Annotated in this window: 63 protein-coding genes, 1 pseudogene, 1 riboswitch and 1 other annotated feature (1 of these 66 running past the window's edge); of the genes and pseudogenes, 44 read left to right on the top strand and 20 right to left on the bottom strand. The window is 42.1% G+C overall.

The features are described 5' to 3' along the window. Window positions 1-1,430: the 5' portion of an alanine/glycine:cation symporter family protein gene (locus ACTHPA_RS08425; protein ID WP_440499726.1), read on the bottom strand. Its footprint begins 25 nt before the window's first position; the window shows 1,430 of its 1,455 coding nt (coding positions 1-1,430); its start codon is at window positions 1,428-1,430; the stop codon falls past the left edge of the window. Window positions 1,431-1,560: 130 nt separating this feature from the next. Here ACTHPA_RS08425 and ACTHPA_RS08420 point away from each other — a divergent pair, with 130 nt between their 5' ends. The 3 genes from ACTHPA_RS08420 (at window position 1,561) to ACTHPA_RS08410 (ending at window position 3,263) form a co-directional block, all read left to right on the top strand. Further along, window positions 1,561-1,998: a GNAT family N-acetyltransferase gene (locus tag ACTHPA_RS08420; RefSeq protein WP_440499725.1), complete on the top strand. Its 438-nt coding sequence runs from the start codon at window positions 1,561-1,563 to the stop codon at window positions 1,996-1,998. 98 nt (window positions 1,999-2,096) lie between these two features. Beyond that, window positions 2,097-2,420, top strand: a complete 324-nt coding sequence (locus ACTHPA_RS08415) for a hypothetical protein (RefSeq protein WP_440499724.1) — start codon at window positions 2,097-2,099, stop codon at window positions 2,418-2,420. Between the two features lie 108 nt (window positions 2,421-2,528). Next, the gene (locus ACTHPA_RS08410) at window positions 2,529-3,263 is read left to right on the top strand and encodes a sulfite exporter TauE/SafE family protein (protein WP_440499723.1); all 735 of its coding nucleotides are present in this window, start codon (window positions 2,529-2,531) and stop codon (window positions 3,261-3,263) included. Window positions 3,264-3,323: 60 nt separating this feature from the next. Here the strand turns inward: ACTHPA_RS08410 and ACTHPA_RS08405 are convergent, their stop codons facing one another. Together ACTHPA_RS08405 and ACTHPA_RS08400 are read right to left on the bottom strand one after the other, a co-directional pair. Further along, window positions 3,324-3,506, bottom strand: coding sequence for an H-type small acid-soluble spore protein (locus tag ACTHPA_RS08405; protein ID WP_440499722.1), 183 nt, complete (start codon window positions 3,504-3,506; stop codon window positions 3,324-3,326). Between the two features lie 17 nt (window positions 3,507-3,523). Next, the gene (locus ACTHPA_RS08400; protein WP_440499721.1) at window positions 3,524-3,829 is read right to left on the bottom strand and encodes a DUF3243 domain-containing protein; all 306 of its coding nucleotides are present in this window, start codon (window positions 3,827-3,829) and stop codon (window positions 3,524-3,526) included. A gap of 137 nt (window positions 3,830-3,966) precedes the next feature. Between ACTHPA_RS08400 and ACTHPA_RS08395 the strand changes: the two genes are divergently transcribed. Next, window positions 3,967-4,764 carry a cupin domain-containing protein gene (locus tag ACTHPA_RS08395; RefSeq protein WP_440499720.1) on the top strand — a complete coding sequence of 266 codons (798 nt, stop codon included), beginning with the start codon at window positions 3,967-3,969 and terminating at the stop codon, window positions 4,762-4,764. Window positions 4,765-4,958: 194 nt separating this feature from the next. Beyond that, a complete protein-coding gene (gene corA / locus ACTHPA_RS08390) occupies window positions 4,959-5,921 on the top strand; it encodes a magnesium/cobalt transporter CorA (RefSeq protein ID WP_440499719.1) in 963 nt (320 codons plus the stop codon). A 17-nt stretch (window positions 5,922-5,938) separates the two neighbouring features. Here the strand turns inward: corA and thpR are convergent, their stop codons facing one another. Continuing rightward, window positions 5,939-6,490 carry an RNA 2',3'-cyclic phosphodiesterase gene (thpR, locus tag ACTHPA_RS08385; protein WP_440499718.1) on the bottom strand — a complete coding sequence of 184 codons (552 nt, stop codon included), beginning with the start codon at window positions 6,488-6,490 and terminating at the stop codon, window positions 5,939-5,941. Between the two features lie 126 nt (window positions 6,491-6,616). Here thpR and ACTHPA_RS08380 point away from each other — a divergent pair, with 126 nt between their 5' ends. Further along, window positions 6,617-8,680 carry a catalase gene (locus ACTHPA_RS08380; RefSeq protein ID WP_440499717.1) on the top strand — a complete coding sequence of 688 codons (2,064 nt, stop codon included), beginning with the start codon at window positions 6,617-6,619 and terminating at the stop codon, window positions 8,678-8,680. Between the two features lie 64 nt (window positions 8,681-8,744). Next, the gene (locus tag ACTHPA_RS08375; protein ID WP_440499716.1) at window positions 8,745-9,536 is read left to right on the top strand and encodes an HAD family hydrolase; all 792 of its coding nucleotides are present in this window, start codon (window positions 8,745-8,747) and stop codon (window positions 9,534-9,536) included. A 97-nt stretch (window positions 9,537-9,633) separates the two neighbouring features. Here the strand turns inward: ACTHPA_RS08375 and serA are convergent, their stop codons facing one another. Together serA and ACTHPA_RS08365 are read right to left on the bottom strand one after the other, a co-directional pair. Further along, on the bottom strand, window positions 9,634-11,220 hold the full coding sequence (serA, locus tag ACTHPA_RS08370) for a phosphoglycerate dehydrogenase (RefSeq protein ID WP_440499715.1): 1,587 nt from the start codon (window positions 11,218-11,220) through the stop codon (window positions 9,634-9,636). Beyond that, window positions 11,217-12,380, bottom strand: a complete 1,164-nt coding sequence (locus ACTHPA_RS08365) for a pyridoxal-phosphate-dependent aminotransferase family protein (protein WP_440499714.1) — start codon at window positions 12,378-12,380, stop codon at window positions 11,217-11,219. The genes serA and ACTHPA_RS08365 overlap by 4 nt, the downstream gene beginning before the upstream one ends. 55 nt (window positions 12,381-12,435) lie before the next feature. Continuing rightward, window positions 12,436-12,658: a binding site (T-box leader), on the bottom strand. 336 nt (window positions 12,659-12,994) lie between these two features. On the opposite strand from ACTHPA_RS08365, the gene ACTHPA_RS08360 reads away from it, so the two are divergent. Beyond that, complete coding sequence (locus tag ACTHPA_RS08360; RefSeq protein WP_440499713.1) at window positions 12,995-13,510, top strand: DUF3231 family protein; 516 nt, start codon at window positions 12,995-12,997, stop codon at window positions 13,508-13,510. Between the two features lie 98 nt (window positions 13,511-13,608). Beyond that, window positions 13,609-15,654 (top strand): prolyl oligopeptidase family serine peptidase, encoded by a 2,046-nt coding sequence (locus tag ACTHPA_RS08355; protein WP_440499712.1) that lies wholly within the window; start codon window positions 13,609-13,611, stop codon window positions 15,652-15,654. Window positions 15,655-15,685: 31 nt separating this feature from the next. Here the strand turns inward: ACTHPA_RS08355 and ACTHPA_RS08350 are convergent, their stop codons facing one another. Next, window positions 15,686-16,615 carry a M23 family metallopeptidase gene (locus ACTHPA_RS08350; RefSeq protein ID WP_440500090.1) on the bottom strand — a complete coding sequence of 310 codons (930 nt, stop codon included), beginning with the start codon at window positions 16,613-16,615 and terminating at the stop codon, window positions 15,686-15,688. Between the two features lie 196 nt (window positions 16,616-16,811). On the opposite strand from ACTHPA_RS08350, the gene ACTHPA_RS08345 reads away from it, so the two are divergent. Next, window positions 16,812-17,129, top strand: a complete 318-nt coding sequence (locus tag ACTHPA_RS08345) for a thioredoxin family protein (protein WP_440499711.1) — start codon at window positions 16,812-16,814, stop codon at window positions 17,127-17,129. A 106-nt stretch (window positions 17,130-17,235) separates the two neighbouring features. On the opposite strand, the gene ACTHPA_RS08340 is transcribed toward ACTHPA_RS08345, so the two are convergent. Together ACTHPA_RS08340 and ACTHPA_RS08335 are read right to left on the bottom strand one after the other, a co-directional pair. After that, window positions 17,236-17,955, bottom strand: coding sequence for a glycerophosphodiester phosphodiesterase (locus ACTHPA_RS08340; RefSeq protein ID WP_440499710.1), 720 nt, complete (start codon window positions 17,953-17,955; stop codon window positions 17,236-17,238). An 89-nt stretch (window positions 17,956-18,044) separates the two neighbouring features. Beyond that, window positions 18,045-18,323 carry an AbrB/MazE/SpoVT family DNA-binding domain-containing protein gene (locus ACTHPA_RS08335; protein WP_440499709.1) on the bottom strand — a complete coding sequence of 93 codons (279 nt, stop codon included), beginning with the start codon at window positions 18,321-18,323 and terminating at the stop codon, window positions 18,045-18,047. A gap of 195 nt (window positions 18,324-18,518) precedes the next feature. On the opposite strand from ACTHPA_RS08335, the gene ACTHPA_RS08330 reads away from it, so the two are divergent. From ACTHPA_RS08330 to ACTHPA_RS08285, 10 genes are all read left to right on the top strand, one after another. Next, on the top strand, window positions 18,519-19,376 hold the full coding sequence (locus ACTHPA_RS08330) for a YitT family protein (RefSeq protein WP_440499708.1): 858 nt from the start codon (window positions 18,519-18,521) through the stop codon (window positions 19,374-19,376). 55 nt (window positions 19,377-19,431) lie between these two features. Beyond that, a riboswitch (SAM riboswitch) is annotated at window positions 19,432-19,539 on the top strand. 104 nt (window positions 19,540-19,643) lie between these two features. Beyond that, entirely contained in the window at window positions 19,644-20,552 is a 909-nt protein-coding gene (metA, locus tag ACTHPA_RS08325) for a homoserine O-acetyltransferase MetA (protein WP_440499707.1), read from the top strand. 125 nt (window positions 20,553-20,677) lie between these two features. Continuing rightward, a complete protein-coding gene (locus ACTHPA_RS08320) occupies window positions 20,678-21,394 on the top strand; it encodes a YetF domain-containing protein (protein WP_440499706.1) in 717 nt (238 codons plus the stop codon). A gap of 132 nt (window positions 21,395-21,526) precedes the next feature. Continuing rightward, complete coding sequence (locus ACTHPA_RS08315) at window positions 21,527-22,099, top strand: TetR family transcriptional regulator (RefSeq protein WP_440499705.1); 573 nt, start codon at window positions 21,527-21,529, stop codon at window positions 22,097-22,099. Window positions 22,100-22,200: 101 nt separating this feature from the next. Then, the gene (locus ACTHPA_RS08310) at window positions 22,201-22,542 is read left to right on the top strand and encodes a DMT family transporter (RefSeq protein ID WP_440499704.1); all 342 of its coding nucleotides are present in this window, start codon (window positions 22,201-22,203) and stop codon (window positions 22,540-22,542) included. Further along, window positions 22,542-22,856 (top strand): DMT family transporter, encoded by a 315-nt coding sequence (locus tag ACTHPA_RS08305; protein ID WP_440499703.1) that lies wholly within the window; start codon window positions 22,542-22,544, stop codon window positions 22,854-22,856. The genes ACTHPA_RS08310 and ACTHPA_RS08305 overlap by 1 nt, the downstream gene beginning before the upstream one ends. A gap of 167 nt (window positions 22,857-23,023) precedes the next feature. Next, entirely contained in the window at window positions 23,024-23,554 is a 531-nt protein-coding gene (locus tag ACTHPA_RS08300; protein ID WP_440499702.1) for a hypothetical protein, read from the top strand. Window positions 23,555-23,584: 30 nt separating this feature from the next. After that, window positions 23,585-23,962 carry a hypothetical protein gene (locus ACTHPA_RS08295; protein ID WP_440499701.1) on the top strand — a complete coding sequence of 126 codons (378 nt, stop codon included), beginning with the start codon at window positions 23,585-23,587 and terminating at the stop codon, window positions 23,960-23,962. Window positions 23,963-24,062: 100 nt separating this feature from the next. Further along, window positions 24,063-24,668, top strand: a complete 606-nt coding sequence (locus tag ACTHPA_RS08290) for a hypothetical protein (RefSeq protein WP_440499700.1) — start codon at window positions 24,063-24,065, stop codon at window positions 24,666-24,668. Window positions 24,669-24,710: 42 nt separating this feature from the next. After that, the gene (locus ACTHPA_RS08285; RefSeq protein ID WP_440499699.1) at window positions 24,711-24,860 is read left to right on the top strand and encodes a DUF3977 family protein; all 150 of its coding nucleotides are present in this window, start codon (window positions 24,711-24,713) and stop codon (window positions 24,858-24,860) included. Window positions 24,861-25,250: 390 nt separating this feature from the next. Here ACTHPA_RS08285 and ACTHPA_RS08280 read toward each other — a convergent pair whose 3' ends face one another. Further along, on the bottom strand, window positions 25,251-25,913 hold the full coding sequence (locus ACTHPA_RS08280) for an HAD family hydrolase (RefSeq protein ID WP_440499698.1): 663 nt from the start codon (window positions 25,911-25,913) through the stop codon (window positions 25,251-25,253). Window positions 25,914-26,021: 108 nt separating this feature from the next. Between ACTHPA_RS08280 and ACTHPA_RS08275 the strand changes: the two genes are divergently transcribed. Then, on the top strand, window positions 26,022-26,921 hold the full coding sequence (locus ACTHPA_RS08275) for an RluA family pseudouridine synthase (RefSeq protein WP_440499697.1): 900 nt from the start codon (window positions 26,022-26,024) through the stop codon (window positions 26,919-26,921). A 39-nt stretch (window positions 26,922-26,960) separates the two neighbouring features. On the opposite strand, the gene ACTHPA_RS08270 is transcribed toward ACTHPA_RS08275, so the two are convergent. Then, window positions 26,961-27,602 carry a spore coat protein gene (locus ACTHPA_RS08270; RefSeq protein WP_440499696.1) on the bottom strand — a complete coding sequence of 214 codons (642 nt, stop codon included), beginning with the start codon at window positions 27,600-27,602 and terminating at the stop codon, window positions 26,961-26,963. A 159-nt stretch (window positions 27,603-27,761) separates the two neighbouring features. Between ACTHPA_RS08270 and ACTHPA_RS08265 the strand changes: the two genes are divergently transcribed. Continuing rightward, window positions 27,762-29,045, top strand: coding sequence for a LysM peptidoglycan-binding domain-containing protein (locus ACTHPA_RS08265; protein ID WP_440500089.1), 1,284 nt, complete (start codon window positions 27,762-27,764; stop codon window positions 29,043-29,045). Window positions 29,046-29,096: 51 nt separating this feature from the next. On the opposite strand, the gene ACTHPA_RS08260 is transcribed toward ACTHPA_RS08265, so the two are convergent. Continuing rightward, a complete protein-coding gene (locus tag ACTHPA_RS08260; protein ID WP_440499695.1) occupies window positions 29,097-29,240 on the bottom strand; it encodes a hypothetical protein in 144 nt (47 codons plus the stop codon). Window positions 29,241-29,544: 304 nt separating this feature from the next. On the opposite strand from ACTHPA_RS08260, the gene gdhA reads away from it, so the two are divergent. The 7 genes from gdhA (at window position 29,545) to ACTHPA_RS08225 (ending at window position 37,863) form a co-directional block, all read left to right on the top strand. Beyond that, window positions 29,545-30,924 (top strand): NADP-specific glutamate dehydrogenase, encoded by a 1,380-nt coding sequence (gene gdhA / locus ACTHPA_RS08255; protein ID WP_440499694.1) that lies wholly within the window; start codon window positions 29,545-29,547, stop codon window positions 30,922-30,924. Between the two features lie 266 nt (window positions 30,925-31,190). Further along, complete coding sequence (locus ACTHPA_RS08250; protein WP_440499693.1) at window positions 31,191-32,399, top strand: argininosuccinate synthase; 1,209 nt, start codon at window positions 31,191-31,193, stop codon at window positions 32,397-32,399. A gap of 193 nt (window positions 32,400-32,592) precedes the next feature. Then, window positions 32,593-34,182, top strand: a complete 1,590-nt coding sequence (locus tag ACTHPA_RS08245; protein WP_440499692.1) for a hypothetical protein — start codon at window positions 32,593-32,595, stop codon at window positions 34,180-34,182. A gap of 18 nt (window positions 34,183-34,200) precedes the next feature. Next, the gene (locus ACTHPA_RS08240; protein ID WP_440499691.1) at window positions 34,201-35,424 is read left to right on the top strand and encodes an ABC transporter permease; all 1,224 of its coding nucleotides are present in this window, start codon (window positions 34,201-34,203) and stop codon (window positions 35,422-35,424) included. After that, on the top strand, window positions 35,421-36,551 hold the full coding sequence (locus tag ACTHPA_RS08235; protein WP_440499690.1) for an ABC transporter permease: 1,131 nt from the start codon (window positions 35,421-35,423) through the stop codon (window positions 36,549-36,551). The genes ACTHPA_RS08240 and ACTHPA_RS08235 overlap by 4 nt, the downstream gene beginning before the upstream one ends. Window position 36,552: 1 nt before the next feature. Then, entirely contained in the window at window positions 36,553-37,218 is a 666-nt protein-coding gene (locus tag ACTHPA_RS08230) for an ABC transporter ATP-binding protein (protein WP_440500088.1), read from the top strand. Between the two features lie 63 nt (window positions 37,219-37,281). Beyond that, a complete protein-coding gene (locus ACTHPA_RS08225) occupies window positions 37,282-37,863 on the top strand; it encodes an ElyC/SanA/YdcF family protein (protein ID WP_440499689.1) in 582 nt (193 codons plus the stop codon). Between the two features lie 119 nt (window positions 37,864-37,982). Here ACTHPA_RS08225 and ACTHPA_RS08220 read toward each other — a convergent pair whose 3' ends face one another. Next, complete coding sequence (locus tag ACTHPA_RS08220; protein WP_440499688.1) at window positions 37,983-38,777, bottom strand: histidinol-phosphatase HisJ family protein; 795 nt, start codon at window positions 38,775-38,777, stop codon at window positions 37,983-37,985. A 107-nt stretch (window positions 38,778-38,884) separates the two neighbouring features. Here ACTHPA_RS08220 and ACTHPA_RS08215 point away from each other — a divergent pair, with 107 nt between their 5' ends. The 10 genes from ACTHPA_RS08215 to rlmN all read left to right on the top strand — a co-directional run bounded on the left by ACTHPA_RS08215 (window position 38,885) and on the right by rlmN (window position 46,964). Continuing rightward, window positions 38,885-39,847: an ATP phosphoribosyltransferase regulatory subunit gene (locus tag ACTHPA_RS08215; RefSeq protein WP_440499687.1), complete on the top strand. Its 963-nt coding sequence runs from the start codon at window positions 38,885-38,887 to the stop codon at window positions 39,845-39,847. A 13-nt stretch (window positions 39,848-39,860) separates the two neighbouring features. Beyond that, the gene (hisG, locus tag ACTHPA_RS08210) at window positions 39,861-40,496 is read left to right on the top strand and encodes an ATP phosphoribosyltransferase (RefSeq protein WP_440499686.1); all 636 of its coding nucleotides are present in this window, start codon (window positions 39,861-39,863) and stop codon (window positions 40,494-40,496) included. After that, complete coding sequence (gene hisD / locus ACTHPA_RS08205) at window positions 40,493-41,773, top strand: histidinol dehydrogenase (RefSeq protein WP_440499685.1); 1,281 nt, start codon at window positions 40,493-40,495, stop codon at window positions 41,771-41,773. Before hisG ends, hisD begins: the two co-directional genes overlap by 4 nt. Beyond that, the gene (hisB, locus tag ACTHPA_RS08200; protein WP_440499684.1) at window positions 41,770-42,354 is read left to right on the top strand and encodes an imidazoleglycerol-phosphate dehydratase HisB; all 585 of its coding nucleotides are present in this window, start codon (window positions 41,770-41,772) and stop codon (window positions 42,352-42,354) included. The genes hisD and hisB overlap by 4 nt, the downstream gene beginning before the upstream one ends. A gap of 13 nt (window positions 42,355-42,367) precedes the next feature. Next, window positions 42,368-43,084, top strand: coding sequence for a 1-(5-phosphoribosyl)-5-[(5-phosphoribosylamino)methylideneamino]imidazole-4-carboxamide isomerase (gene hisA / locus ACTHPA_RS08195; RefSeq protein ID WP_440499683.1), 717 nt, complete (start codon window positions 42,368-42,370; stop codon window positions 43,082-43,084). Then, window positions 43,081-43,842 (top strand): imidazole glycerol phosphate synthase subunit HisF, encoded by a 762-nt coding sequence (gene hisF, locus ACTHPA_RS08190; protein ID WP_440499682.1) that lies wholly within the window; start codon window positions 43,081-43,083, stop codon window positions 43,840-43,842. Before hisA ends, hisF begins: the two co-directional genes overlap by 4 nt. After that, window positions 43,842-44,480: a bifunctional phosphoribosyl-AMP cyclohydrolase/phosphoribosyl-ATP diphosphatase HisIE gene (gene hisIE, locus ACTHPA_RS08185; protein WP_440499681.1), complete on the top strand. Its 639-nt coding sequence runs from the start codon at window positions 43,842-43,844 to the stop codon at window positions 44,478-44,480. Before hisF ends, hisIE begins: the two co-directional genes overlap by 1 nt. After that, complete coding sequence (hisC, locus tag ACTHPA_RS08180; RefSeq protein WP_440499680.1) at window positions 44,473-45,537, top strand: histidinol-phosphate transaminase; 1,065 nt, start codon at window positions 44,473-44,475, stop codon at window positions 45,535-45,537. The genes hisIE and hisC overlap by 8 nt, the downstream gene beginning before the upstream one ends. A gap of 80 nt (window positions 45,538-45,617) precedes the next feature. After that, window positions 45,618-45,797 carry a hypothetical protein gene (locus ACTHPA_RS08175; RefSeq protein ID WP_440499679.1) on the top strand — a complete coding sequence of 60 codons (180 nt, stop codon included), beginning with the start codon at window positions 45,618-45,620 and terminating at the stop codon, window positions 45,795-45,797. Between the two features lie 99 nt (window positions 45,798-45,896). Beyond that, complete coding sequence (gene rlmN, locus ACTHPA_RS08170; protein ID WP_440499678.1) at window positions 45,897-46,964, top strand: 23S rRNA (adenine(2503)-C(2))-methyltransferase RlmN; 1,068 nt, start codon at window positions 45,897-45,899, stop codon at window positions 46,962-46,964. 58 nt (window positions 46,965-47,022) lie between these two features. Here the strand turns inward: rlmN and ACTHPA_RS08165 are convergent, their stop codons facing one another. The 7 genes from ACTHPA_RS08165 to ACTHPA_RS08135 form a co-directional block, all read right to left on the bottom strand. After that, window positions 47,023-48,444 (bottom strand): tyrosine phenol-lyase, encoded by a 1,422-nt coding sequence (locus tag ACTHPA_RS08165; RefSeq protein ID WP_440499677.1) that lies wholly within the window; start codon window positions 48,442-48,444, stop codon window positions 47,023-47,025. 132 nt (window positions 48,445-48,576) lie between these two features. Continuing rightward, complete coding sequence (locus tag ACTHPA_RS08160) at window positions 48,577-48,948, bottom strand: hypothetical protein (RefSeq protein WP_440499676.1); 372 nt, start codon at window positions 48,946-48,948, stop codon at window positions 48,577-48,579. Window positions 48,949-49,087: 139 nt separating this feature from the next. Next, entirely contained in the window at window positions 49,088-49,408 is a 321-nt protein-coding gene (locus ACTHPA_RS08155; RefSeq protein ID WP_440499675.1) for a general stress protein, read from the bottom strand. 78 nt (window positions 49,409-49,486) lie between these two features. Continuing rightward, a complete protein-coding gene (locus tag ACTHPA_RS08150) occupies window positions 49,487-49,786 on the bottom strand; it encodes a hypothetical protein (protein WP_440499674.1) in 300 nt (99 codons plus the stop codon). A gap of 72 nt (window positions 49,787-49,858) precedes the next feature. After that, the gene (locus ACTHPA_RS08145) at window positions 49,859-50,428 is read right to left on the bottom strand and encodes an SCO family protein (protein ID WP_440499673.1); all 570 of its coding nucleotides are present in this window, start codon (window positions 50,426-50,428) and stop codon (window positions 49,859-49,861) included. Next, entirely contained in the window at window positions 50,425-51,837 is a 1,413-nt protein-coding gene (locus tag ACTHPA_RS08140) for a sensor histidine kinase (protein ID WP_440499672.1), read from the bottom strand. The genes ACTHPA_RS08145 and ACTHPA_RS08140 overlap by 4 nt, the downstream gene beginning before the upstream one ends. After that, window positions 51,837-52,514, bottom strand: a complete 678-nt coding sequence (locus tag ACTHPA_RS08135; protein WP_440499671.1) for a response regulator transcription factor — start codon at window positions 52,512-52,514, stop codon at window positions 51,837-51,839. The genes ACTHPA_RS08140 and ACTHPA_RS08135 overlap by 1 nt, the downstream gene beginning before the upstream one ends. A 161-nt stretch (window positions 52,515-52,675) precedes the next feature. On the opposite strand from ACTHPA_RS08135, the gene ACTHPA_RS08130 reads away from it, so the two are divergent. From ACTHPA_RS08130 to ACTHPA_RS08110, 5 genes and pseudogenes are all read left to right on the top strand, one after another. Then, window positions 52,676-53,425, top strand: a complete 750-nt coding sequence (locus ACTHPA_RS08130) for a FixH family protein (protein ID WP_440499670.1) — start codon at window positions 52,676-52,678, stop codon at window positions 53,423-53,425. 145 nt (window positions 53,426-53,570) lie between these two features. Beyond that, window positions 53,571-53,903 (top strand): ASCH domain-containing protein, encoded by a 333-nt coding sequence (locus ACTHPA_RS08125; RefSeq protein WP_440499669.1) that lies wholly within the window; start codon window positions 53,571-53,573, stop codon window positions 53,901-53,903. A 6-nt stretch (window positions 53,904-53,909) separates the two neighbouring features. Next, window positions 53,910-54,350, top strand: coding sequence for a hypothetical protein (locus ACTHPA_RS08120; RefSeq protein ID WP_440499668.1), 441 nt, complete (start codon window positions 53,910-53,912; stop codon window positions 54,348-54,350). 133 nt (window positions 54,351-54,483) lie between these two features. Next, the gene (locus ACTHPA_RS08115) at window positions 54,484-55,332 is read left to right on the top strand and encodes a GNAT family N-acetyltransferase (protein WP_440499667.1); all 849 of its coding nucleotides are present in this window, start codon (window positions 54,484-54,486) and stop codon (window positions 55,330-55,332) included. Between the two features lie 461 nt (window positions 55,333-55,793). Continuing rightward, window positions 55,794-56,057: pseudogene (locus ACTHPA_RS08110) on the top strand (transposase); the annotation flags it as partial. Window positions 56,058-56,423 lie beyond the last annotated feature (366 nt).

The following is a 56,423-nucleotide window of genomic DNA, read 5'->3' as shown; positions in this document are numbered from 1 at the left end:
AACACATTAAAATTCGGATCAATCGTGCCGATATTCAAATGCCTTGCTTTATAATCCCTCAGCAGCTCAAAGAACTTCTTACTTAAGAACATGATGACAATCAAATTGATGAATGTCGGAATTGCAGTCGTGATATCTGCAAAATACCAAACAGCTTTTCCAGGCATGTCATAGTAGACGGCATAGATGACCATGAGTAAGCCCGGAACTGGATAGAGCCATTTATAGAACGCAATGGTTTTATTCTTCACCTTTACTTTCTTCTCTCCACCAAATAGATGGCGTAAAATGATTTCGTAATAGGTGTACCAGCCGGTCGTCGTCGTCAAGCCGAATAGGAAGACGGAAAGAGCGATGATATACCTGCCTGTTTGTCCGATACCAGCTTCAAATGCCGATAATGTGAGTGCCGCTCCGTCAAGGCCGGATGACCAAGCACCTGTAATAATGATTGTAAATGCAGTCATCGAACAGATAATGATTGTATCGACAAATACTTCCATAGCTCCCCACATTCCTTGCTTGACTGGGTGGTTTGTTTTCGCTGTTGAGTGGATCATCGGTGAAGTACCCCAACCAGCTTCGTTACTATAAACTGCTCGGGCTACTCCCATCCGGATCACTTGAGCAATGACTGCACCCGTAAAGCCTCCGACTGCGGCCATTCCTGTAAAGGCACTGTCAAAAATAAGTGCAAACACTGGGCCGATTTGATCGAAATTCTTGAGGATGATAAAGAGAGAGGCAAGTACATAAAAGATGCTCATGAAGGGAATCAGTTTCGTCGCAATTTCGCCGATCCGCTTAATTCCCCCGTAGATGATGACGTAAATGAGAGTGACGTAAATGAGAGAAGAAGGTATCATGCCGATATTAAACGTTGAGCTAACTGCTTCAGAAACCGTATAGTTTTGTAGGGTAATGAAAAATGTCGTGAAGATTCCGAATCCGAAAAGAATGGCAGGTATTTTCCAATACTTGAATTTCTTTTCCTCGCCTAATCCTTTTTCCATGTAATACGTCGGTCCGCCATAAGGATTGCCTTTTTCATCAGTGCCGCGGTAATGGACAGCTAATGTGACTTCTACCGTTTTTGTCATCATGCCTAAGAGTGCTGTAATCCACATCCAAAATACCGCGCCGGGACCACCTACCGCAATGGCAGTCGCCACTCCTCCGATATTACCGACCCCGACACTGCCCCCAATTGCAGTGCTGACAGCCTGGAATGGCGTCAATATGCCTTTTGCATTTTCAAGCTTTTCCTTTTTTGTAAAGAGCTTACCGAACGTTGCTTTGAAGATATGAGGTAAATAACTGATCTGAAAAAACTTGCTGCCGATTGTAAAGTATAGCCCGACAAACAATACTGTAAAGATGAGCGGCAACCCCCATAACCACCCGACGATTGTTTCTAAAATCTTGTCCATTCTTTATCTCCTCTCTATTGAGTCAGAATCTTTTGTCTACTGTATGTGGAAAGAGATAAATTGATTACTTAATTTCGAGATATGAATAAATTAAATTCATAGTATAATATTGGAAGAGGAGGATGTTGCTATGGTCCACGTTCACAGTTACTGGGGAATGCCGGATGAGGAAACATTGAAGGGGATTATACAAGTACATAATCAAATTTTTGCTAATGGCGATGAATTATTGGAGAAAGTAGCTTCAAAGCCGAGTGTTCTTTTTGTTGTTGCCCTTGTGAAGGATGAGGTGGTCGGCTATAAGATTGGATATAGTCTTTCAGAAGACCGCTATTACAGCTGGTATGGGGCCGTTAACGAGGAATACAGAGGAAGAGGGATTGCCTCTAAGCTTATGGAACTCCAACATCGTCTCGTTAAGGAAGCGGGCTATGCAATAATCGAAACGAAGACGAGAAATAAATGGAGAAATATGTTGATTTTAAACATTCAACATGGGTTTGATATTTTTGAAACATTTTATGATGATGAAGGGATTCATCGGATCGTATTACAAAAAAATCTGTAAAAATATAGGGGGAAGGTGAGCTTAAATTGAAAAGAATAATGATTGGATTATTCATAGTAATAATGTTGTTGAGTGGCTGTGGCAAGGGATATTGGGTAATGAATAAGAAGAATCTTGACGATGAGCCCGCTGTCAGGGCATATGTGAACTATTTGCAAAAAGATAAAACAGAGCGTAAAGGCTTCAAAGTGATTGATGTTGCAGAAGGGAAAAAGATGGTAGTCATTTCAACAGGGACGCGCGATCTTGAACTCGAAGCGGTAAGTGTTGATTACTTGGATGACCAAACAATCGTTACTGTTCGCGAAATTGAAGCAAACAGTGATGAAGTAAATCCTTATACTCTGATCGGTCTTAAACATCCAGTTAGCAAGTTCAAAGTGGTTAATGAAGACGGAGAAGAGTATGATATCGGGTTTTAATTAATTTTGACTGTATAACAAATTCTTATCCCTTTGTATAATAACTATCGATTTTTCTAATGGACATTAGAGGAGTATAATTTAGTTATACACAGGGGGGTGTCTTTTATGGAGTATATTTCACTCTTTTTCATCGGTGCAATTGCAACGACAATCGGTACGTTAGCTGGAGGAGGCGGATTGATTAGTCTTCCTGCGATGCTGCTACTCGGCGTGCCGATCCACTCTGCAATTGGCGCGAATAAAGTATCCAACACGATCAGTTCATTCTCGAGTTTCCTATTCCTTTTAAGACATAAGCAGATTTCTTTGCGAGAATCATTCTGGATTATGCCTGTCAGTTTAATAGGTGGAATTAGTGGTGGGTTCATTGCAACAAAACTTTCAGAAGATCACTTATATATAGTGGCGATTATTCTTTTATCATTTGCGTTCATCACATCGTTCATTGGAAAAGGGGATTTTGACGGTCAGGAAACATTGAAATTCGGTAAATGGAGTGTGCCTGGATTGTATAGTATCGGAATTTATGATGGACTTTTCGGACCTGGGCAAGGCACATTGATGTTGTATTTATTTGGCCATTTAAAAGTGGCATATATAAAGGCAGTCGGCTATGTTCGACTCGCTACATTCTCAAGTTGTCTCGGGGCGGCGATCACTTATATCGCAGCAGGAAAAATCATTTGGCCGCTTACACTTATGTTAATGTTAGGGTCAATTGCAGGAGCACAAACTGGCGTCCGGATTGCGGAGAAACTGAAACCAAAATTTGTGAAGCCAATCTTACGAGTTGTGACGGTTATGTTGATTGTACAAATTATTGTTGAGAATATCGGGTGACAATAATAAAATAGCAAGAATACGAAAGCTGTCCGGAGAATTTCTGGACAGCTTTTGTCATTATGAGTGCTCCTTCAATTCGGAAATCGAAACTTCTGATCTTTCTTCCATCGCCTGACGTAAATGAACAGTGGCTGTCCGGTCGTCATCATGGACTTTATCAATCCAGACAGACACCCCGTTATAACTGACCATGATTTCATCCGGCGACGACACAATCTGACGTGCTCGTTGACTATCCATCGCAATTTCCTCCCTACTTATGCTCTCCTAACCATTTCCAATAGCAGGCGGGAAAGGACGCCTTGCTCTTCTTTAGACCCCGACTTCCAAAGTTCCATTAAAACCTTTTCTTCACGGTTACGAGGCTCTTCGTGGTTGGCGAGATAATTTGCAACGATTTCGGTCGTTTTAGCGAGCTTTTCATCACTTAAGCCCATATTTTCCCCAAGCTCCACTTTTTCCGATAGATACTGTTTGAATCGATTGAAATTCTCTAAAATCTGATCCTTATCTTCTCCGTTAATCTTCGACAGTTCTTTTTGGACTTTATCTTGCATTTCCATAATGACACCACTCCTTTGTTGTTCTACACATACAGTGCGCTTATCGGTAGTAAAGTAAACATAGTAAAATTTGTATACGTACAATTCCCAGACATAAAGCATAGACTAATTTACAAGTTGTGAAGGGGTTGATGACTATGTATCATGCTCCAAATGTGTATTACCACAATCCGTATTACTTCCACGTACCAATGCAGCACTATGGAGCGCAGCAGCCAGGATTTTGGACGATTCCTGATTATGCTGGATATAATGCTGGAATGAATAACAGCATTGTACTAAAAGACTATGGAGGAGAACCGTTTGTTGTAAATATTAATAATGCAACGAAACAAAACAATACGTTCCGTACTGCTTTATGGACAGGAGATCATTTGCAAGTGACGCTCATGAGTCTAAATGTCGGCGAAGAAATCGGCTTGGAGATGCACCCGGACGTTGACCAATTCCTGCGAATCGAACAAGGACAGGGAATCGTTCGAATGGGCAAGAGTAAAGACAATTTGAATTTTGAAAGAAATGTATTTGATGATTCTGCAATTATGTTGCCCGCTGGAACATGGCATAATCTCATCAACACAGGAAATGTTCCACTAAAGCTTTACTCCATCTACGCACCTCCTAACCATCCTTTTGGTACTGTTCATCCAACGAAAGAGGCAGCCGCCGCCGAGGAGGAAGGACGGAGTCATAGCAATGGAAATCTTGTTTTTGGCAAGACTCCAGACGATTGGATAAGGCATACTCAGTTTTTAGTGAACGAAGGATTGGAAGATGTAAAGAGAGGCATAAATGCGACGCACATTCTGCAAGAGTTCATATTAATGGGGGTTCTTGTCGGGAAAGGGTATTCTCCTGAAAAAGCATATGAGACAGTAGAGGAATGGGAGCGGACGGGAGAATCCAAACTCCTTCAGCAAAGTAAAAATATGTAGCATCTTCTCAAAGCTAGAAAGGCTTGGTGAAAACATCCAAGCCTTTTTTGCGTGAAAATTTCTCGGTAGAGAACTATCACTAAGTTTCACTCTGAATATGTAGGATATAAGGTTAAATTGGACATGATACGGTAAGGATAATCAACGGATTCGGTATGGATATCGTTCTTATAAAGCGAAGAAAGGGTGGTAACATGATCCGCACAATGGGCGTAACAACAGAAGGTCAATTCATTTTCGACTTCCCATTACACGAAATCTCAATGCTCTCATTGCAATGGTACTGGGTTGATTTTGATCAGCCGGATGCAGAAGAAGCATTTTTGCTACAATCGTACTTTGCCTTCCACCCGCTCGCTTTGGAGGATTGTTACGGCCGCATTCAGCGTCCAAAACTGGATCATTATGACGATTATACATTCTTTGCCTTGCACTCGATCTGCCATGAAGATTTGAATGCGGAAGAAGTGGACTTGTTTCTTGGTGATAATTATGTCGTCTCGTTTCATTACACAAAACTACAAGAAATCGACAAGGCAAGAGAAGCAATCATGCAATCTTCCAGGCTTTGGGAACGGGGACATGTACACGTCACTTATGAAATTTTAGATAAAATCGTCGATCAATACTTTCCAATCCTTTACAATATTGAAGACCAACTAGACGAAATCGAGGAGAAATTATCACCGAAAACCGTTCAATTATCAATGGATTATGTATTTGAAGTGCGTGGAGACCTATTACGTCTAAGGAGAACAATTTATCCGATGAGAGAGTTGCTATACAGAATGCTCGAGTCTAAAAAGTTAGATTTCATTCCCCATGAGCAAACGTACTTTTCGGATATATACGACCATCTCATTCGACTAAGTGACATGCTCGATTCGAATCGACAGCTCACATCGGATATCCGCGACAGTCAGCTGTCCATTAATTCCAACCAAATGAATAGCGTCATGATGACGCTGACGATCATCTCCTCAGTTTTTATTCCGTTGACATTCATTGCCGGTGTGTATGGAATGAATTTCGACCGTATGCCCGAGCTTCATATGCGGTACGGGTATCCAGTAGTCCTTATTGTAATGCTGATTATAGGAGTCGCGATGGTAGGTTGGTTTACGTACAAAGGATGGTTCCGAATAAATAAGACGTAATGAAAACCCTCTCGAATTTAATGAGAGGGTTGTTGTTGTAGTGAGAAGGTTTGGACAGCTTCGTATTTTGGATTTTTAGATGGGTGTATCCTAAAAAGTGAAAATTCATCGATGTAAAAAGGAATAGGTGTACAAGTCTCTTTCTGTATGGGTAACGGTCTATCGATTTTCCGCTTTTTAGCAATCGTAATATGAGGGGTGAAGTGATTATCGGGTTCGATACCTAACTGTTCTGACCCGATTGCGGCAACCGATTGTTGCAGCGCATCAAGCTCTTTTGATTGCTGGATAGACAAATAAACAACACGAGGACCTTTCGGAGAACCGAAAAATGAAAGACCATCAACGTTTACAAGAAAGTTGCTATACTTGTCGGCTAACGCGGCCAGGCTTTGCTGCAAAGATTCAAGTCGTTGTTCAGGGAGTGCTCCGATGAACAGCAATGTAATATGCAGGTCATCCATATGAGGGATGACCTTATAAACGTTTGATAAATCGTATTTTTCCTTATACAGCTTTACAAGCTTTTCAGTTGAAGCAGGAGCTTTGATTCCAATGAAATAATGCATCGTTTGCGCCTCCTCTTGAATATGTATCGTCTCCTATTGTAACCTAATTCGGATTTGATGAAACATGAGGAAAGTGCCCGAATGGTTTTAAATTGCATATATATATGGATGGTGAATTAAAAATATGTGGAAGGGGATTTTGTGGAGAATAGCCAAAATCGAAAAAACGCTCAGCTTGACCAATTCAGAGTTAATAACTATGGAAAGAAAATGACGACGAACCAAGGACTGAGAGTGTCGGATGATGAAAATTCTTTGAAAGCGGGAGTGCGCGGACCGACATTACTGGAGGATTTCCATCTGCGTGAGAAGCTTACCCATTTCGACCATGAACGGATACCGGAAAGGGTCGTCCATGCGAGAGGGTTTGCGGCTCATGGGGAATTTGAACTTCATAAATCCATGGAGGAGTTTACGAGAGCCGGTTTCCTGCAAAAACCTGGTTCAAAAACACCCGTATTCATCAGGTTCTCAACGGTTGTTGGAAGTAAAGGGTCTGCAGATACAGTAAGGGATGTACGAGGTTTTGCAATTAAGTTCTATACGGAAGAAGGGAACTTCGACCTCGTCGGAAACAATATACCCATCTTTTTCATCCAGGATGCAATTAAGTTCCCGGATCTCGTTCACGCCATCAAGCCTGAACCGCATAATGAAATGCCCCAGGCTGCTTCCGCCCATGACACATTCTGGGATTTTGTTGCAAATAATCAAGAGACCGCACATATGATCATGTGGCTTATGTCCGACCGAGCCATTCCAAGAAGTTTCAGGATGATGCAAGGGTTTGGTGTGCATACGTTCCGCCTTGTCAATGCGGCAGGGAAAGCGACATTCGTCAAATTTCATCTAAAGCCGATTCTTGGCGTACATTCACTCGTTTGGGATGAAGCCCAAAAGATCTCCGGGAAAGATCCAGATTTCCATCGAAGAGATTTGTGGGAAAATATTGAGCACGGAAATGTCGTTGAATATGAAATCGGAGTGCAAATGATCAAAGAAGAAGACGAGTTCATGTTCGATTTCGATATTTTGGATGCTACAAAAATTTGGCCGGAGGAAATTGTACCAGTCCAGATGTTCGGCAAAATCACATTAAACCGGAATGTCGATAATGTCTTTGCGGAAACGGAACAAGTCGCAATGCATCTCGGCAATATCGTGCCTGGCATCGACTTCACGAACGACCCGCTTCTGCAAGGAAGATTATTTTCATATTTGGATACGCAACTGCTTCGTCTAGGAGGGCCGAATTTCGCTGAGATCCCGATCAATCGCCCAATTTGTCCGTTCCATAATAATCAACGGGATGGATTCAGCCGCCAGCGGATTGATGTTGGGCAAGTCAGTTACCATAAAAATTCACTCGCTAGAAATACACCTTCCACTTCCACTTGGGAAGAGGGTGGGTATGTCCATTACGCAGAAAAAGTAGAAGGGCGCATCATTCAAGCACGAAGCGATTCATTCAATGACAACTTTTCGCAAGCACGCTTGTTCTGGAACAGTATGACAAGTCCTGAAAAACGACATATAACCGATGCCTTCATCTTTGAAGTGGGGAAAGTGAAATCAGTCGACGTCAGACAACAAGTCGTCGATATGTTTGTCAATGTTGACAAAGGATTGGCTACGGAACTTGCGGATGCAGTCGGGGTCAACCGTCCGACCGGAGAAAATGTCGACGTTTCAGCTTCTTCACCAGCCCTTAGCCAAGAACGGACGCCGAGATACCCGAATACTCTTAAAGTCGGCGTGTTAATAGGTGAAGGCTTCAACGGCAGAGAAGTGAAAGCAGTCGTTAAAGCATTATTGAACAACGGGGTTACTGTCGATATTGTAGGAGAGCGATTAGGCAGCCTGACGGGAGTGGATGGTGTAAAAGTTGTGATGAATGAAACCTTTACAACGACTTCACCCGTTCTTCATGACTCATTTTATGTCGTCGGAGGAAAATCTGCAAATCAGGCGAAATTTGAAAGTGACATTAAGGAGTTCATAAACGAAACGTATAAACATTTTAAACCGATTGGCGTTGCTTCGACAGGAGAAGCTATCTTTATGAATTCAGATGCAAGTCCAGGACCAGGCGTCGTTATTGCATCAGAATCTGGAGCCGATTTCTCGAATGATTTCATTCAAGCAATTGCGCAACAGCGTTTTTGGAACCGAAATATCTATTCCAATTGAAATATCCGCTCCAATCCCTTTTGGAGCGTTTTTTTTGTATAATCAAGCAAAGGGGGAATGACCGATGATACGGACACTCATTTTCGATTTGGATGATACGCTTTTATGGGATCAGAAAAGCATTGCGACAGCATTCGAGAAAACTTGTCAATATGCTGAGGAAATGCAAGACGTTGATGCATTACAACTGGAAGCAGCCGTTCGCGAAGCTGCAAGGGAACTGTATGCCGCGTATGATACATATGACTACACACAAATGATAGGAATCAATCCTTTCGAGGGATTATGGGGAATATTTGACGACCCCGGCGAAGAATTTCAGCGAATGAAAGAAGTCATATCAGATTATCAGCGCGATGCATGGACGAAAGGGCTCAATAAACTGGGGATTGATGATGGGGACTTCGGTGAGTCGCTAGCCGCGCGGTTTATTGAGGAACGAAAAAACTCACCATTTGTTTACGATGAGACATTCCCTGTTTTGGATAGGTTGAAAGGCAAATTTAAACTTGTCCTATTGACAAACGGCTCTCCTTCGCTCCAACAAACAAAGTTGGAAATTACTCCAGAGCTGGCTCCATATTTCGATCGAATTGTCGTTTCAGGAGCATTTGGCAAAGGAAAGCCGGATCCTTCCATTTTCGAGCATGTGTTGGAGGAAACAGGGACATCAGCAGACGAAGCTCTTATGGTCGGCGATAATTTACTCACAGATATTTTAGGTTCTTCCCGTGTAGGAATGCGTTCCGTATGGATTAATCGAGAAGGGAAATCGGTGCATCCGGACATTCAGCCGACGTATGAAATAAAACATTTGGACGAGCTTTTTCCGATTTTAGAAAAGATGAAAAGGTGAGTCCCGCAACGGGAACTCACCTTTTTAGCGCAAGGGCTCCATTAATTCATCAAGGGCTCCTTTATTCGTGCAAGGGCTCCATTAATTTTACAAGGATTCAAAGATCAATCGCCTTCACTTCATAAATATCTGCAAGATCAGTCAAATCTTCAAGTTCCGCCTGCTCAACCCGATTATCAATCGTGAGCATCATGATGGCGTCGCCGCCGACAGTCGAACGTCCGACTTGCATCGTTGCGATATTGATGTTTTTCTCTGCTAACAACATTCCGACACGTCCAATTGCTCCGGGCTGGTCTTTATGCTTGATGAACAACAGATGTCCTTCTGGCACAACATCGACCGCGTAATTATCGACTTTCACAATACGTGCTCCTAAGCCGTTCAGCATAGTGCCTGCAACGAGATGTGTACATTTCGCTGTGACGATTTCCGCAGTGATCAAATGGAGGAATCCTTTACCGGCAGTCGTCTTATGCTCATTCACTTTAATATCGAACCGCTCGGCTAAAAATTTCGCATTGACGTCATTGACATGATTTCCGAGATTCCGTTTTAAAATACCTTTTACCGTATTGCGTGTCAGGGCACGCACATCATAGTTTGCGAGCTCCCCGGCATATTTTATGTTCACTTCTTCAATCGCTTCGTTGGTCATTCGGGAAAGGAAAACTCCCAGCTTTTCGGATAAATCGAAGAATGGAGCGATTTTTGCCATCACTTCTTTCGGGACGGAAGGGAAGTTGACTGGATTTCGCACAGATTCTCCTGTAAAGAAATTCACGACGTCCATACTTACATCGACCGCTACGCTTTCTTGGGCTTCCACAGTGCTCGCTCCGAGATGCGGCGTAGCTATTACTTCAGATAATGTAAGTAGTGGATGATCGACGAATGGCTCCGTCTCAAAAACGTCAAGAGCTGCCCCGGCGACTTTGCCTGACAAAATAGCGGCGTAAAGAGCATTTTCGTCAATAATTCCTCCTCTTGCACAGTTGATGATCTGAACGCCATCTTTCATTTTCGTAAATGCTTCTTCATTCAATAAATGTCTAGTCTCTTTTAATAAAGGAGTATGGATTGTAATGAAATCAGCCACCCTTAATACGTCCTCGACGGTCCCAAAGCCGATCCCCATTTTTTGCGCCTTTTCCTCCGTTAAAAAAGGGTCATAAGCAATAACATTCATCCGTTGTCCTTTTGCACGTGCTGCCACTTCCGCACCAATTCTTCCAAGTCCAATGACGCCGAGCGTTTTATTTTTCAGCTCGACACCGATAAACGACTTACGATCCCATTTGCCGTTTTTCAATGAGTTGAACGCTTGTGGAATTTTCCTTGCCAACGCCGTCAGCATCGCGATTGTATGCTCAGCTGCGGAGTTCGTGTTGCCGTCAGGTGCATTGACGACGATGATTCCGTGCTCCGTGGCGGCATCCAAATCGATATTATCGACCCCGACACCTGCACGTCCAATTATTTTTAAGTTGCTCGCAGCTTCAATCACTTCTCGTGTCACTTGTGTTTGACTGCGGACGAGCAAAGCATCGAAGCCTTTAATCCTTTCAAGCAATGCTTCTTTTGATAAATCGGTGGCAATAGTGATCTCCAATCCTTCCGCCTGACGTAGTGGATGGATTCCTTCTTCGCTTAGCGGATCGGCTATTAATATGTGGTATGTCATCGGTAGTTCGCTCCATTCTTCAAATAGATTCGCTGTGCTGCCGCAACTCCTTTGCCGAGCTCAATTTCATTTCCGGATTGGATCAAACCGATTTCGATCATGCTAAGTGTCTGCAAAACATCGGCAGGGGAGCAATAGCCCATATGCCCGATGCGGAAGATTTTCCCTTTCAAACGTTCCTGTCCGCCTGCTACTGATAGTCCGAATTCCTTTTTAATCACTTTCCGGAATTGCTCCACGTCGATCTCATCTGGCCTGACGGCAGTAACTGTATCTGATGCATCTTCATCATTCGTTAATAGCGGGATATCTAGTGCCTTGAAAGCTCCGCGTACCATTTCTTTCAGTAGCGCATGTCGACTGTACACGTTTTCCAACCCTTCCTTTTCCAGTAAATCAAGCACTTGATCGAGCCCAAAGAGAAGGGAAAGAGCAGGGGTGAAAGGTGTCGTATCCTTTGCAAGATTGTCTCTATACTTTGACAAATCCAAATAGAAACCACGGTTCGGGTTTGAATGAATTACATCCCATGCACGCTCGCTTACCGCGATGAACATCAATCCGGCGGGCAGCATAAATGCTTTTTGTGATCCAGTCACCATAATGTCGATAGCCCATTCATCCATTTTCGTTTCGACTCCTCCGACACATGAAACGCCGTCCACTATTATGAGTGCATCGGAAACTTCTTTCACCGCGGCAGCAAGTTCGTGGATTGGATTCATTACACCGGTAGAAGTTTCACAGTATGTTGCAAAAACGGCGCTTATTTTTGGAATAGTACGGAGATGCTGTTGAATTTCAATAGGATTGAAAGCTTTCCCCCACTCAACTTCGTATTTATGCACGCGGATGCCATATGCTTCGCAAATATTCACAAAACGTGCCCCGAATGCACCGGTTACAATGACGAGCACTTCATCCAAAGGTTTAACGGCATTGACGACAGCTGCTTCCAATCCTGAAGTTCCGCTTCCCGTAACGATCAGGACATCCTGTTTAGTCCCAAACACTTTATTCAGTCGTGGTTTGATTGAACGAATCAATTCCGATGTCTCATTGCCTCTATGACCAATCATCGGTTTAGCCATCGCTCGTTGAACACTTGGCGGAATCGGTGTCGGTCCTGGAATTCGTAAGTATTGTTGATCTTGCAACATGTCAATCTCCTCCTTTAAGTAAATGAAAAAAGCCTTTCGTCCCTTGCAAAAAAATGCAAGGGGCGAAAAGCTTTACGCTACGCGGTGCCACCCTTTTTCGCTGTCGTTCGGACAGCCTTCATTGCATGCGTAACGGTCATGTGCCGGATGAACGTACTTTACAAGTTTCTGTCCATCGATTCAGGAGTGCTGCCTTACGTCGAAAACGCTGATTTTCACCAACCATCAGCTCTCTAGAGATTCCGTTCCGCAAAGCCTGTCTCCGTCCAAATCATTATCGAGTTATTTAATTAGTCACAATCATAACACGGTTCTTCTGGATGTCAACCTATCATTCGTGTATTTTTTAGAAAATACTACGAAATACTTATTAAGTAGTTCGTTTTACATTCAAAGACGAATAATATTATTTTATTTTTTATAAAACATTCGCCTTTAATGTAATTTGTGAAATGTAGAGAAAAAATGTATTGCATAACATATTATCAAACATTCCGAAAATGTCAATCTGATTTATTTTACGCGGACCTAGTGTATAAAATAACAATTTCTTCACATCATAACTGCAATTCCATAAACACCAATGGAAAAGTTTAAGAAAAGAGGGAGAAAAATTGGGCATTTTAAATGGTAATCCGAAAGAAGAGCCAATGCACTATGGTGAAGTACTCGGTTGTTGGGCATATGCAGGTGCAAACAAAGGTTTGATCAGCGGATATGAAGGCTTCATCAATCATGCTGGAGACGAGGAACTGATTAAATTATTGAAAGATGCAGTTGAGATGATGAAAGAAGAAAATAATGCTGTTGAGAAAGTGTTGAAGGACAACGGTGTGACACCACCTCCCACATTGCCAGAACGTGCAAAAGCGAATGCTGAAGAAATTCCAGTAGGAGCGCGTTTTATGGATCCGGAAATCAGTGCGGCAGTATCCATAAACGTTGGGCAAGGTCTTGTATCATGCAGTCAAGTAATCGGCCAATGTCTCAGAGAAGATATTGCAATGATGTTCAGTAAATTTCATGCAGATCGACTATTGTTTGGAATGAGATTGCTTCGTCTAAACAAAGAGAAAGGCTGGATCATCCCGCCTCCATTACATGGTGCGACATTCAATAGCCATAAATGAATTTTGGCAGCTGAGTTTATTCAGCTGCTTTTATTATGCTCACTTTTCTGAACTGTATGGTAAAATGTCAATTGTAAGTCATTAAAGGGGGATTTGAAATGGTATTATTTACTAGAAAAGAAGATGTAATTGAGAACTTTCATGGAACTGAAATACGAGATCCATACAGATGGTTGGAAAATCCGGAAGACCCGGAAGTACAGCAATGGGTCGACAACCAAAACAAACAGACACAAGACTTTATCTCAACCTTTCATAATCGCGAAAACGTGAAAAGCAAACTGACGGAAGCGTGGAATTTTCCGAAGTATACTGTTCCGACCAAAGAAGGGGACTATTTCTATTTCCACAAAAACGATGGACTCCAAAACCAGGCTGTATTTTACCGTACTAAAGATCTTCATTCCAAGGAACTGGAAGAAGTGTTAAATCCAAATACGATGAATGAAGAAGGTACAGCCGCCATTACCAATTTATCTTTCACAAGTGATGGAAAGAAGTTAGCATACGGCATTTCTCTTAACGGAAGCGACTGGCAGGAGATCAAAGTTCGAAACTTGGAGACAGGGAAGGATGAAGCTGATTTAATCCGTTTTTGCAAATTCTCGAGCATTGCTTGGAATGAAGAAGGGACAGGCTTTTACTATAACCGTTTCCCAGATCCAGCAACCGTATCTCCGGAAGAGCAAAGCTTCTACAATAAAGTATACTGGCATGAAGCAGGGACGTCCCAAGAGGATGATGTGCTCGTTTACGAAGATACGGACAATAAGGAGTACTCTTTCAATCCGATATTTTCGGATGACTACCGGTATTTGATCCTGAACGTATGGAAAGGTACTGAAAATAAAAGTCGGATTTATTATAAGGATCTTGAAAAAGAAGAGGAATTTGTTCGCCTGTTTGATAAAGGGGATGGAGAATATTCGTTTATCGGAAATGAAGGGAATACATTCTATTTCGTTACAAATGTCGACGCACCGCGTGAAAAAATCATAGCAGTCGATCTCGAAAATCCGTCTAAGGAAAATTGGATCGACATTATTGCAGAAAAAGAAGATGTATTGTCATTCGGTAAAATTGTAAACCGTCAACTAATTGTCTGCTATTTGCATAATGCTCATTACGAACTGAAGATTTTCGACTTGGATGGCAATCATGTAAAGGATGTGCAATTGCCGAATTATATTTCGTTGACAGGTTTAACAGGGAAGAAAGAGGAGGCGTGGATGTATATCGGATATACATCTTACTTGTCGCCGAACGAGATTGCTAGTTATGATTTCGCTCAAGAAGAATTGAATAGTGTTTTTCAAGGAGAGAATAAATTCAGCACGGAAGGATTCGAGACATCCCAAATTTTTTATGTCTCAAAAGACGGAACGAAAATTCCGATGTTTTTAACACATAAGAAAGGATTAGTCCAAAACGGAGAAAATCCTGTCCTATTATACGGGTATGGCGGATTTAATGTGAGTTTGACCCCATCTTTTTCGCCTGCGGTTCGTATGTGGATTGAACAAGGCGGCGTCTATGCTGTCGCAAACTTGAGAGGCGGCGGAGAATTCGGAGAAGAGTGGTACAAGGCAGGAACACTAGCGCAAAAACAAAATGTATTTGATGATTTCGCTGCGGCGGCTGAATGGCTTATTTCTGAAGGGTATACGAAGAAGGAAAAACTTGCAATCATGGGCGGCAGTAACGGTGGTTTGCTCGTCGGTGCAAGCATCACACAACGCCCAGATTTGTTCGGGGCGGCAATTTGCCAAGTGCCCGTCACTGATATGCTCCGCTATCACAAATTCACAGTAGGGCGCTACTGGGTGACGGATTACGGAAATGCCGAAAAAAATGCCGATGATTTTGCGTTCATGATCAAATATTCCCCGCTTCATAACGTCAAGGAAGGCGTTGACTATCCACCGACTTTAATAACTACTGCCGATACGGATGACCGTGTCGTTCCAGCGCATGCGATGAAATTTGCAGCGACTTTGCAGGCAACTTATGAAGGAAGTAATCCAATCTTACTCCGCGTCGAAAAAAATGCGGGACATGGACTTGGGAAGCCGACAGTTAAAATTATCGAGGAACAGACGGATGTCTACTCGTTCTTATTCAAGACGTTAAACGTAAAAATATAAGAAGAGAGGCTGTCTCAAAATCGAGACAGCCTCATTTTTTCTGTTCCCAATTTCGAAGTGCAGGAAACGGATCAAAGGCCCATTCAACCCGGCCGTTGTATTTGTATACTCCATAATGGAGATGGGGAGGAAATTTACCAGATGTACCTTCTTTTCCATATCCTGTGCTGCCTATGAATCCGAGAAGCGTTCCAGGTTCTACAATATCGCCTTCCTTAATGCCTTTATCAAAATACGCCAAATGGGCAAAGTAATGATATGTGTTATGGTTGTCACGAATGCCTACGCGCCATCCACCATATTCATTCCACCCTAATACTTCAATGACGCCATAGGAAGTTGCGACGACGGGAACACCATAGCCTGCAAAAATATCCGTTCCTTCATGAATACGACGTCCTCCCCATCCGCGGCTTGAGCCCCAAGTGCTGCGGTATGTGTAGTGGTGTCCTTTTGGAATCGGGAATACATGTTTATCCAGTTCGACAGTTTCAAAATGCTTATACAACTTGGCTATTGTCACAATCTGATTGACGGTCGCTTCCCGCTTATAATAGTGCCATAATGCCGCTTTGAATTCATTTTCATCTGGTCCGTACATGGCTAAATGTGAAGCCATTGTTTGCAGCACATCCATAGGGTCAGACAAGTCAGCCATCCCATCTCCGTTGCCATCCGTCCCTTTACCGCCAAAAAGCGTGATCGTCGTAGCAGAAGCGTCCGTATAGTCAGGATTCAATGCGCCAAACCAATGATCAACAGAGTACTGAATGGAAATCGGTCCCTCCACCTTCGTTAGATCGTTGCGAACTTGTTGGATGTTTCGTTCAAATTGATCGATCGCTGCAAGGTGGTACCACGGAACGAGTTCACTTGCGAATTGCAAATAAAATCCCATCCGTTCTTCCATAATCTCCTTATCGCTGCGTTCGTCGGAAGCAGAGGAAATGGTAGGCGTCATACAAAGACAGATCATTATAAATACAGATGCAATTATATAAATACGCAATGGGAAACCTCCTTTGTTGAATGATTAGAATTCCCCGATCGTTCGATTTCATGACTTTTTTGTTTCTGCTAAAAATCGTCATTATATGGCTGAATATACGTTGGATGATATACTTTAAGAGAGATGAAAATAGAAGGAGAGAGTATGAATGGAAAAACTTCAATCGGTTGAACAGTTTGAGCAATTGAAAAATGAGGAGCGGACGATGTTCATGTTTTCGGCGGATTGGTGCCCTGATTGTAGGGTGATCGAGCCGTTCTTGCCTAGTATTGAGGCGGATTATCCGGAATATACTTTCATTTATGTTGACCGTGATGATTTTATTGATGTTTGTCAGCAGTTGGATGTTTTTGGGATTCCGAGCTTTATCGCTTTCCATAATGGGGAAGAGGTTGGGCGTTTTGTAAGTAAGGATCGGAAGACGAAGGAAGAGATTGAGGAGTTCATTAACGGTTTGGATGCATGAAAAAAGAGATATCGCTAATCCTTAGATGGATGGCGATGTCTCTTTTTTATGATGTCTCTTTTTGCCCTTCGCCTTTTTCCATTTCAATCCTATCCCCAATTTACTTTTATTTAGAGAAAAAATTAGCCATTTTTTCTGGGTAGTCGGTGAAGATGGATTGGACTCCGGCTTGTTTTAGTATTGTTGCGTATGATTCGTCGTTCACTGTGAAAGTTCTGACGGGCATGCCGCTTTTTATAACTTCAGTGATGGAAGGGCGGATTGCGGCAGGGAATAGGATGTGAAGCGCATCCGCAGGTATTTTGTGTAAATAGTCCAACGGGTGGACGAGTACTTCCATGAATAATGCTGCTGTCTCGATTTGAGGATTGATTCGCTTGACGAGCTGGATGGCAGTGTGGTCAAAAGATGAAATGATAACGCGGGATTCCAGTTGCCTTTCCTCAATTAATTCAAGCACTTTTTGAACCATTCCTTCATAAGGAAAAATATCCGATTTCAACTCGATATTTAGTTTATGATCTGTCGAATCGAATATATCGAGAACTTCCTTCAATGTTGGGATTGTTTCACCGTGGAATTCGGGTGCAAACCAGCTGCCGAAGTCATATGATTTCAATTCTGCCAAGGACATATCTTTCACATAGCTTGTTCCATTTGAAGTACGGTCAATTGTTTCATCATGGATGACGACGAGTTCACCATCCGCTGCCATATGTACATCGAATTCAACGCCAAAAACAGGGAGACGTGCAGCTTCCTTGAATGCGGCAATCGTATTTTCCGGATAGTTTCCGGATGCGCCTCTATGTGCAATAATCTTCATTTAGCTTCCTCCGTTTTCATAGATCGGATCATTTTTCCCGCAGCAAAAGGGCCACGGTACTTTACCGTTGCCCTCTCATTTGGAACTAGTCAATCCCAAGTTTTATTTGCTTCGATTTCTTTTTTCAATATTTCCGCTCCTTTAGGACTTATATACATGCCATTTGAAAGTTTTGTATTTTCGGGGGTGATTTCTCCGGTTACGATGCATGCCGCATCCACCACATATTTTCGAAGAATGATCATATCATCGTCAACAAAGATTTCCATTGGTGCTCCTTTTTCGAGCTTCAATGTATTTCTTAATTCTTTTGGAATCACGATTCGGCCAAGATGGTCGACTTTCCTGACAATACCTAAACTTCGCATAGTATCCTCCCTGACTTATGTTTTTTTTTTACTATTGTCTACAATTATACCAGTTAATTAGAAAAATACAAAAAAATGAATATACTTTCATTTAGTCTCCTATTCTCTCTATTCCTTTTATCTATGCTTTAAAACGTTTCTGAACAACGTTTTTTCTGATAGAATAGTTAAGTCTTTTAAGAAAGGAGAACAATTATGTCATTATTTCATAGGAAGTCGGTAGTTTTCGACTATGTTCAAATCATTATCGGAGCGACATTGGTCGGTCTTTCATTCAATATATTTTTATTGCCATCGCGCATAGCGGCGGGCGGCATTTCTGGTGTCAGTACGATCCTCTATGAATTATTCGGCTATAATCCTGCGTACGTTCAATGGCTTATTAATATTCCACTTATCGTGTTGGGACTATTGCTTGCAGGGAAGGAATTCAGTACAAAGACAATCGTAGGTACTTTTTTTGTTCCATTCGTCATCTATTTGACGCATGGTCTCCATTTACACGTTGATAACCCGCTTCTTAGTTCCATCTATGGGGGCATAATGCTCGGGATTGGACTTGGGATTGTGTATAGAGGGAATGGTTCCACAGGCGGCACAGCTTTGATAGCCCAACTCCTAAAAAAGTATACCGGTATTTCAAGCGGCTTTTCCCAATTGATCGTGGATGGAATTGTCGTTGTCACTTCAGCTTTTGTTTTCAATTTTGAACTTGCTTTATACGCCCTTATGTCGATTTACGTAACGAGCAAGGTAATAGACTTCGTACAGTTGCAAACTTCACCGATAAAACTTGTTCTCATCATTACGGAAAATGAAGAGAAAATCCAGTCGGTCATTCAAAATGAAATTGACCGGGGGTTGACGAAAGTGAAATCGACGGGAGGATATTCGAATAACGAGAAGACAATGATCTTCTGCGTCGTGGAACAGTCAGAAGCTGTCTATTTAAAAAAATTGCTTCAAACCGCTGAACCGTCATCATTTGTCATTTTCCTTAACGCTTCAGAAATATTAGGACTTGGTTTTTCAAAAGCGAAAATTCATCGATGATAAAAAATCAGTATACAATTCAAATAATGATGATATAATAGTTTCAATTGAATATTTCTTATCAAGAGAAGCTGAGGGATTTGGCCCGATGAAGCTTCAGCAACCTCTGCGTCTGCAGGAAGGTGCTACCTCCAACAAGATGTTACATCTTGAGAGATAAGAACGGAGAAGTTTTAAACGAATCCTCGTTCCTATCTAATGGAACGGGGTTTTTTAACGTCTAGGCTTCGGGCGCAATGCGCTTTTGAATAATAAGGGGGAGACGAAATGCCAATCAATATACCTGAACAATTGCCGGCACGTGAGCTGTTGAAAGAAGAGAGGATCTTCGTAATGGATGAAGGGCGGGCGACGACACAGGATATCCGTCCGTTAAATATTCTTATCTTGAACTTAATGCCGGAAAAAGAAAAAACAGAGCTTCAGTTGCTTCGACTGCTAGGCAATACGCCGCTGCAAGTGAATGTTACGTTTTTGAATACCGCTACGTATGAATCAAAAAATGTGAGCAAAAATCATTTGGATTCTTTTTATACGACATTCGAGCACGTCAAAAACAGACGTTATGACGGGCTAATTATTACAGGCGCGCCGATTGAGCATTTACCGTTCGAGGATGTCGTCTACTGGGATGAATTGAAACAGATTATGGATTGGTCCAAAACCAATGTCACTTCGACACTACATATTTGCTGGGGCGCTCAAGCTGCCCTTTATCACCATTATGGCATCAATAAATTTGAACTGCCGAAAAAACTATCGGGCATATATAGTCATCAACTGACCGATCCGACTGTTGAATTGACACGTGGCTTCAACGATGTTTTCACTGCTCCACATTCGCGGTATACGTCAGTGTCAATCGAGGAGATCGAGCAAGAGCAGGATCTTCAACTATTGGCGGTTTCAGAAGAAGCTGGCGCATTCATCATCCTATCAAAGGATTCCAGACAGATTATGATTACGGGTCATTTAGAATATGATGCATGCACACTTGGCGAAGAGTATGCGCGAGATTTGAAAAAAGGGATCGATATTGAAATCCCTGAAAACTATTTCCCGAATGACGACCCCAAAAAACAACCGTTAAATACATGGCGTTCCCATACACATCTTCTTTTCTCGAACTGGTTGAATTATTATGTGTACCAAGCGACACCGTTCGAATGGGAATAAAAATAAAATAGACTAACGCGAAGCACGAGTTTTGAATTTCGTGCTTCGTTTTTGTGTTTTATACATTTTTCGTCCGTATATTGTCCAAGTACTTTCACACACTAATTGTAGTGGAGGTGTGTACGATGATTTCGGAAGCTCTTGAAAGCATGCATTTTTGGGAAATGGTATCTCGAACTACATTTGCTTTTATAACACTTATGATTCTTGCCAGATTGATGGGGAAAAAACAGATTTCACAGCTTACATTTTTTCATTACGTCACTGGAATTACAATCGGCTCAATTGCGGCTGATATAGCTGCGCAATCGGAAACCCCTTTTCTGAATGGTGCGGTTGGTTTGATTTGGTGGGCATTGTTGACTGTTTTCGTGAACTATTTAACAATGAAATCGAAAAAAGCAAGGAAGCTTTTCGATGATTCACCAACTATCGTAATACACAGAGGAAAAATAAGTGAACAGGGGATGAAGAAAGCTCGCCTCACATTGAATGATCTTAATATGATGCTCCGCGAGCAAAGTATATTTACGGTCACGGACGTGAACTATGCTATTCTCGAAACGAATGGGCAATTAAGTGTCATGAAAAAAGCAAGCCAGGAAGCAGCTACCCGCAAAGATGTAAAAGCACCTGGCCAAGAGCCAAAGTATATACCAACAGAAATCATTTCAGACGGGAATTTGATCAAAGAAAATTTGACCGAGCTGAACTTAACAGAAGAATGGGTATATGAGCAACTAAAGAAAAATGGGATTGGTAAAGTGGAACAAGTATATTACGCTGAAATCACTGGCGACGGAAGCCTCCATATCGACATGCGTACAGAAGATAAAAAGTAAGTTACGATGCTAAAAAGGGGGCCGAATTTTACCGCCCCCAAATATTTAAGTAGACATTACGACAACTAATGCTACTTTTATGTTATAATGACTGACAGTCATTCATTCATTTAGTGGAGAGGTGGACGGCAATTGGATAAAAAAGAAAGAATTATAAAAGCGGCTATAGAAGTCTTTCGTAAGCAAGGCATCGAGAAGACAAAGATATCCGATATTGTGAAAGTGGCAGGAATTGCGCAAGGAACATTCTATTTATATTTTCCTTCAAAACTGTCGCTCATGCCAGCAATCGCTGAAGTCATGGTCGCAAAAACATTGGAGATTGTAATCGACAGAGTGTCGGATGATGCGCCATTTCCAAAACGGATGGAGCAGCTCGTCGATGCGATTTTTGAAGTCAATGAAGAATACCATGAAATACAAGCACTCATTTACTCAGGATTGGCATCAACAGAACATCTGAAAAATTGGGAGACGGTATACGCCCCATTTTATCAATGGGTGAGTGATGGACTCCAGCAAGCGATTGACGACGGTATAATACGTAATTCAGTTAATCCAGACAGGACGGCTAGACTTGTCATCGGCCTCGTCGAATCAGCTGCTGAACAAATTTATCTATACGATACAGACAAAGAACACGAAGCGATTATCCAAAAGAATGAAGTGAAAAACTTTTTGAAGCATGCCCTTGCCATCGACTAAATGGTTATCGGATAGTTTAGTTCAAAAAAATCATTATTATTAGGCAACTCGTCATCACGTAAAATGAATGACAGTCAGTCATTAAATAGGGAGTTATTAATATGAACAAATCATGGATTTATGTAGCACTAACAAGTTTTTTCGAATTGGTTTGGATATTTGGTTTTAACATTGCCACTGAATGGTGGCATTGGGTTCCGATCATTGTTTTCATTGTTTTCGATTTTCATTTCTTGGCGAAAGCTTGTGAAAACCTTCCAACAGGTACCGTCTATGCAATATTTGCTGCAATCGGTACAGTCGGGACTGCTTTGATGGATGTTTTCCTATTCGGCGAAACGCTTGGTGTAGGCAAACTATTTTTCATTGCCATTTTAGTTATAGGGGTTATTGGGTTAAAGCTTGCTGATGATGCGGAAGAGAAGAAAGGAATTGTGAAGTGATGGGTTGGTTATTTGTAAGTATTGCAGCGATAAGCGAGTTTGTAGGCGTTGTCGGGTTGAATAAATATAGTGAACAGAAGTCATTTGCAAATGCGCTGCTTTTCGGCGGTGGATTCGGAGCGGCGTTCGCGTTTCTTTATATGTCCTTCAATTATTTGCAAGTAAGCACTGCGTACGCAGTGTGGATTGGTATAGGAACGGCTGGTGCCGTACTCATCAATATGCTGTTTTTCGGTGAATCGAAAAGCAAGGGGCGCATCGCCAGTCTGCTTCTCATAATTATCGGTGTTATTGGATTGAAAGCTTTATCGTGAAGCTATGAATACATGAATGGGGAAGCAACTTGAAATAATAGTTGCTTCCTTTTTTAATATGCCAAATAAACTAGTAAGTTATATGGCAATATAATACAATAAGTTAAAGTAGATAGTATTTTTTATTTTCAAAAAAGTTACGGTGGTCAGTACAAAGGGGAGTGCTAATGAATAGATCAATAGGAAACCGATATTTATGTTTGATGTTATTTTTACTATTTGCACTATCTGCATGTGCTTCAAGTCCGGATTTCGAGTTATATCAAGGGCGATCACTGAAAATCGCGGTAGTTGGAGAAGTACCTAAAGTGAAAGAGGAGCATGTGGAATTTGTAGAGATACCAATTAATGAAATGAATAGTGAAGAACTAAATGCTTATGATGCAGTTTTTATTAGGGAAAACAATCTTTTAGAGGCTTCTGAGAGTCAATATACAGATATTTACTTACAATCATCAATTCCATTTTTCTTTATCGGAGCGTCTAATCCAATACCTTTTACTGTAAAGGACGTGGAGTACGACGAGACATGGGAGTGGACTGCCGGTACTGGATATGCTGTTGGTGTACTTGTATCGCAAGAAGAGGATACAGAAAGGCATTGGCGTTATGGTTTGTACAATGATGAAAAGACTGAAGAACATCTTAAGCAAATGTATTCACTAATTTTCAATACAATTAGTGAACTAAATCCTTAATAAGAAGGAGTATTCGGAGGGGAAGGGGCTATGTTCAGTAGGAAAAAGAAAGTAAAAGATATTATTATATCCTTAGTTGTGGTTTTACTAATCAACGTTGGGATTTTGTATTATGTACATTTCTACACACCTAAGAATTCACTTGAATTATATCAAGATATTACATTCGCGGACAGTATGGAAGAGGTGCAGAAATTATTCTTAGACGGTTATGAACCAAATATTTCAGAAGATGACTTAACGTATATCCAAGATCATACGGCTAATAGAGTAGGGCAGTTTACACTTTTCGAGTACAATGCAAAGTCATATGTAATTATGACTTCTCCCAGAACTAAAAAGTTAAAGGTTCTCGCTGTGGAAGAATTGCCTGAAGATATTAGAGTATTCTTTTCGGAACTTAAATGAGAAATTGCTTGACTTAAGGATAATGATAATTGATTAAAGTTGTGCTGGAAGCTTGTATCGAAGATTCCAAATGAAAAATTAGTATTTAGATGGAGGAGTCATGTTAACTTCTACAATGATCCTGGGTTGGATAGGAGTATTATTATTTTTGATCATTATCTCCACATATAAGAAGATGGCAAAACGTAATGAATATGCTATCTTGCACCTTTTGATGGCACTTATGTACGCGATGTGGCTACCTTTACCACTTTCGTTGTATCTTTTATTAGGTTCAGACACTTTGTTAGTGGGTACGATCTTTGGCTTAGCCTATTTATTCATGTTGGTTATATCAATGGCACTTCAAACGGGACATATTGCATTTATAAATAAGCACAACGAGGATCATTTGATACCAGAAAAACATGCAGAATATATGATGGCAACATTGACTAACCCATTTGAAAGTTTACTAGGCGTTTTTAAATGTTTGTGGGCCATATTTTTAGCAATCTCCTTCTGGGAAAATGGCGAGATATTGATGGCGAGTATCATGCTCCTATTCGGTTTGTTCATTTTTTATTATTTGTTTATCACGATTGACACCAGTTTAATGAAACGGGTGAAACTGTTTTCCAAAGTTAAGCCTAATATAGTTTTAGTCAACCTTGAAACTTTAATCTTTTTTATTATTTTGATGTGCTACGCCACTATTCGTATTTGAATAATCGTCCATGGTTTAGAAGAAATGAAGTGAATTGATTGTTTGAAATTTATTGAGTTTGGGATAGGGAATACTTGGCTTGTCAGGACGGAGATAGAGTTATCAGATGGGACTGAATGTGAGGAAATAGGAATAGTTGGACCCATCCAATGTCACCATTGGGAAATCTGTTTTGAAAGGGAAGTGAAATAGATAATGTGGATATTCCTAATGCCTATTTTAGCGCTTATAACTTTTGGTATGCTGGTTGATTGGAGAAACAAAAGAAATAGGAACATTCACCACGAATCCATTAATCCGAATGCAGAATCAGAAGAAAGATTGAATTACACAATGGAAGGTGACCGAAATTCACCGCAGAGCTATTTGTAAACGTTTAATAAAAAGGGCGGCATTGGCTGCTTTTTTATTTTTGAATATCAATATTTGGCACGTACCAAAGATGATGTTATCCAGGCAGGCTATTCAGTTAAAACGTCTTTGCAAAATGACCCACGACATTTTGAGAAAGTCCCTGAATTAAATATGAAATAAAAGAACAAAAAGGATTTCAAAAAAATTGAAGTCCTTTTTGTTTATTGTTTATATAATCTTCCAATTTCGATCTTCCGCAATCCGCTGCAACCGCGCCTCAGGTCTGACAGCAACTGGATTTCCGACTAGCTCAAGCACAGGAAGATCTGAATAGCTGTCTCCGTATGCAAAGCTATTTTCCCAGTCAACTTGCTTTCCTTCAAATGTCTTCATAATCATTTCGGTTTTTCGTTTGCCTTGGATATGATAAATTTCCGTTTCGCTGTCAAACGCGCCAACTGCTGTAAAAGGTATGTCAGTTCCGATGATTGTATCGAATTCAATGCCATCCGTCACGGCATCCAATAATTGTGTATACGCACCGGATACAAGCATGACATGCATACCTTCTTCTTGGTGCTGTCTTACCTTTTCTACGACTTCTTCATTGAAAGCTTGTCGCATGACTTCCTTCATTTCATCGAAATATTGCTCATACTCAGCTTTTGATAAGGTTTGTAAGGAGTTCGCGTAAATTTGCATCGATCCTTCCCTCATTTTCGCTTCCGGAACGATTTTTATTTTGTATCCTATGTAGAGTGGAAGAATCCTTCGAAAGAAAGCTTTATATTTTGAGCTGTGTGTCGGATGGCGCTTCAAATGATCCATTAATAATTGAAAAGTCTCTTTTGAATAAAGAGTACCGTCAAAATCGAATATCGCAACTTTCATTGAATAAATCCCCCTATTTATACAAACAACATTTAGTAATGATGATACAGCGTTTGAAATGAAAGGGCAATTTGTGGATAATTGATGGAGAGAGTGAGGAGACAGGACATGCATAAGAATCAAAAGAAGAAAAGGGAAGATTCTTTCCTTTTCACAGTGAATGAAGAGGCGGAGTTATTACCGTTTTTATTAGAAAACATGAATAAGAACAGCCGGAATTCCATCAAGTCGATGTTAACGAGAGGACAAGTCTCCGTAAACGGCAGGGCAGTAACAAAGCATAATCATCAACTGTTGCCAGGACATAAGGTGGAGATTGTCACGAATAAAGCTGCTTTGAACGAGAGCAAAATTACTGGTTTGACAATTATCTATGAGGATGACGCAATTATTGTCATTGATAAGGAAGCAAGCCTCTTATCAATGGCAGCAAAAGATAAAAACGAAAGAACGGCGTTCAGTGAAGTATCCGCTTATGTTAAACGTCAAGATCCACGGCAAAGAATATTCATCGTCCATCGATTGGACAGGGATACTTCAGGTGTCCTTCTGTTCGCGAAAAGCGAGCAAGTGAAAATGGCATTGCAAGATCATTGGGATGAGGTCGTGAAAGAAAGGATCTATACGGCGTTAGTGGAAGGGAATGTGCGCAAGGAATCAGGCACAATCAAATCGTGGCTGAAGGAAACACGTACCTACAAAGTCTATTCGAACCCGACAGACAATGGCGGACAACTTGCCATCACTCACTTCCGAAAATTAAAATCGAACCGCCAATATTCATTGCTTGAGGTCAAATTGGAAACGGGACGAAAAAACCAAATCCGCGTCCATATGGAAGAAATCGGACATCCTGTCGTCGGAGACAAAAAATACGGCTCGACCGTAAATCCCATTAAAAGACTCGGTCTGCATGCAACAGCAGTAACGATCATCCACCCGGTTACAAAAGAATTAATGAAATTTGAATCCCCGATTCCATCATCCTTTATCAATAAATCGGTATGAAAAAAGCTGCCCTGACAAATAAGTCAAGGCAGTTTTTTCTTATTGCACCGTATGATTTGGCATGCCCGGCTGACCTACAGATGAGGCGTATGCATTCAAAATCGCCTGCATATCTTGTTGGGCAAGCTGCGGAACTTGATAATAATGATGCTTGTTCTGATAAATTGACAACTCATAAGCCATCTCAATGCAGTTCGGAATTGAATCCTGCAACACACGTCTTACGACTGGATTCGTTGTTTCAAGAGCTGCCATCGTTTTCCCTGACGCATTCGCTTTCGCAGATCCGAGTAGGAAGCCCGAAATTACTTCATCCGAAATTTCGCTCGCATTTTGCATCGGCTTCTTCGGTTGCGATTGCTTCATACCATAAACGAAATCATTGCCTTGCTTCATTTTGTAGCTGCCTGTCGGATGCGATGGGTCCTTGCCCGTTTTGAAAGCTTCCACCGTAATATTATATTCATCCAACGTAAAGCGGTACTGCCTGTCCAAAATGTCGAGCAACTCTGGATCCTTGACATGCGGCCGTAAAATCATTGCCTGATTCATTGCTGCAATAGCATTTGATAGTACCTCATGGACATCGAATAGCTCATGGCCACCATGATTCATCTGTGGCGGGACTGTGCCTGTATGCATGTTTTGATGCGTTTCTCCACCGAAATGATTTTGTGTCAATATATACATCCTCCTTTGTCAATGTATTTTCAATCGGAAATAGTATGGCTTCAAAGACACGGCGTATGCGCGTAAAAAATTCTAAATACGCATAATCCCCGACTATGAAAAATAGCATATGATAAAGGACATTTTGTCAATGAAAGGCAGTGGATGAATATGCTAATACATGTCGTGCAACAAGGGCAGAGTTTATATGGAATCGGTCAAACATATGGAATTCCATATGAGGAAATCGCGACAGCGAATGAGTTAATCGATCCTTCTCGTATCGTTGTTGGGCAAGCGCTCGTCATCCCGGTTACAGGCAGTTATCATTGGGTGTTGCCTGGACAATCGCTTTATATCATTTCTCGACTTTACGGCATAACAGTGGAGGAACTTGCCAAAGTCAATGGAATTTCACCAAACAGCATTTTGCAAATAGGGCAACGATTGTACATCCCTCAAAGACCAAAGCCGGTAAAAGAGGTTTTCCTTTATGTAGAGCCGAGAGAGGCGATAATGCAATCAACCGTCCAAGAAGTACGTAACCGGGCACAAGATTTGACTTACTTGGGAATGTTCAGTTATGAGGCACAACGGGACGGATCGCTGAAGGCACCGCCGATTGATGATATTCCTGAAATTGCTGCAAGAGCAGGTGTTTTAAATGCAATGGTTGTCAGTAATTTAGAAAACTTCGCGTTTAGTGCAGATTTGGCACATATCCTATTTACCGATCAGACAGTGCAAAACCGTTTATTTGAAAATATACTCCAAACTGCAAAAAGATTTGGCTTCAGTGACATCCATTTTGATTTTGAATTTATTAGACCGGCGGACAGGGAATTGTATAATACGTTTCTCCGGAATGCACGTGCCCGATTTCACCCGGCCGGCTTGACGCTATCCACTGCATTGGCTCCGAAAACTGCAGACGATCCGACTGGATTGTATGGTGGGATTGATTACAAAGCGCATGGGGAAATATGTGATTTCGTCACATTGATGACATATGAATGGGGTTATTCATATAGCGACCCTCAAGCTGTCAGTCCAATCAATCAAGTGCGCAGAGTTGTAGAATATGCAGTGAGCCGGATACCGCGAGATAAGATCTTTCTAGGGCAAAACTTATATGGATATGACTGGAAGTATCCATATCCACCAGAGACGGGAGTTGCTGCAAGGGCGCTCAGCCCACAGCAAGCAATTAATTTGGCGATTAGCCGGAATGCGAATATCCAATATGATGCTGTTGCGCAGGCGCCATTTTTTCTCTATTGGGATGATAATGGCGTGCGGCATGACGTCTGGTTCGAAGATGCACGCAGTATACAGGCGAAATTCAATTTGCTTAAAGAATTCAATTTACGGGGAATAATGTATTGGAAGCTAGGTTTAGCTTTCCCTCAAAACTGGCTGCTACTCACAGAAAACTTCACAGTCCGAAAGCGATAATTAAAACGAACCATATGTGCTGTGGCACATATGGTTCATTTGATGAGGCAACTATTTTTCTTTTGAAATGTAATTTATTGCGTTTTGGAAAAAGTCCATATCCGGATTGATCAACAGAGCAGGTAGGAATGCAAAAGCCATTAAGATTACTAAATTGGCTCCTAGTACGGCACGTAGCAATTTGCTGAATTTCATAAAGCATCTCCTCTTTCTCTTTTAGTTGTTTTCCAAATCGCAATGTCTTTGGATATCCCTAATAATAATCTATGTTCAGAAATATGAAAATGATTTTATTTTCGTTTTACTAATTTCGACAGGATTAGTGAAACCGACTTATTATAGTTATCGTAAATACGGGCAAAATGAAAAAGTTGTTGTATATATTCATATTTTCAGTAATACTTAATAAAACGAATAATGATTTTGAAATATTAATTTCCGTTGAAATATTTGACACTAGTCTTTTTTTCTTCGGTATTTTCAAGAAAGGATGAGGCATATGACAAATATGGATAACAACCGGGAATTCCGGAATCGGGCGAATGATTACGTTCATGAAGTTTATGAACTGGTAAAGAAGAGAAATCCGGATGAAAAGGAATTTTTGCAAGCTACGAGAGAAATATTCGATTCGCTTCGCCCGGTCTTTGCCAAGCATCCAGAATATATTCGAAACGGCATCCTAGAGCGTATAACGGAACCGGAACGAATTATTTCATTCCGTGTCGCTTGGGAAGATGACAAAGGAAAAGTACATGTCAATCGTGGATTCCGCGTACAATTCAATAGTGATCTTGGTCCTTACAAAGGCGGCCTCCGATTCCATCCTTCCGTAAACAATAGCATCATGAAATTCCTAGCATTTGAACAGATATTCAAAAATGCTTTGACAGGACAGCCGATCGGGGCGGGGAAAGGCGGCTCCGATTTTGATCCGAAAGGCAAATCCGAACGTGAAATTATGCGCTTTACTCAGAGCTTCATGACCGAATTAAGCAAGCATATCGGACCTGATATAGATGTGCCTGCTGGTGATATCGGTGTCGGTAAACGAGAAATCGGTTATATGTTTGGCCAATACAACCGCTTGAAGGGCGGCTATGAGGCTGGCGTTCTAACCGGAAAAGATCCGAATCATGGAGGATCATTAGGACGGAAAGAAGCGACTGGATATGGGACTGTCTATTTCGTCGAAGAAATGTTGAATGAAAACGGACTTTCCTTCAAAGATAGTACGGTCGTAGTATCAGGATCTGGAAACGTATCGACATATGCTATTGAAAAAGCCCAGCAGCTTGGAGCAAAAGTCGTTGCATGCAGCGATTCGGGCGGCTATATTTTTGATAAAAATGGCATTAACCTCGATACAGTAAAGAGGTTGAAAGAAGTCGAAAATAAAAGGATTTGGGAATATACGAAAGAACATCCGGAAGCCGAATATCATGACGATTGCTCGGCGATCTGGTCCATTCCTTGCGACATTGCTCTTCCATGCGCAACACAAAATGAAATCGATGAAATTGCAGCCCATATGCTAATCGCTAACGGCTTAAAAGCACTTGGAGAAGGTGCGAATATGCCTTGCAATATTGAAGCGATCAATATTTTCCTTGAGAATAAAATCCTTTTCGCTCCAGCAAAAGCGGCAAACGCAGGCGGAGTGGCAGTATCTGCAATGGAAATGTCACAAAATAGTATGAGGCTCGCATGGACAGAAGAAGAAGTGGACATGCGCCTAAAAACAGTAATGGAAAACATTTATGCAAGCTGTAAAGACGCGGCCGAACGGTTCGGCAAACCAGGGAATCTCGTCATGGGCGCCAACATCGCAGGATTCTTGAAAGTCGCCGACGCAATGGTCGCTCATGGTATAAGATGAATAACCGAAACTACCTTGCAATTAATAGTAAGGTAGTTTTTTATTTATTTTAAAAACAATTCCAGCTCTAAGTTCTCACAGCCGCGCATAAACCACATCAACCACTCTTAAATGTCAATACCCGCTCATAACGCTAATTATCCAATTCATCAATAATTTTTCACTTTCCTTATACAAATCTATTGCTATTCAAAAAATGTATGTTATTATAAAAATACATAAAGATGAATAAAGATACATTTGGTTGAATAAAGGAGGACGTAAAAATGGGAAATAAAAAGGTTGTATTAGCATATTCTGGTGGTCTTGACACTTCAGTGGCAGTTCAATGGTTGACGGATAAAGGGTATGACGTAGTCGCATGTTGCTTAGATGTCGGTGAAGGAAAAGATTTGCACTTCATTCAACAAAAAGCGTTGCAAGTCGGTGCGGTGAATAGCTACGTCATCGATGCGAAAGAAGAGTTTGCTCAGGATTATGCATTGCTCGCATTGCAGGCGCGCACATATTATGAAGATAAATATCCTCTCGTTTCAGCGTTATCGCGTCCTTTAATTTCCAAGAAACTTGTCGAAGTCGCGAATAAGGAAAATGCGACGGCCGTAGCGCATGGCTGTACTGGAAAAGGAAATGACCAAGTTCGTTTTGAGGTTGCAATCAAAGCCCTTGACCCTTCACTTGAAGTCATTGCACCGGTACGTGAATGGAGCTGGTCGCGTGAAGAGGAAATCGCGTATGCGAAGGAGAAGAATATTCCGATTCCAATCAATCTAGACAGTCCGTATTCGATCGACCAAAACTTATGGGGGCGCAGCAATGAATGCGGGATTCTAGAAGATCCGTGGGCAGCACCGCCCGAAGAGGCATTTGGTTTAACAGTATCGATCGAAGAGGCTCCGGATACGCCGGATGTAATTGAAATCGAATTTGTAAAAGGTGTGCCTGTCAGCATTGACGGAAAGAAATATCCATTAAGCGAACTGATTTTGAAATTGAATGAAGTTGCTGGAAAACACGGGGTAGGAAGAATTGACCACGTCGAAAATAGACTAGTCGGCATTAAATCGCGTGAAGTATACGAATGTCCAGGTGCCGTTACTTTGCTGAAGGCTCATAAGGAATTGGAGGACATCACGCTAGTAAAAGATGTCGCACACTTTAAGCCGCTCGTATCCCAAAAGCTAAGCGAACTGATCTATAACGGATTATGGTACTCGCCGTTGCGAAATGCATTGGAAGCGTTCGTGAAAGAGACGCAGCAGTATGTCAACGGTGTCGTGCGTGTGAAGTTGTTCAAAGGGCATGCGATCGTAGAAGGAAGAAAATCATCCAATTCACTTTACGATGAGAAATTGGCGACATACACATCCGAGGATGAATTCGATCAGTCAGCTGCTGTCGGCTTCATTCAATTATGGGGTCTGCCGACAGAAGTGCATAGCACGGTGAATAAAAAACAAAAAGTGAAAAACTAACTAAGTTGTAGCCTCCTGCAGAAAAGTGCAGGAGGTTATTTTGTGTATAGGAAATATTTACTAAACTTGTTGACTAGCTAATAATAATCAATTTACGAATTAAGGAACATTTATCCTTTTTTTGTAGTAGAATTTCTATGATGCATGAGATTACCAATCTTTGAAAGTTATTTACGACAGGGAGGAAGTTTGGGTGGAGAATGTACAAGAAACGAAAGTGAAAAGGAAGTCGCCCGCACTATTGATTGCCGTGCTGACAGCCGTGCTTGTAATAGGTGTCGGATCGGTTTCCGCATTCTTTCTTTTAAACAAGTCACCAAAAGTGAAATACTTGCTAGCTGAAACGAAAACGTTTACGCAAATGGGAGACCTTTTCCAAGAACGCTATCAAAATGAGTTTGACTGGATGGATGTTCAGAAGAAAAAGCCAGTAGAAACGACCCAAGATCTTACCTTTGAATGGAATGATCCAAACGCAGACTATGATATGGTCGAAATGCAAAGAATTCTTAACAACACGACGTTTACAATGAAACAAACAAAGGATCCTGTGAAGAAAGAATGGGAAATGGATTTCAGCGGGAAATTCGGCTCCGTTTCTTCAGAAATTGTGACATTTTATTTTACACCTGAAAAGTTGATGGCAGCAATGCCATTCACTGATAAAGTTCTATTTTTCATGGATGAAGACTTCGGTAAAATGATGAAGGAAGCGGACGCTTTTTATGAAGGTCCGGAAAAGCTTGGTTTATCCCGTATATTCGAAGAACAATTTTCTATGGATGGAGAATTCCAAAAGTACGTGAATGAGGAATATATGGAATACCTTTACCACGAGTTGCCTGAAGAGGCATTTACAAGTGAAAAAGAAAAAATTGAAGTGTTCGGCGAGAAGATAAAAACAGAAAAAGTGGCAATGAAACTTTCAGAAGAGCAAGTTAAAACTTTGCTTATAGATCTATTTAAGAAAGCGCGCGATGATGAGAAGCTGAAGGCGCTTTTGAAGGAGCAGATCGCATTTTCAACGATGACTGACGATGTATCTGATCAGCAACTTACCGATATGATTACTGATTTTGAGGATTCATTAGATGAAGCTGTCAATGAAGTGAATGGGTGGCATATTCCAAATGGTCTTGAATCGACCATCTGGCATAAATCGAACAGCATTGTAAAGCGGGAATTTGCTATGTCGTTAGGAGTTAATGAGGATGAAATATCCTCATTAAAAATTGCAGGTGTCCAATCCTTAGAGAAATCCGGTCAAAAATGGGATTATTCATTCACAGGAAAAGACTCTTATACGCAAGAAGACGAGACCGTCAAATTCACAGGCAACTTAACATGGAAAGACGGAAAATCGGACGATACATTGACATTGACTTTGCCAGATGCCGATGCCACGTATAAAGGTAAAGAAGAATTGGATGGAAAAAAACGTACATTCAATCGCGAGTTCTCTATTTCGGACGGAAGCTTTTCTCCTAGACTCGTTTGGAGCGGTACAGCAGAACATGAAAAAGATTCAATGAAGGCGGATCATGAATTCACAATTATCGACCCGTCTGGAGCTATTTCCACATCAGACATTTACCTTCGGCTAAAACAAGAAGCGAAAATTGCGAAGAAAGTGGATATGCCCGATGACTCTGACAACCTCGTTGATGTTGGTAATATGAGTAGTGACGAGTTGGATGAACTTGGAAATGATTTGTCTGCAGAATTCGAGAAATGGGTAATGGATCTGATGGGCGACCTCCAAAGTGAGCTTGAAAACTTCTGATGATTGGAAGTGAGCTGTTTGCAATCGATACGAAGGATATTATTTTTTACGAATGAAAACCTGAAACAGTTGAAGAAGAAGCGGGCAACCCTTCTTCTTCTTTTTCTATTTCCAATAGTGTTAATTGGAATGTTGGTCGGCCTTGCGGCGGGTCTTATCATACCGGCTGAGAACTCTCCGATCCGTGTTGCGTTAATTGACGAAGATCAGACGAAGGAATCGAAGCTGATCAGCACATTGTTGACGGAAACGGCTAACGAACAGGCGTACATTGAAGTCTTTCAGGCATCGGAAGAAGAAGCCGAGCTGATGATTGAAAAAAATGAGATTAGCACTGCTTTTTCATTGCCGAAAAATTTCACTGACGACCTTTATGACGGGGAATCTGTAACAATCCCGATGGTCGGAAATCCGTCAAGACCGATTGACAGTTTCATTGCAAAGCAGCTTGTCGATAGTTTGGCACGCTACATTGCTGCCGCCCAGGCGAATATTTTAGTTATCAACGACTATGCAAAAGAAACTTCGATGCCCCGTGATGAGCGGATGGAAATGATGTTTGATCAATTCGTTGATTTTACGCTTTTTACATTAGGCAAAGATAAGATTTTAGATGAAGAAGTATTGAAGAATTCGGCAACAATGTCGCCGATGCATTACTTTGTGCTGTCAGGCTGGTTCATTGTCTTCTCAGTATGGCTATTGTCCTTTTACACTGTACTTGAAAAGGAAGAGTCGAAAGCGATGGCAACGAGGCTGAAATTATTCGGCGTTAGCGTTGGCCAGCGGGTTGCAGGAAGGCTGATCATTTCGCTAGTTACAAGTTCATTGCTCGCAGGATTTGCTTTTTACATTATGATTAAAACTATTCAAGTTGAGTTTTATGCTGTCGATATGATGCGTTTTAGTTTATTTTCATTGTTGTATGCTTTTATCCTTCTTTGCGGCATTGCAATGATCGATGTTTTGCTGCCATTACAGAAGATAGTTCTTTTTGTTCAATGCGCATTTGTTTTCGGCGTTGTCATAGTGAGTGGTGCATTAATTCCTACTTTGTATTTTCCGCAAGTTTTTCAAGAGTGGCTTCCTTATTTGTTCTCGCCGAGTGCACTTGGATGGATGATAGATCTTGTACTGGAAGGGCGTAATTATGCGGATTTCACTTCATTAGCAATTTATGCGCTCATTGCATGCATCACCTTATGGCTGTCACTCAGCTGGAAAGAAAGGTGGAGCAGATGAATCGACTACCCGCTCAATTTTTCAGATTGAAAAAGGAATGGAAAAATGTAATCTGTTGGCTGTTTGCCCCACTTTTACTGACCGTGTTCGTTATGAAGACATTTGGCATATTGCAAGACGAATCGAAAGTTCCGGTTGCGCTCATCGTTGAAGATTCTTCTTCGTTGGCAAAGCAGTTGGCTGAAGAAATAGAGAAAAACGAAATGTTGTCCGTTCAATATATAGAGCTTGACAATGCCCTTCATAAGTTGGCGCAACATGAGCTTGACAGTGTTTTCGTCATCCGGGAAGGGTACGGCGAATCTGTATTGGCGAATCGGCGGAACGGTTTGATTGAAGCTTATTCTTCCAATCGATCCTTTGCTTATCCAGCGATTTCAGAAACGATTATGTCTCTTGCCCAACAAGATATATCGAGGTCAAAAGCAGCAGGGGTCATTCAACAACTGTTCAAAGATTATGGAATGGAAGATCAATGGGATTATGAAGAGATCATTCAAAAGAGCATAGAGAAACAGCAGAATGAAAGTCTCCTCCACACAAGTTTTTCATATGGCAAACAAACGGGACAACTGAATGAAAAGCCGATGGAGCTCTTGAACAGCAAAGCAGTTTGGGCGTTTTTCACAATTATCTCTGCCTTTTTCCTTTTCGATTGGATGATTAAGGAAAGCAGGCCTTCAATGCGAATGAGATGGTTATACACGTCTACTTCGTTTAAAAGCCATGCAGTACGTATGTTGGGTTTGTATTCATTAATGACGATTTTATCTGACGTGCTTGCTATGTTTGTTTTCCACTTTGTATTGCAGGAGACGGTCACTTTATCTTTTATCCTCCCGATGCTCGCATTTAGGGTGACGTTAAATCTGTTCGCCTTTTTGCTTGCGGTCGTCTACCGTCAGTTGTTTATGTACTACCTAACGGGAATTGCCGCAGCACTTTTATTGACCGTAACGGGAGGGGCTATCGTACCACTCGACGCTCTATCGAGAAGATGGGAATGGATCGAGATTCTCAGTCCAGTACGCTCATTAATGACTACGACGATACCCATTGGCTGGCTTGTGTTGTTGATGTTGCTATTGGCTGCATGGATGGTGAAAGGGGGAAAACGAATTGCTTGAAGTGAAAGGTGTCCAAAAACGATACAAAAGGAAAACTGTGCTGAAAGATGTTTCTTTTCAAATGAATGAAGGCGAAATAGTCGGACTGGTTGGCGAGAATGGAGCCGGAAAATCGACATTATTGCAAATTTTAGCGACGGCAATGGAACCTTCCGCTGGCGAATTGCGTTTAGATGGTAAGCGATATGAGGACGATTTCAAGAAATTGCGGCAAATCATCGGCTATGTGCCCCAAGATATTTCGGTTTGGGAAGAGTACACAGTCGAAGAGAATATGCGTTTTTTTGAGAAGCTTTCATGGAAAAGGAGAACGCTTGAAGAATGCAGGAAGCTCTGTCTTGACATGCAGCTGACACAATGGAAGGAACCGGTCCATTCACTGTCTGGAGGAATGAAGCGCAAGCTCAACTTGGCTATTAGCCTACTGCATGACCCGATTCTTCTTTTGTTGGACGAACCGACAGTCGGGATTGATTTAAAGTCAAAAACGGAGATTGGGAATTATTTGTTGAACTTAGCCAGGGACGAAAGAAAAATGATTCTTTACACGTCCCACGACATGGATGAAATTACGAATGTATGCGACCGTGTCTATTCAATCGGAGATGATCCCTTTTATCCATCCTTGCTTACGGAACGCGGCATTGGCGTCGAAAGGTTATCCTGAAGGAACTTGCCATTTTTTCAGCGGCCCCCTCATATACTAAAATTGACTTGAATAGGTGATCAAGTGAAGAAAAAAAAGAAATTGGGGATGACGATAGGAATTGCAGCGATTTTACTCGGGTTAGGAACTTGGTTCTGGTTAGGTAAATGGATGACAGATGGACAGAAACCAATGGCGAATGGATCAAATGAATATGCTATCATTCTTGGTGCTAAAGTGAACGGAGAGGCACCTTCGCTTACTTTGCGCTTTCGGTTGGAAGAAGCGTTAGCCTATGCAGAATCATATCCTGATGTGAAGTTCATTTTATCGGGAGGGCAAGGGCCGGACGAGGACATTGCCGAAGGGGAAGCGATGCGGCGGTATTTGACAGAGAATGGTGTGAAGGAAGATCGGTTGCTCCTCGAAACCGAGTCGACATCGACGTATGAAAATATCCTTTTTTCTAAGAAGCTGCTGCCAGAAGAAGTGAATGAAATAACGATTATCACAAGCGACTTCCATCTTGCGAGAGCAAGGATGATTGCAGAAAGTTTCAATCTTAAAACAGATGCTTTGCCAGCCAAAACACCGAAATCCGTAGAAGCGCGACATCACGTTAGGGAAAGACTCGCACTTATTAAGACGGTTGTTGTAGGAAAATAAAAAAAAGCAAACAGCCCGCGTCTCATGCGGGCTGTTTTGCGTTCAAAGCGTGGCTCGCGCTCAAGACTCAGCTTTGCGCTCAAGAAAAGGAATCCGCGCTCAAGACTTCTACCTCTCGCTCAAAGTTTTTCAATCGAATGGAAACTCGGCTTTAATCCATCAAACGTTGAAATATATCGGAAACCGATCGACCGCAACAGCTCGAGTGACTCCTTGAAGTCGAAAGCGATATCTTCCGGCTTATGTGCATCCGATCCAATTGTGATGATCTCTCCGCCACATTCCTTATAAAGCCTCAAAACATCATCACTCGGCAATCCGTTCGGCAATCCATATCGCACTCCGGATGTATTCAACTCAATCCCTTTACCTGCAGGAATAATTACGTTAAAGATTTCACGCAACACATCATGGAAGTCATTTTCGACTACCTTAGGGGCATACCGTTTAATCAAATCAACATGTCCTAAAATGGAATAGTTCGTATAGTTTTTCACGCAATGCAACAATTCAGTGTAATACTTCAAAGACGCTTCCTCTACCGTAATCCCCTTAAAGAGATCTCCATAATGCAACCCTTTTCGCGCAACCGTATGCATCGAGCAAATAATGAAATCAAATGATTCCTCATTCAGCATTTCGTCATAACGTCCCAATAAATGCGGCTGCACACCAATTTCGACACCTTTCTTAATGCGAATATGCCCGTCATACAGCCCCCGCAATTCATCGATCCGCTTACTGTATTTCTTTTTGTCGAAATCAAATTCAATTGAATCATCGGGATAATCATAATCAATATGTTCCGTGAAGCAAATTTCTACAAGGCCTTTTGAAATTGCTCCCTTCACCATTTCTTCCATGTCTACATTACAATCTCCTGAAAATGAACTATGCATATGGTAATCAAACATTTAAAAAATTCCCCCTATCTGTTGACAAATAAGAAATATAGTTTTATAGTACGTTATAACTTTAACGAGGTAAAGTGATAAAGTGAATGTAAAAAGGTGGTTGGCAAATGATTCCGAATTTGACTGAAGATGAAAAGTTTGATCAAGTCACGAGCGTATTAAGCAAACGTTTTTCCACTCACGGGTTCCATCGAGTCAGGACACCGGCATTTGAAAGATACGACCTTTATTCCAAAGTGACGAGCTCGGTGAACAGGAAAGAGATGGTGAAAATAGTCGATCCTGCTGGGGATGTACTTGTCCTCAGACCGGATGTGACGATTCCGATTACACAGGAATTGTCTCATTCTGAAACCAAACTGACAAGTGAACGACGCTTTTATTATATACAGGAAGTGTTTCGGCGGTCATCCGATCCGACTGAAAAAATTGAAAGGACACAATCGGGTATTGAATATTTTTGCGAAGGGTCACCAGAAGTTGATGCAGAAACGATTGTTTTGGCCTTACAAACGATGAAGGATTTGAAGTTCCAAGATATCAAAATTGAAATTGGTCATACCGCTTTTTTTCAAGAAATGATTGCAAAGCTACCGTTGACCGAATTGCAGCTAGATCAGTTGAAGGCATTGATTCAAGCGAAGAACAGTGTTGAAATTGAACCGTTACTGAAAAATGTAGATGCAGATCCAGAAATGAAATATGCCATCATGCAAATTCCACACCTCTACGGAAAGCCGGAAGATGTCTTGCGTCGTGCAAAGGAAATATCTACAACTCTTCGAATGGAAGAAACACTTTCATATGTTGGGGAGGTTTGTAGGAGGTTATGTGCACAAGGCTTTGAAGAGCAAATCGTCATAGATTTCGGGTTGATCAATCGAATGGACTATTACTCAGGCATCCTATTCCAAGGGTATGTAGGGCATTTTGGCAAGCCGGTGCTAATGGGCGGAAGATATGATCGTTTAGGCCATGAATTTGGAGCTGATTTGCCGGCGATTGGCTTCGCTTGTGAAATCGAATCATTGTTAAAGGCTTCCGATAATCAAAAATTGTTGAACGGATAGGAGGGAATGAAAGATGGATACGATAACAATTGCAATGGCAAAAGGGAGGATCGCAAACGAGGCGCTTTCCTTATTGGAAAATTCGGGAGTCCTATTTTCGGACTTTGATGAAAAAAGCAGGAAACTCATCTTCACAGACAACGGACGGAGCATCAAGCTGATCTTCGTCAAAGCAGTCGATGTTCCGACGTATGTTGAGCTCGGAGCGGCGGATATCGGGGTCATTGGTAAAGATGTCGTACTGGAAGACCCGAAAGATGTATATGAACTATTGGATCTAGGAATCGGAAAATGCAAACTAGCGGTTGCGGGCTTTCCAGGCGAAAAAATGATAGATAAACCGAAGCTCACTGTAGCATCGAAATATCCGAATCTGGCAAAAATGCATTTCGAACAAAAAGGCCTCCGTACCGAAATCATCAAGTTGAATGGATCGGTAGAATTAGCGCCGCTTTTAGGTTTAGCAGATTGCATCGTCGATATTGTCGAAACTGGGGCAACGTTGAAAGAAAATGGATTAGTTGTTCTAGAGACGATTCGAGAAGTGAGCGCAAGATTGATTGTGAATAAAGCAAGCTATGCGATGAAGACAGAGCGGATACAACAATTCATAGCTGGTGTAAAGAAAGGTTTGGAGGTGTATTCATGAAAATTGTCACCGCGGCCGACTATACGGTGGAAATTAAAAAGCGGAACAAACAATCAACTGATTTGGAATTGGATAGGAAAGCGCTCGCAATCATAAATGACGTCCGCTTGTATGGAGACGCGGCAATACATACGTACACGGAGCGGTTTGACGGTGTAAAACTAGAAAGCCTAATTGTTACGGATGACGAATTCGATGAAGCATACACGCTCGTCTCCCAAAGTTTCATTGCTTCTCTAATGAAAGCGAAACAAAGAATCACTGACTTTCATGAAGAACAACGGGAACGTTCATGGTTCATCCGACAAGAAAAAGGAATTTTACTCGGTCAGCAAGTGTCCCCGATTGAAAAGGTTGGCATCTACGTGCCTGGTGGGAAGGCATCCTATCCGTCAACTGTTCTCATGAATGCTATTCCTGCAACAATCGCAGGGGTCGATCAAATTGCTATCACGACTCCGCCGCAGCCAGACGGGAAAGTGAATCCATATGTGCTTGTAGCGGCGAAAGAGTGCGGTGTCGATATTGTCTATAAAGTGGGCGGCGCGCAGGCAATAGCCGCATTGGCCTATGGGACGGAATCGATCGGGCAAGTAATGAAAATAACTGGTCCCGGCAACGCTTATGTAGCTAGGGCGAAGAAATGGGTATTCGGTGACGTTGCAATCGATATGATCGCAGGTCCGAGTGAGATTTGTGTTTTGGCGGATGAAACGGCAAACCCTGTGTTTGTGGCGGCAGATCTGCTGTCTCAAGCGGAGCATGACGAAAGGGCAGCCGCCATTTGTGTGACGACTAGCGAACAGTTTGCAGGCAAGCTTGTGGCAGAAGTCGAAATCCAGTTGTCTAAATTAGAACGGGTGGACATTGCAAGTCGGTCCATAAACGATTTTGGCAGAATCATCATTGTTGATTCGCTGGAGGAAGCGATTGGCGTCGTGAATGAAATTGCACCGGAGCATTTGCAGATCATGGTGGAAAATCCGATGGAACAACTGCCGTATATCCGAAATGCGGGTGCTATTTTTCTAGGATCGTTTTCACCGGAAGCATTGGGTGATTATATAGCGGGACCGAATCATACATTGCCGACTAGCGGAACTGCCGCATTCTCGTCACCGTTAGGCGTTTATGACTTTCTTAAAAAATCGAGCATAATTCAATACACAGAGGAAGCGTTCAAGGCAGTGGCGGATGACATCATCGTTATGGCGGAAGCGGAGCAATTGACGGGACACGCCGAATCGATCCGACTGCGGAAGGGGGAAGCGGAATGAGAAGCTGCGAAATCTCAAGGAACACTGCGGAAACGGTAATTGATCTTGAGTTTGCGATCGATGGAACAGGTAATACGGATATACGGACAGGTGTCGGCTTTCTAGACCATATGCTGACATTATTCGCGAAACATGGCAGATTTGACTTGATAGTCGAATGTAATGGTGATCTCGCCGTCGATCAGCATCATACAGTCGAAGATATAGGCATTGTACTTGGGCAGGCGTTCAACCGGTGCATCGGAAAAAAGGAAGGTATCGAACGGTATTCGATGGTGTCGACTCCGATGGATGAGGCACTTTCAACTGTATCACTCGACATAAGCGGGCGCTCTTTTCTCGTTTATAACGTAGACGGACTGAAAGATAAAGTAGGGGAATTCGATACTGAATTGGTAGAGGAATTTTTCCTCGCGTTCACGAGACATGCCGATGTAACATTGCATATCAATTTGCAATATGGAAAGAACAGCCATCATATTATCGAATCGGTTTTTAAAAGTTTTGGAAGGGCTTTGCGTATTGCGAGTTCCATAAATCCTGAAATAGAAGGGATTCCATCGACAAAAGGCATTTTATAAGGGGGGGTCGTCAATGATTTTATTTCCGGCAATTGATATTAGAGGGGGCAAATGCGTTCGTCTCATACAAGGCGATTACGCACAAGAAACCGTTTATCATGAAATGCCTTCGGAAGTGGCGAAAGATTGGGAAAGGCAAGGGGCCGAGTACATACACGTCGTCGATTTGGATGGCGCAAAGACCGGTGATTCGTTGAATAAGGAAGCGATCGCGCAAATAGCGAATGCTGTTAAAATCCCTGTACAAGTCGGCGGAGGGATACGGACGATGGAAACGATCGATTCACATATTGCAAACGGCGTCAGCAGGGTTATTATCGGGACGGCAGCCATTCAGAATCCTGGGTTTGTCGTAGAAGCGGTTACTAAATATGACGATAAAATCGCAGTGTCAATTGATGCGCGAAATGGATTTGTCGCAACAGACGGATGGACGGAAACGACTGATGTTAAAGCGGTCAAGTTGCTGCGATGGCTTGAGGAAATTGGCGTCAAAACGGTCGTTTATACCGACATTATGAAAGACGGCATGCTGCAAGGTCCGAATTTCGACGAGTTATATGTGGTGAACAAAGCATCCGACATAAACATCATTGCATCCGGTGGTGTATCAACCAATCGTGACATCGTGAAATTAAATATGATGGATCTGTATGGCGCTATTATTGGAAAAGCATTGTATGAAGGAAATCTATCCTTAGAAACAGCATTGGAGGCGGTGGGAAAATGAAAAAACGAATTATACCATGCATGGACGTTGATAACCGGAAAGTCGTGAAAGGGAAAAAATTCTTAGATGTTCAAGAGGTGGCAGATCCGCTTGAACTCGCAAAAAAATATGTCGCGGATGGTGCGGATGAGCTCGTTTTTTATGATATATCTGCCTCTACGAAAAACCGGGGAATGTTCCTTGATTTGATCGAAGAAATTGCAAAAGAAGTCCCGATTCCATTCATCGTCGGTGGTGGAATTCGGACAATCGAAGATATTGAAAAAATCCTCAGCATCGGCGGGGATAAAGTTTCTATTAATAGTGCTGCATTGGTGAACCCTGAGTTGATTCGAGAAGCAGCTAGTAAATTCGGTTCCGAACGAGTTATGCTTTCGATGGATGTAAAGAAGACCGGTCCTCGAAAATGGTCCGTCTTTGCAAAGGGTGGCATGGAAGAAACGGAAATCGATGCAATTGAATGGGCGATAAAAGGCGAGCAATTGGGCGCAGGTGAACTCGTCGTCAATAGCATCGACGGAGATGGCGTAAAAGAAGGTTATGATATTGAACTTTATAGAGTGTTAGCTGATGCCGTTACTATACCGATCGTTGCAAGCGGTGGGGCGGGCAAACTGGAAGATTTTGCAGAAGTATTGACGGAAGGGAAAGCGGGCGCAGCCCTTGCAGCTTCCGTATTCCACTTCGAAGAAATTAATATAGGGGAATTGAAGACGTATTTGGAAGAACAAAAACAAGTTGTTAGGAATGAATCATAATGAATATCGATGAACTTAGATTTGATGAAAACGGTTTGATTCCTGCTATCGTTCAGAATGAGACGACAGGTGAAGTGCTCATGCTCGCATACATGAACCGGAAATCCATTCAAAAGACGCTTGAAACGAAAGAGACTTGGTTTTACAGCCGTTCCAGGCAGGAACTTTGGAATAAAGGAGCAACTTCCGGCAATCGCCAAATCGTTAAACGTCTATCAGTCGACTGCGATCAAGATGCAATCCTCTTGCATGTGGAGCCGGTAGGACCCGCTTGCCATACGGGTGAAACGACCTGCTTCTATACAAATGGATTTGAAGAAGATCGTTCAGTGCGTACAGTCGTTCATGAAATCGTAGACGAAATCAAGGAACGCCGGGTACACCCGATTGAAGGCTCTTACACTTCGTATCTATTCCGAGAAGGGGTAGACAAAGTGTTGAAAAAGATTGGGGAAGAATCGACGGAAGTCGTCATCGGCGCCAAAAATCAGGACAAGGACGAATTGACGAACGAACTTGCTGATTTGACGTATCACACACTTGTTCTCATGGAGCTATTGGACGTTTCAATCGATGATGTGAAGTCGACTTTAAAAAACAGAAGGCCACATTTAAACAAGAGGTCCCAAGATGAATAAGTTTTGGAGTGAAATCGCGAAACGGGCCGAGCCATATGTACCGGGTGAACAATTGAATGAGCCAGATATCATTAAGTTGAATACAAATGAAAACCCTTATCCACCAAGCCCGCTTGTTAAAGAAGCGATATTGGAGCAATTGGAAGGTCAACTACGATTATACCCATCTCCGACAGCAGACAGCTTACGCCTTGCCATTGCAGAAACTTACGGAGTTTCGAAGGACGAAGTGTTTATTGGGAACGGGTCGGATGAAGTGCTCGCTTTTTCATTCATGGCTTTCTTCCATCCAGACAATCCGATCCGCTTTCCGAACATCACGTATAGCTTCTATCCTGTATACGCCAAACTGTTCAACATTCCATATGAGCCCATTCGTGTAAATGAAGACTTCACGATCCCTGCAGAATCTTTCTTCAACTCGGAAGGCGGTGTCATCCTTCCAAATCCGAATGCACCGACAAGTCTTTATATGGAACTTTCAACAATTGAATCAATTGTAGTGAATAACCCTGAATCGGTCGTCATCATCGATGAGGCGTATATCGATTTCGCAACCGCATCTGCTGTGGAGCTAGTGAAGTCATATGACAATCTGCTCATCATCCAGACGACATCAAAATCCCGGTCGCTTGCAGGCATGCGCGTCGGCTATGCGATCGGCCATCCCGATCTAATTCAGGCGCTCGTGCGTATCAAGGATTCCATCAACTCGTATACGGTCGACAGGCTTGCAATCTCCGGGGCGACGGCAGCATTTAAAGATCAGGAGTATTTCGATTCAACTATTAAGCAAATCAAGGAGACGCGGAATCGTTTTACAGCAGCATTGAAGAAAATGGGATTCCATGTTCTCCCGTCACAGGCAAATTTCATTTTTGCCTCCCACACGGAAAGGGCAGCGTCAGAGTTATATGTACAGTTAAAAAAAGAAGGGATTCTCGTGCGCCATTTCAATCAGCCCGACATCAATAACTATTTGCGCATATCAATCGGAACAGATGAACAGATGAATTGTCTGCTAAAGAAACTAGAAGAGATTCTAACCCTAGTTTGATAATAGGATGGCAATGCAGGATAGGGAACTGTTATACTGTAGTCAAATGGAATGTTTTGCACGAAGGGGGAGCCTCCAGTTTGACGACACCAAAATTTATTGATATTGCACTAATCATCTTCTTAGGTTATTTTGCAATTGATCGTTTCATAAAAGGACAGACGGGTATCGCCATCTTCTTCACGGTCTTGGCGGTAATGAATGTATTTGTTCTCGTGATGAAAATAAAACAGGATAAAAATAGAACGAATGAATCATAATAAGAAAAGCTGACATTGTAAAATGCAGCTTTTTTCTTCTGTTTTTGTAACTATTATGGTATAATGACTGAATGCAAATCTGAGAAGTGAGGAATTGACATGAAAAAATCAATTTACGGCTTGACGTTGGATCAATTGACAACTTGGCTAGTCGAAAATGGTCAAAAGAAATTCCGTGCTGCACAAGTATGGGACTGGCTTTACAAAAAGCGTGTCACAAACTTTGCAGATATGTCGAATATAAATAAAGAATGTGTTCAATTAATGGAAGAGAACTTTGTAATAGAGACGCTTGAACAGTCGGTGAAGCAAGTTTCAAACGATGGAACGATTAAATTCCTTTTCAAAATGCAAGACGGGAACTTGATTGAAACCGTTCTAATGAAGTTTCCATATGGGTTCTCGGTATGTGTGACGACGCAAGTCGGATGCAATATCGGCTGCAGTTTCTGCGCAAGCGGTTTATTGCGTAAAAACAGGGATTTGGATGCCGGGGAAATCGTCGGGCAAATTATGAAAGTGCAACAGCATCTTGACGAAGTAGGCAATGGAGAACGTGTCAGTCACATTGTTGTTATGGGAATCGGTGAACCGTTCGATAACTATGTAAATTTGATGAACTTCTTACGTGTCATCAATGACCAAAAAGGCTTATCGATTGGTGCTCGACACATTACTGTTTCAACGAGCGGTTTGACACCGAAAATCCGCGAGTTTGCAGAAGAAAACATCCAAATCAATTTGGCTGTTTCCCTTCATGCGCCGAACAATGATTTACGGACGAGTATTATGAAAATCAACAAAGCGTACCCGATTGAAAAGCTTATGGACGCAATCGATTATTATTTGGAAACGACAAACCGCCGGATCACTTTCGAATACATCCTATTGGATGACGTGAACGATCACGTAACGGAAGCAGAGCAATTGGCAAAATTGCTTTATAACAAACGACATTTGTCGTACGTCAACCTCATCCCGTACAACCCGGTCGATGAGCACGGACAATACCAACGAAGCAAACCTGAAGCAATCAAATCATTCCACGACACATTGAAAAAACGCGGCATCAATTGCGGAGTCCGCTGGGAACAAGGTTCGGACATCGATGCAGCCTGCGGACAATTGCGAAGCAAGCAAATCAAGAAAGAAAAAGTTGCGAAATAAATACAAAAAAACGCATGCTCAAAATGGCATGCGTTTTTGTTTTGATCAAAGGCTTCATTCACACATTAATTTTCTTATTCTCTTCACTAATCAACTCTCCATTTTCTGCTAACGGAGCAAAACGTGCATTAAAGAAGCGGAGCGTCGGTGGCTCGTAAACCATGCTTAATCCGCAGATTGCTTCCCTTTTCTCATATAACGCCAATATGGAATCGACAACAACATCCATATGATTATTCGTATACACTCTTCGTGGAATCGTTAGCCTTACCAACTCAAGGTTCGGCCGATTGTGCTCGCCCGTCTTGCTATCCCGTCCTGCTGAAACAATGCCGCGTTCCATGCTGCGAACTCCGGAATCCAAATAAAGGGCAGCGGCAAGCGCTTGTGCAGGGAATTCTTCCTGTTTCAAATGAGGAAGGAAAGCGCGTGCATCCAAAAATACCGCATGGCCGCCAATCGGTTGCACGACCGGAATGCCAGCATCTATTAGTTGTTGTCCAAGATATCTCACTTGGCCAATCCGATGCTCGATATAATGATCATCGACTGCCTCTCGGATACCGATCGCCATAGCTTCCATGTCACGGCCAGCCATTCCGCCGTAGGAAGGCATCCCTTCATAGACGACAACGAGCTCGCGCGACCGGATATACAGATCCTCATCATTCATCGCAAGAAATCCACCAATATTTACAAGGCAATCCTTTTTACCGCTCATCGTACAACCGTCGGAATATGACATCATTTCTTTTAATATATCCGCAACAGTGCGGTCCGCGTACCCATGCTCACGCTCTTTAATGAAGTAAGCGTTTTCAACACAGCGTGTCGCATCGAGCATGACGTCGATATTGTGTGACTGGCACAGCTCATATACTTCTTTCATATTTTGCATACTGACAGGCTGGCCGCCCGCAAGATTTACCGTCACCGCAAGACAGACGTAAGGGATCTTGTCAGCACCGACTTGTTGAATCAAGTTGCGCAGTTTATCCAAATCAACATTCCCTTTGAAAGGCAGGTCGATGGAAGGATCATGCGCTTCGTCGATGATGATGTCGACAAACGTAGCACCGTTCATCTCCTGGTGCGCACGCGTCGTCGTAAAATACATATTGCCTGGAACGTAGTCACCTTCTTTAATTTTCAGCTGCGACAAGATATTCTCAGCGCCCCTACCCTGATGCGTCGGCAAAACGTATCGATAGCCGTAAACATCCCGGACTGCTTGCTCCAATCGCTTCCAGCTTTTACTCCCAGCATACGCTTCATCGCCTGTCATGAGCGCTCCCCATTGCGCATCACTCATCGCCGTCGTTCCGCTGTCCGTCAGCAAATCGATGTACACATCATCGGAGTCAATTAAAAACGTATTGTATCCGGCGCGTTCGAGAGACTGTTTGCGTTCCTCGTAAGAGAGCATGGAAAGCGTCTCCACACTTTTAATCTTATAAGGTTCAGCAGTTCTTCTTTTCAATAAAAACATCCCCTTTTGAAAATTTTCTCCCCACTTTACTATATCCCTTGCAATTCTACTATTCAATCAATTCACAAAAGTTTACAATAAAAAGCCGCCATACATATATATGTGGCGGCCATTTGATAAATCCTATTCCTTTAATTTTCTGATTCCTATAACGATGAACTGCACAATGATGCCAAGCCCAAATCCGAACGTCGTAATGATGAATAGGGAAAGGACGCCGATTAAATCGCCAAACCCGCTTTTATCCATCAGGAAGCTCCTGAAAAACTCAGCAAATCCTAAAAGGAGGGCAGCCATGAAAATCCTGAAGGCAATTTTCAATTTATAGAAGAGCAAGGTCGATGCTAGAATACCGACAATTAAACTGAATACCCCGAACGTCAAGTAATTCTTCACGACCAATTCCGTCCCTAAAATCGTTCGAATCCCTAAAATAAGAAGAACGAAGGAAGTCAGACCTGTAAAAAAACCTATTTTCCATAACTTTTTATCCAATGAATTGCACCCGCTTTCAGTACATATCATAACGGAAAAAGGGAGCGAAGTGTAGAGTATAGATGCGGAAAAAAGCGGCTGCTCCTCCCTGAAAGGGAAGGAAACAGCCGCCAAGGCTACTATTATGTTGTAACGACGTTTATTTCTTCGCAATCAATACGAGTTTTCCATGATCGAGCTCTTTCTCCGCATCAGCTGCGTCCTCTGCCGTCAATCCTGCAGCCTCCATCTTGCTGCGGAGTTCATCTCCTCGGGATGTGAACATGTTTTTCATACTGTCGAGGAATCCTTGTTCCTTCATACCGACTGATTCTGTTTCAAGTGCATCTGTAATGTCTGCAGTTCTTTTTTTATCATGAGCAAAGATATAAATATCATCATGTGTATATCCTTGCGTCTCCAATTGCTCAATTTCTTTTTTAGCCTGTACTGCATTCTCGACGATTTTTTTTACTACCATAAGAAAATTACCTCCCAATTGTATTTGTTCTATCTATACCTCACATAGGACAAATTAAAACAAAGGGAAGTTCATATTTTAATAAGCAAAGGGATCCCCTTTAAGACGCTTATATGATTTGATGAATTCATTAGGATTTTCGTTCACACCAAATGTGTAAACTCCGCGGTTCGTATGGAGATAGAAAAGTCCAGTGCCATTCGAAAATGGACGGTACGAGACGTCATGGACATGCTCCAGCGAAAAAGTATTGTCAGAAGAAGTAATCGATTCTTCGTATAAGAAAAGTTTTCGATCCATCTGTCGGTGCTTTTGCTCAAACCAATCGATTGAACGCTCGATGATGAAATAATTTAATGAAGAGATAGATTCTTTCAAGCAGATGCCTCCCAAGGGAATGATATGCATCTATGCTACCAGTTTTACGCTTTGCCGCCAATCAATCCGGTATCATTTGACAAGGCGCTTCACTTCATCGAGAATCTGTTCCTCAAATGACTCTTGCATATAACTGTATTCATTCACAATATATCCTTTTTGATCAATAATATAAAAATTCGATCCGTGGATGAACTGGCCTGACGCATCCGGCTTTTGTACAATTGTTTGAAATTGATTCAACGCGATCTTTTCAATCGCTTCCTGAGAATAGCCCGTCAATAAATGCCAATTCGATTCGTCTGCCGAGAACTGTCCGATATACTCCTTCAAAACTTGAGGAGTATCGCTGTCCGGATCGACCGTGAACGTGACGAATTCCACTTCAACGTCTTCTTCCTTGAATGTTGTTTGCAAGTCGGACATTTTACGCGTCATCGGGGTACAAACAGTTTTGCAATTCGTGAAAATAAAATCCGCAATCCACACTTTTTCGGCAAGTTGATCAGTACCGAATGGCTTCCCATTTTGATCGGTAAATGAGAAAGAGGCAACTTTTCTGCCCGATTTGTTAGGTTCGCTGCAAGCGGACAAAAGAAGTATTGCAATGAAAAGAACGGACAGCATTTTACTTGTTTTCATTGTTCATCCCCATCTTCCATTTTATTCACAAAACGGACAGTAACAGTAGTTCCCGTGGCAGTATCGCTATGAATCGAAAAAGTGCCTCCATGAAGCCGGGTGATCTCCTTCACAATCGATAGACCGAGTCCCGACCCTCCAGTCGTCCGGTTCCTCGCTTTGTCAGTACGGAAGAAACGTTCTCCGATCCTGTTAATATCTTCTTTTGGAATAACAATTCCTTCATTAGTCACTTTGAAAGAGACAATTTCTCCTTCACTTTTCAACTGAATGCCGAGCTTTCCGCGATCGAATGAATATTTCACTGCATTGTCTATAATATTGTAAAAGACTTGTTGGATTCTTTTTGGGTCTCCAACCAATATAAGGTCTTCTTCAATATCGACTTGCAGATCCAATCTTTTTTCAGTGATGAGGATGTTAAATAAATCAAGCGTGTCCAAAATGATTTGAGCAATGACAATCGGCTCTTCAGCGAGTACGTATAACTCTTCCTGCAGATGATTCAACTCAATGAGGTCATTGATCAATTTATTCAAACGAACGGTTTCTTTTTCAATCGTCGTCAAATAGCTTTCTGCTTCTTCAGGCGATGAATAAATTTTTTCCTTCAACACATGCGTGTAGCCGCCAATATACGTCAAAGGCGTCCGCAATTCATGGACAAGGTTTGACGTAAATTCTTTTTTTCGTTTTTCCTGCTCTTCCAAAGAAAGACTCATTGAGTTGAATGCTTTTGCCAATTGTCCAATTTCATCTTCGCGGTCAGTTTCAATCCTGCTGCTATAGTTTCCTTTCGAAACTTCCACCGAAAGACGTTGGAGCTCTTGCAATGGTCTGAACAGAGATTGCCATGTACGGTTGAGACCGAGAAATAAAATGAAAAAGAACAATGTACCGACGATAACGAGTAGAGGAATGCTCTCCCGAAACACGTCTTGAATGGCTGCGAGAGGGACATATATATAGATGAAACCGATTAGCCCTGTTTCGCCCTTTATTGGAAAAATCGCTCCAAGAATTTCACGGTCCAGTTCCTCGACATATCCCTTTTTCATAATATAGGCGCCTTTATTCAACCTTGCCCGTTCTTCATTGCCGATAAGATTTTCATAATTAATCTTATAAGGGAAATATGATGAAAAGTCATCTAAATTGTCGACGACAATCACTTCGTATTCGGAAACGATATTATACCATTGGATTTTTTCAATGATTTCATCGCCCAACTCGCCATAATGGTAATGGGATGTAGTCCGCTTACCTTGATAAACGATTGATTCCTCAATACTTGATAGGTAAAGCTGAGAATAGAGGAAGTGAATGAAGAAAAAAGAAAAAAGAATCGTGAAAGCAAGGCTAGCTACAAGGATAATTAATATCTTTTTGCTCAATGTGAGCTTTTTCATCATTTCACCTCAAGCTTATATCCGATGCCCCATACCGTTTCAATCATGTTGCCTGCTTCGCCTAATTTCAATCGCAACGTTTTAATATGCGTATCGATCGTCCGGTCAGTACTTTGGTGATGATCTCCCCAAACGATGCTCAAGATCTGTTCCCTCGTATAAACACGGCCGGGTTTTTTAGCAAGTGTCTCCAGGATGCCGAACTCTTTCACAGTCAATGAAACCGGTTCGTTATCTAAAGTGACCTTATGCGCAAGGTGATCGATAACGATCGGACCGACTGTCAATACTCGTGACAAAATTTGGTGCTGATACGATCTTCTTAACACCGATTCAACCCTTGCAATGAGTTCGCCAGGCATGAACGGCTTGACGATATAATCGTCTCCACCGATCTTTAAGCCTTCCACCTTGTCCCATTCTTCACCTCTGGCGGATAAAAAGATGATTGGGATATTGGTCGTTCGTTTCAATTCTTTCGCAAACTCGAATCCATTCATATACGGCATCATGACATCGACAATGCATAAGTGAGGCTGCAGCTTGTACACTTTTGTCAAAGCATCCATGCCGTCTGTCGCTTCCTCAACAATATAGCCTTCCGGGGTAAGGAAAGTGCGTACTAAATTTCTCATTTGTTGTTCATCATCTATTATTAAAATCGTATATGGATTCATCAAAATATCCTCATTTCGCACATATAATCAATTATAATATACTTGTCAGTTGTGAAATACTTATGAATAGGTCTGCTTCATAATTACTTCGTAATTACTTGATAATATCATACTAGGTTACATATGTTTTGCAAAAGTAGAAACGACGGAGGTATTAACTGATGAGAAAGAAATACAAACTGTTTGGCCTGATCATCGGATTAAGTATGTTGGCTGCCTGCGGAAAAGAAGCGGTTGACGGATCGGCGGTAGAAGTGCTCCCGTTGGAAGTGGAGCTGACAGTGACTGAACAGGCGCAAGTCGGTGATACTGTTAATATGAAAGCACTCGTCACATACGGAGACGAAAAAGTGGATGATGCCGATAAAGTCGTCTATGAAGTATGGGAAGAAGGAAAGAAAGATGACTCGGTCATGATCGACTCTGTTAATGAAAAGGATGGAACTTATACAGCGGAAACAACATTTGACCATGATGGCCTATTCCACATCCAAGTACACGTAGATGCGAGAAATTTGCACACGATGCCTGTGAAGCAAGTGACAATTGGTGCAGGAGCGGAAGCACAAGCTGAAGATGAGGAGCATAGCCACGGACATGATCATGGGCATGCAGAAGGATTCGCACTCCATTTTGTGAAACCAGAAAATGCAGTTGCTGGTGAAGAGACGGAATTGATGACTCACTTGCAAATCGATGGAGAGCCCCTTGAAAAAGCGAATGTCCGATATGAAATTTCAAGCGACGTCCTTGGAGAAAAGCATCTTTGGATTGATGCAGAGGAAACAGAAAAAGGCGAATATATTGCGGATTACTCTTTCGAAGAAAAAGGTACGTACACAGCGAAAATTCACGTGAAAAATAGTGAAGGCTTGCATGAGCATGAGGAATTTACATTTGAAGTGAAATAAGATAGTTCCCGATCGTCCAACTGTATTGTTTGTGACTGTATCGTGAATTCTTATTTAGGACCACAAAGTTTACGATTGTTACTTATGGATTTACCGATTGAGAATCGATATGATAGAGGTAGATACAGAAGAGGAGCGATGTAGTATGAATGAATTACCGGAAAAAACATGCTCAGTTGAACGACTTGTTACAATCCCTGCAGATGTCGAAAAAGTATTGAACGGCGAAAAAACAGCAACGAGAAGAAATGGTGTCTACGCGTATCCGGATGAAATCATGGTGTTGGACGGAAAAGAGTTCAAAGTTGATAAGCTATATAAGCAAACACTTGGTGAAATGACGGATGAGCATGCTAAACAAGAAGGATTCGCAAATTTGGAAGAGTATAAGCAATCTATACTTGCCTTACATCCGAAAATGCCGTGGATTCCGACAATGAGCGTATGGGTACACGAATTCAGCCCAGTCGCTAAGTAAGATGTCATGAAGTTCATGTATGGGACAATGGTATTTGTCCACGTCGTCTCCGCAGTCCTTGCCATCGGTCCATTATTTTTATTGATGCCGACGATCAAAAGGCTGCGGAACGTCGATCTACCAACTGAGAATGCATACTTGACGATCATCAAAGTTATTATTAGGTTAGTCATGCATGCCGGTCATGTACTCGTCGTATCAGGTGCATTACTGTTGCTGATGGGTCCATGGCCTTGGTTCACTTCTTGGGTGATTGCAACACTTGCCATCTTGCTCATTTCTGGTGTATTCCTTTCAAGTGGATTTACAAAGGTGCTGAAAAGATACCATCTTCCTGACAGCAATAAAGGGGAAATCCTGACTGTCTTGACGAAGACGTCTTGGGTCTACATCGGATTGATGCTCATCATGCTTTGGCTCATGGTGCAAAAACCAATGCTCTGGTAATTTGAGTAATAGACTACATAAAACGAGGACAAGCAGCGTTTGCATGCATGTCCTTTTTAATTTCTCAAAAAAAGTATCGTGACAATTCGATTTTTTACATATATAATGCTCAAAAAGAAATGGGGAGATTTGGATGAAGATTGTTCAATACGAGGATTCCATGCAATTTGCGGAAGTGGCGGAACCAATCATAGCAAAAAATGAGGATGTGTTCAGCCTTTTCTTCGGCGTACTACAAGCGATAAAGGCGGGGAAGTATGCAGATCCGTACATGGCTGCCGTGATGGAAGGGGAAGATGTACTTGCGCTAATGCAGATGACACCTCCGCATCCATTGAATCTTGTTTTAGTGGGTGAGAGCAGGAAGGATGAAGTGATTGATTTGATCGTACGGGAATTGCGTGGAAATTCGATTGCTGTTCCATCTGTCATCAGTTTGAAGCAATGGGCGAAATCTTTTGCAAATGCGTGGGAGAATGAAACAGGGGAGACGCAAAAACTGCTCATGGACCAAGGGCTGTATCGGTTGGATGAAGTTGAAGAGACTCTCGAAATGAGTCCCGGAAGCTGGAAATACGCTACAGATGCAGATGCTCCGCTCATTGAAAAATGGTTTGCGTTGTTTGAGGAAGATACGAATTTGGACAGAACATCACCGGATATCATTCGAGAAAAGGTGTCTGCATTTTTAGAGGCTCGAGAAGTTTTCCTTTGGGAAGACGAAGGGAAAGTTGTCTCAATGATGAAGAAATCAAGACCAACTACAAACAGTGTCACTGTCTCTCTTGTCTTTACACCGAAGGAGGAGAGGAAGAAGGGGTATGCCCGAACGATGGTTGCACAAGGTTCGAAGGAACTTTTAAAGGAATATGAATTCTGCGTGCTCTATACAGATATGATGAATCCGACATCGAATAAAATTTATAAGGAAATCGGATACAAGCATATTGCCGATTCTATTCATATCGGATTTGAGAAGTAAGGAAGCTTATTAGACTTACGGGGTGAGATAAAGCTAGTAAAAAAACGCTCAATGTGAGCGTTTCAGCCTGTTGACAAACGCTCGCATCCGTTGTTGCTCGTCTCGCTCGTCCGCTCATGAACTTTAGTTCTATTCGCGTCTTCGCTCGACTTCGCGCCTAGGCTGGCAAGCGTTTTCAATCAGGCTGAGGAAATTCCTGCCCATTGCCACTTGCCTTAAAAAAGACTGTAGACAAACACCAGGAATTTTTGGTGTTTGCCCACAGTCTTTTTTCTTTTAATATAGAAGTAAGACTAGAAGAGTTGATTTCCGCTACGAACGGACGCTTTCCGCGGGCACGGCTTCAGCCGCTTCCCTCGCTGCGCTCAGTCCAGGGTCTTCAGCTCGTGCTGTTCCCGCAGGAGGCGCCGTTCTTCGCTCCAATCAACGGAGCGTTCTATAAAATGAATGAGGTGATAGATATGATGACGAAAAATCAAATCAATGAACGCGGACAATTAGAAATGTTGACCATTGAACAGTTGGTTCCACAAGACCATCTTGTTCGTAAGTTAGATGCGGCAATTGATTTTTCCTTTATCTATCCATTGGTTGAAAACCTTTATTCGACAATAGGAAGACCTAGTATCGATCCAGTGGTACTTATCAAGATGACTTTTATCCAATATACCTTCGGCATACGATCCATGCGCCAAACCATCAAAGAGATTGAAACGAACATGGCATGCTATGGACAACCCTAAAGGGTCTTAAAAAATTGTCCATGCAGGCGATGCTAACTTTTGCTGCCATAAATTTGAAGAAGCTGGCAAGTTGGACGTGGAGAGCGCTGGCTATGAAGGCTGAATTGATGCCCCTGTCCCAAGGGATCTCCAGTTGATTGGAGTGCAGGGCGGCGACTCCTGGGGGATCAGCGCAGCGTGAAGACCCCGCAGGAGCCGTTACGAAGAACGGCTTTTGCGACCAAAAGCGAAGCGTTGGGAGCACATCCGAGGAGGCTGAGGGCAAGCCCCCCGGAAACATACTAACATTAGTAGCACAAACCAAGGCCATGGTTTGTGCTACTATTTTTTATGTAGAAGTGAAGGGAA

It is taken from the genome of Sporosarcina sp. SAFN-015 (assembly GCF_051966875.1).
GTDB lineage: Bacteria > Bacillota > Bacilli > Bacillales_A > Planococcaceae > Sporosarcina.
The sequence above is the reverse complement of the archived record's forward strand: the minus strand, read 5'-3'. Positions and strand labels throughout refer to the sequence as shown.

Excerpts from the sequence above, each read along its gene's own strand:
- metA (WP_440499707.1), top strand. The coding sequence starts at position 19,644 with ATGCCAATCAATATACCTGAACAATTGCCGGCACGTGAGCTGTTGAAA.
- gdhA (WP_440499694.1), top strand. The coding sequence starts at position 29,545 with ATGACAAATATGGATAACAACCGGGAATTCCGGAATCGGGCGAATGAT.
- ACTHPA_RS08375 (WP_440499716.1), top strand. The coding sequence starts at position 8,745 with ATGATACGGACACTCATTTTCGATTTGGATGATACGCTTTTATGGGAT.
- serA (WP_440499715.1), bottom strand. The coding sequence starts at position 11,220 with ATGACATACCACATATTAATAGCCGATCCGCTAAGCGAAGAAGGAATC.
- ACTHPA_RS08275 (WP_440499697.1), top strand. The coding sequence starts at position 26,022 with ATGCATAAGAATCAAAAGAAGAAAAGGGAAGATTCTTTCCTTTTCACA.
- ACTHPA_RS08365 (WP_440499714.1), bottom strand. The coding sequence starts at position 12,380 with ATGTTGCAAGATCAACAATACTTACGAATTCCAGGACCGACACCGATT.
- ACTHPA_RS08340 (WP_440499710.1), bottom strand. The coding sequence starts at position 17,955 with ATGAAGATTATTGCACATAGAGGCGCATCCGGAAACTATCCGGAAAAT.
- ACTHPA_RS08305 (WP_440499703.1), top strand. The coding sequence starts at position 22,542 with ATGGGTTGGTTATTTGTAAGTATTGCAGCGATAAGCGAGTTTGTAGGC.
- ACTHPA_RS08155 (WP_440499675.1), bottom strand. The coding sequence starts at position 49,408 with ATGGTAGTAAAAAAAATCGTCGAGAATGCAGTACAGGCTAAAAAAGAA.
- corA (WP_440499719.1), top strand. The coding sequence starts at position 4,959 with ATGATCCGCACAATGGGCGTAACAACAGAAGGTCAATTCATTTTCGAC.
- hisG (WP_440499686.1), top strand. The coding sequence starts at position 39,861 with ATGGATACGATAACAATTGCAATGGCAAAAGGGAGGATCGCAAACGAG.
- ACTHPA_RS08120 (WP_440499668.1), top strand. The coding sequence starts at position 53,910 with ATGAAGTTCATGTATGGGACAATGGTATTTGTCCACGTCGTCTCCGCA.
- ACTHPA_RS08335 (WP_440499709.1), bottom strand. The coding sequence starts at position 18,323 with ATGCGAAGTTTAGGTATTGTCAGGAAAGTCGACCATCTTGGCCGAATC.
- ACTHPA_RS08250 (WP_440499693.1), top strand. The coding sequence starts at position 31,191 with ATGGGAAATAAAAAGGTTGTATTAGCATATTCTGGTGGTCTTGACACT.
- ACTHPA_RS08115 (WP_440499667.1), top strand. The coding sequence starts at position 54,484 with ATGAAGATTGTTCAATACGAGGATTCCATGCAATTTGCGGAAGTGGCG.
- rlmN (WP_440499678.1), top strand. The coding sequence starts at position 45,897 with ATGAAAAAATCAATTTACGGCTTGACGTTGGATCAATTGACAACTTGG.
- ACTHPA_RS08265 (WP_440500089.1), top strand. The coding sequence starts at position 27,762 with ATGCTAATACATGTCGTGCAACAAGGGCAGAGTTTATATGGAATCGGT.
- thpR (WP_440499718.1), bottom strand. The coding sequence starts at position 6,490 with ATGCATTATTTCATTGGAATCAAAGCTCCTGCTTCAACTGAAAAGCTT.
- ACTHPA_RS08410 (WP_440499723.1), top strand. The coding sequence starts at position 2,529 with ATGGAGTATATTTCACTCTTTTTCATCGGTGCAATTGCAACGACAATC.
- hisD (WP_440499685.1), top strand. The coding sequence starts at position 40,493 with ATGAAAATTGTCACCGCGGCCGACTATACGGTGGAAATTAAAAAGCGG.
- ACTHPA_RS08130 (WP_440499670.1), top strand. The coding sequence starts at position 52,676 with ATGAGAAAGAAATACAAACTGTTTGGCCTGATCATCGGATTAAGTATG.
- ACTHPA_RS08310 (WP_440499704.1), top strand. The coding sequence starts at position 22,201 with ATGAACAAATCATGGATTTATGTAGCACTAACAAGTTTTTTCGAATTG.
- ACTHPA_RS08290 (WP_440499700.1), top strand. The coding sequence starts at position 24,063 with ATGTTAACTTCTACAATGATCCTGGGTTGGATAGGAGTATTATTATTT.
- ACTHPA_RS08400 (WP_440499721.1), bottom strand. The coding sequence starts at position 3,829 with ATGGAAATGCAAGATAAAGTCCAAAAAGAACTGTCGAAGATTAACGGA.
- ACTHPA_RS08350 (WP_440500090.1), bottom strand. The coding sequence starts at position 16,615 with ATGACGCCTACCATTTCCTCTGCTTCCGACGAACGCAGCGATAAGGAG.
- hisC (WP_440499680.1), top strand. The coding sequence starts at position 44,473 with ATGAATAAGTTTTGGAGTGAAATCGCGAAACGGGCCGAGCCATATGTA.
- ACTHPA_RS08220 (WP_440499688.1), bottom strand. The coding sequence starts at position 38,777 with ATGTTTGATTACCATATGCATAGTTCATTTTCAGGAGATTGTAATGTA.
- ACTHPA_RS08135 (WP_440499671.1), bottom strand. The coding sequence starts at position 52,514 with ATGAATCCATATACGATTTTAATAATAGATGATGAACAACAAATGAGA.
- ACTHPA_RS08260 (WP_440499695.1), bottom strand. The coding sequence starts at position 29,240 with ATGAAATTCAGCAAATTGCTACGTGCCGTACTAGGAGCCAATTTAGTA.
- ACTHPA_RS08420 (WP_440499725.1), top strand. The coding sequence starts at position 1,561 with ATGGTCCACGTTCACAGTTACTGGGGAATGCCGGATGAGGAAACATTG.
- ACTHPA_RS08145 (WP_440499673.1), bottom strand. The coding sequence starts at position 50,428 with ATGAAAACAAGTAAAATGCTGTCCGTTCTTTTCATTGCAATACTTCTT.
- ACTHPA_RS08345 (WP_440499711.1), top strand. The coding sequence starts at position 16,812 with ATGGAAAAACTTCAATCGGTTGAACAGTTTGAGCAATTGAAAAATGAG.
- ACTHPA_RS08300 (WP_440499702.1), top strand. The coding sequence starts at position 23,024 with ATGAATAGATCAATAGGAAACCGATATTTATGTTTGATGTTATTTTTA.
- ACTHPA_RS08295 (WP_440499701.1), top strand. The coding sequence starts at position 23,585 with ATGTTCAGTAGGAAAAAGAAAGTAAAAGATATTATTATATCCTTAGTT.
- ACTHPA_RS08280 (WP_440499698.1), bottom strand. The coding sequence starts at position 25,913 with ATGAAAGTTGCGATATTCGATTTTGACGGTACTCTTTATTCAAAAGAG.
- ACTHPA_RS08215 (WP_440499687.1), top strand. The coding sequence starts at position 38,885 with ATGATTCCGAATTTGACTGAAGATGAAAAGTTTGATCAAGTCACGAGC.
- ACTHPA_RS08330 (WP_440499708.1), top strand. The coding sequence starts at position 18,519 with ATGTCATTATTTCATAGGAAGTCGGTAGTTTTCGACTATGTTCAAATC.
- hisIE (WP_440499681.1), top strand. The coding sequence starts at position 43,842 with ATGAATATCGATGAACTTAGATTTGATGAAAACGGTTTGATTCCTGCT.
- hisB (WP_440499684.1), top strand. The coding sequence starts at position 41,770 with ATGAGAAGCTGCGAAATCTCAAGGAACACTGCGGAAACGGTAATTGAT.
- ACTHPA_RS08355 (WP_440499712.1), top strand. The coding sequence starts at position 13,609 with ATGGTATTATTTACTAGAAAAGAAGATGTAATTGAGAACTTTCATGGA.
- ACTHPA_RS08320 (WP_440499706.1), top strand. The coding sequence starts at position 20,678 with ATGATTTCGGAAGCTCTTGAAAGCATGCATTTTTGGGAAATGGTATCT.
- hisF (WP_440499682.1), top strand. The coding sequence starts at position 43,081 with ATGAAAAAACGAATTATACCATGCATGGACGTTGATAACCGGAAAGTC.
- ACTHPA_RS08415 (WP_440499724.1), top strand. The coding sequence starts at position 2,097 with ATGAATAAGAAGAATCTTGACGATGAGCCCGCTGTCAGGGCATATGTG.
- hisA (WP_440499683.1), top strand. The coding sequence starts at position 42,368 with ATGATTTTATTTCCGGCAATTGATATTAGAGGGGGCAAATGCGTTCGT.
- ACTHPA_RS08405 (WP_440499722.1), bottom strand. The coding sequence starts at position 3,506 with ATGGATAGTCAACGAGCACGTCAGATTGTGTCGTCGCCGGATGAAATC.
- ACTHPA_RS08395 (WP_440499720.1), top strand. The coding sequence starts at position 3,967 with ATGTATCATGCTCCAAATGTGTATTACCACAATCCGTATTACTTCCAC.
- ACTHPA_RS08140 (WP_440499672.1), bottom strand. The coding sequence starts at position 51,837 with ATGAAAAAGCTCACATTGAGCAAAAAGATATTAATTATCCTTGTAGCT.
- ACTHPA_RS08125 (WP_440499669.1), top strand. The coding sequence starts at position 53,571 with ATGAATGAATTACCGGAAAAAACATGCTCAGTTGAACGACTTGTTACA.
- ACTHPA_RS08235 (WP_440499690.1), top strand. The coding sequence starts at position 35,421 with ATGAATCGACTACCCGCTCAATTTTTCAGATTGAAAAAGGAATGGAAA.